Consider the following 51529-nt stretch of genomic DNA (forward strand, 5'->3'; position numbering starts at 1 on the left):
TAGCGTCAATGGGGTCTTGTTGGAGGGCGGCGGTGTAATCGGCGACGGCCTCGTCGAACCGCCCCGCCTGACGATGAGCTTCCCCACGCTCGACAAGAAGCCAGGTGAGGGAGGGGTCGACCTCCAGGGCGGCGGTGTAATCGGCGACGGCCTCGCCGAACCGCCCCGCCTGACGATGAGCTTCCCCACGAAGGGCGAGCACTGGGGAAGCGCTGGGGTCTAGTTGGAGGGCGGCGGTGTAGTCGGCGACGGCCTCGTCAAACCGGCGCGCTTCCCGATGAGCGACTCCCCGTCCGACAAATACATAGTCCAGGGTGGGGTCGAGTTCAAGAGCGGCCGAGTAGTCGGTGACGGCCTCGTCAAACCGCCCCGCCTGCCGATGAGCGGCCCCGCGCAACGCGAGTGTCAGAACTGCGGTGGGGTTGAGGTTGAGGGCGGCGGTGTAGTCGGCGACGGCCTCGTCAAACCGCCCCGCTCGCCGATGAGCTTCCCCACGCAGATTGCGAATACGGTGGTTGCGGGGGGCGAGGGACAGTGCTTGTTCGAGGTCACGCATCGCCTGCCGGTCGGATCCGGCCTCAGCGTGCTGGTCTCCGCAAAAGGCGAGAGCGAACGCCCGGCCCGTGGTGGTCAGCTGTCCGTATGTCAGCAAAACAGTCCAGCAGGCGAGGGCGGAGACGCTATCGGCGTCGGTCACAGCCTGCTTAAGACGATCGGTCCAGGAGCGGACACTGGCGTCAAAGCTGTCTTGCGCAGCTTGCTCAAGCATGTCGATCCATTGGCGCAGGATCGCCAAGTCCTGCCGTGCAGCATGGGCAGTCTGTTCAAGCGCGTCGCGAAGGCTCGTGTGAGGTGAGGCACACAGTCGGTGGTAGGTCTCCGCGGCACGGTGCTGGCGCCAACGCTCGTCGGCCCACAGTGCTGTTTCGCTCAACGTTCGGTCTCCGTCGATGCGACGGGCGGCCTGTTCGTCGGCCAGTTCTTCTTCCACCTTTGCACGACGTGTGGCGTAGACGTCGGCCAAACGCAGATGAGTCGTCCCCCAGCGTTGTGGATATCCGGTGTGGAGATATCCGATCATGTTTGCACGAACGATGGCGTGGTACTGCTTGTGGCCGTCGTGGCCAGTAACGAACGACCGCCGGCACAGCCACCCCCAAAGGTCGGGCGCGTCGGCGTTCCCTTCCCTCGGGGCGGCGGCGGCAAAAATCTCCTCATCCAGTTGCCGCGGGAGGGCGCACGCCACAACCGTCTCTCGTTGTTGCGGATCGTCCACCCCCTGCAAGAACCACTCAACGACCTCGTCGTGTTGCACGCCACCCCGCCCTACCTCCGCAGCAGTGGTGGGGCGGGTTTGAGCGAGAAGGCCAACCGCCAGCGGCAAGCCTCCAGATCTTTCCTGCACGGCGTCGACTACCTCCGGAGCTACCACCCCGTGCTGTGCAAGCAGGCTGCGGGTCTCCTCGCGGGTGAACATCCTCAGCGGGATGTCCTGGATGTACGACCGCCATACCGCCCATTCGCGTTCGGGCAGCCTGTCGCGACCAGCCAGAACGATGATCACATTAGAAGGGAACTCGCCAAACTCATTGTTGAGCAGCTTGGGCAGCCAACCATTCAGGTATGGGCCAGTTCGCTCCCAGGTGTCGAAGAACAACACGATCGACGGCCGCCGTAAGCTGATGCGGTCCAGCTCCGTTACGAACGCCCTGCTCAAACCTGCAACGTCCCCCTCGGGCTCGCGGCGCTTCCGTCCCACCAGTGCCCTGTAGCCCCAGTCAATGCCTCGCGCCATGGTCTCCTGATCTGCTACCGCACCCACAACCCCGCCGCCAGGAAACGCCTTTGCTGTCTCCAGCATCATTTTTGCCGCTGTCTGACTCGGCTGTGACGGACCGCCGTCAACGGGCCTTGTCGCGCCGACTGCGGCGGCTGCTCGCTCACTGAGGTAGGACCTCAATACCTTGTCGAACCCCTTCAGCTCCAAACCGGATGCCTCGGCGAGCTGCCGGGCCAAGGAAGTCAGGGCCTGGACTATACCCAAGGCGTCGTTTTCGCCCACCTTCGCCGTGACAGCGGCGATATCGTCGGCGCGTGCCTCTTCCTGCCAGCGTTCGAGTATCGTGGACTTTCCGATCCCGCCCACCCCTCGAACGTGGAACAGGAACGCCTCAGCACCTGGATTTTCGCAGTCCAGGCTGCGAATGAACAAGGTTGACTCTGCGCGGCGCCCGATGAACCGGCGGCCTTCGTCACGTCGCCGCATTTCGCCGCGCGACACGCGTTCACGCTCCGGCACTGCCATCACCGCTCCCGGTTCTTGCGCGACAAGTCTCCATACGATGATGACTCGTAGAGCCGTACCCATGGTTCCACACAGCCCGACTCCTGCGAGCCAGGAAAAGGATCTTGCAGAGATGCTCTGGCGGATACCATGTCCGCTGTGAGTGGCGGGACGAGGACTTCGCCGCCTGGTATCCGAAAGGATGGTCGTCCGGGGTTCTCGCCGGCACGGTTGGCGACGGTGTCGGTGCTGCAGTTCCTGTTGAACCTGCCGGACCGGCAGGCCGCTGGAGCGGTGCGGTGCAGGATCGACGTCAAGTACGCCTTGGCCATGGAGTTGGGGGATCGTGCCGACGCGCTGCTGTCGTTGGCGCTGGACCGTTTGTGGTCGGCCGGGTTGCCGGTCGAGCGGGGCAGGCAGCGGACCGACTCCCCCACATCTGGTCCGCGGCCCGTGACCTGACCCGGCTGGAGATGGTGCTGGAAGGCGGTGCGGGCAGCCCTGGAGGAGACTGCTGTGCACGCTCCGGAGGTCCTGGACGGTCTGGTGGACCAGGACTGGGCAGCCCGTTAGGAGGCCCTGCCTGTATGCGTTGAGCAGTGCACGACCACCCGACCGGGACCCCCGTTCGAAGTCGAACCCTCAAGATCGGAACGGCAACAGCGACTTACGCGGGGAGCGGCCAGGCGTGAGGGGCTGGGTGGGCTTCCGGCCCATACGGGCGTCGATGAGTAAGCCGGTCGCCAACCCGAGCACGCCGGCGCGCCGCAGTTGGCCAGGGCGTCCGTTCGACTTCCGCTCCGTGATTTTCTCAAGGATGGGGGCTTCAAGGAATTCGCGGACGTGGCGGGCGTCGTGGCCCCAACCCCAGGCAGTGCTGTGCGCTGCAAGAGCCCTCGGCTGGGCGATCGTTGGCTCCACGGGCCTGTCCGGCGCGGCGGGCGGCCAGGTCCAGTGCGTGCGAGGCGGTCCGGCCGTCGCCGTTCAGTGTCGCGTACTTCCCTGCTGGCGCAGCAGCCATCACGAGGCGGCCCAGGATCCGTACGGGCACCGCGACGGTGCTGGCATCGACCCGTACCGGCCGCACCGCGTACACGTGCTCCGCGCCTTCCCGGCCGGGGTCCGCAGCGGCGGTGATCGCCTCCGCGACCGACTCCGGCCGCACCAGATGGAGAGCCTCCTCCGGATCCACGGTCATGCGCTCGCAGACCGAGCGGACCATCAGCGCCACCACATCGCTTACCGCCACCGGTTCGGCCTCGACGCCACGCGTCAGCAGCACCGCGCTCGTCTGGGCGACGATCGCCTTGAAGTCCCCACTCTGCTGAATATCCGGCACCGCATCAGCCTCCGGGTTGCCTGTTGTCCGGATGTCGCAAGTCGGCAGAGACGAGACACCCCTCCGCACGAAAGCCGTCCCCGCTCCGGGCTCAGCCCGACGACCGGCCGAGAGCGTCCGGACCCGTCGTCGGACCACCACGCCGGCAGCGCCCCGCCGAGCTTCCGCAGCGCGCACCGCGCGCTCCGCGGGAACGACCCGTTGTCCTTCGCCTGTCCAGATGCGCTCCCGCTCGCGCTCCCCTTGGCCCCTACGAGCTTCGCAGGGCGCACCGGAGAACCGGCCAGGCGCGGGAGAAAAACAAAAACCCCAGGTCAGCGGGTGTCTGACCTGGGGTTTCGTGGAGCCGCCTTCGGGATTCGAACCCGAGACCTACGCATTACGAGTGCGTTGCTCTGGCCAGCTGAGCTAAGGCGGCTTGCTGCACGCGCTGCGGGCACCCACAGGGTGGCAGCAGCAGCGGAGGAGAGTCTACAGGGTTTCGGGGTGTGGTCCGAACGGAGGGTTGATCTTGGGGAAGAGCGGCTACGTGCACTTCTTGCCGTTCGGCGGGACCTTGTCCTGGAGCAGGTAGGCGTTGACGGTGGTGTCGATGCAGTCGGAGCCGCGGGCGTAGGCGGTGTGGCCGTCGCCCTCGTAGGTGAGGAGGCGGCCGGAGGAGAGCTGCGAGGCCAGGGAGACAGCCCAGGCGTAGGGGGTCGCGGGGTCGCGGGTGGTGCCGACGACCAGGATGGGCGCCGCGCCCGGGGCGGTGATGCGGTGGGGCCTGCCGGTGTTGTGGACCGGCCAGTAGCCGCAGATCAGCGAGGACCACGCGAGCGTCGTGCCGAAGTGCGGCGACGCCTTGTCGAAGGCGGGCAGCGCCCGCTCGACGTCGGCCGGGGAGGAGAGCGCCGGGGGCAGGTCGAGGCAGTTCACGGCGGCGTTGGCGTACATCAGATTGCTGTACTTACCGGACTCGTCCCGCTCGTAGTAGCTGTCCGACAGCTTCAGCAGCGGCGCGCCGTCGCCCTTGTCCGCGCTGGTCAGCGCGTCACGCAGGGTGGGCCACGCGCTCTCGTCGTACATCGCGGCGATCACGCCGGTCGTGCCGAGCGCCTCGGTGAGCTTGCGGCTGCTCCCGGTCGCCAGCGGGTGCCCGTCCAGGCGCTTGAAGAACGCGTCGAGGCGGCTGCCCGCGTCGGAGACCGACGCGGTGCCGAGCGGGCAGCCGGCGCGCTTCACGCAGTCCTTGGCGAACGCCGAGAACGCCACCTCGAAGCCGCCCGCCTGCGCGCGGCTGCCCTCCAGCGCGCTCACCGACGGGTCCATCGCGCCGTCCAGCACCATCCGGCCGACCCGCTGCGGGAACAGCCCCGCGTACGTCGCGCCGAGGAAGGTGCCGTACGACTTCCCGACGTAGTTCAGCTTGTCGTCGCCGACCAGCGCGCGCAGCATGTCCATGTCGCGGGCCGAGTCGACGGTCGAGACATGGCCGAGGAGTTTCGCGGACTTCTTGTCGCAGGCGGTGGCGAAGTTCTTGTCGGCCTTCGTCAGCTGCGTGATCTCCGCCTTGTCGTCGGGGGTCGTGTCGACGGAGGTGAAGGCGTCCATCTGCGGGTCGGACAGGCAGGTCACCGGCTCGCTGCGGGCCACGCCGCGCGGGTCGACGGCCACCATGTCGTACCGCGAGGTGACCGGCGCGGGGTAGCCGAGCGCCGCGTACTGCAGGTAGTCGATCGCCGAGCCGCCCGGCCCGCCCGGGTTGACCAGCAGCGAGCCGAGCCGCTTGCCGGGACCCGCGGCCTTCTTCCGCGCCACCGCGAGCTTCAGGTCCTGCGCGGCCACCGGGTGCGCGTAGTCCAGCGGGACCTTCATCGTCGCGCAGTCGAACCCGGCGACGCCGCAGCTGTGCCAGCTGAGCTTCTGCGCGTAGTACGGGCTCAGGTCCGCGCTCGGCGACGCGGCGGCCTGCACGCCCGCCGAGCCCCCGCCCGAGCCCCCGCCCGAGCCGGCGGGCGCGGTCGCGCCCGGTGCGGGCGACGACGCCGCGGCCGGATGCCCGGTCCCGCCGGACGAACACGCGGACAGCAGCAGGCCGGTCACCGCGAACACGGTGGCCGGGATGCGGAGCATGGTCATGCGCTTCAGGTGCGGCATCGGCGGCTCGGGTCCTCCCGTCGGATGTCGGATGACTGCGAGCGTATCGGCCGCGGGCCCCGGATGATCGGCGCTGCTGTCGCCTTTTGAGTGATTTACGGGATTCGTCATCCGATGCAGGGGGCCGCGTCGGCGTCCGGCGGCGCGGCCACCGCCGTGCCCGCGCTCAGCGCGGCGGCGCGGGCGGAGAGGTCGAGGGCCCGTCGAGCTTCTCCGTCATGAACGCGGCCACCCGGGCGAACATCTCCCGCCGCCGCGTGAGCCCGTCCACCACCCGCGCCGCGTCCCGCGGCCCGCGCAGCGCCTCCTTCAACCGCAGCGCCGACGCCCGCGTGCCCCGCTCGCCCGCGCTCATGGTGAGCATCACCGTGGGGTGCGCGCCCGGCGCCGCGGTCAGCGCCGGATACACGCCGGACGCCCCCGCCGCGGCGCCGTACCGGCCGGTCGTCGTCAGCGCCTCGCGCACCGCGCACGGCGCCTCGGGTCCGACGCCCAGCACGCCGCGGGCGCTCTGCGCGCTCAGCATGCGGTAGCGGCGGCCCGCCTCCGCGAGCGCGCCCGGCGCGTCACGGTCACAGCCGGGCGGCATGACGAGGATGAACAGGTCCGCCTTCTTCTTGCGGACGGCGCTCGCGAACCCCGCGTACAGGTCCGGGTCGTCCCCCCGCACCCGGACGACCACCACCGGATACGCGACCGACGCGGCGCGCGCCGAGTCGTAGTACGGCGGCAGCCACACGCGGGTCCCGTCCCCCAGCAACTGCAGCGTGCCGCCCGCCGGGTGACCGACCGTCCGCACCTCGGGCGGCGGCGGCGCCGGCTCGGGGGTGCGCCGCGGCGGCGGCGGTACGGACGGGGTGGCCGTCCGGGACGGGGTCGCGGTGGACGCGGCGACGACGGCCGGGCGCGGCGCTGTCGCGGCGCCGCGCGCGTCCAGCAGGGACGCCGCGAGCGTCGCGGTCACCAGCGCGGCCGCACCCGCCGCGCCCGCCCGCAGCGCGGTGCCGCGGTGGTCGACGGGGAGTTCGTACGCCCGCCCGGCGCGTTCGCCGCGCCAGTGGCGCACCGTCCGGTGGGCGAGGACGGCGGTCACGACGGCGGCCGCCACGACGGCCGTCTGGAGCAGGACGGCGAGCACGGAGTCGGCCACGGCGGTACCCCCTCGGGACGGCGGCGGCCGCGCGGGAGCGGGCCGCCGTACGGGCGCGCTGCCACCATCCCCCGGCGGGGGGCCGGGGCGGGGGAACCTCAGCGGGCCGCGGGCCGCGATCACCCGAACGGCTTCCGGGGGCGGCCCGCAGGACCGCTACGCGCCGACCGGGGCCGGGGCGGAGGTCGGGGTCGGAGCCGTCGCCGGGGCCGGGGCGGGGCGTTCGGCGTAGGCGGTGCGGGCGGTGAGGATCTCCTGCATGTGGGCCTCGGCCCACTCGCGCAGCGACTCCAGCAGCACCGCGGCGTCGCGCCCCAGATCGGTGAGTCCGTACTCGACGCGCGGCGGGATCGTCGGGTACACGGTCCTGACGAGCAGCCCGTCGCGCTCCAGATTGCGCAGCGCCTGCGTGAGCGACTTCTGCGTGATGCCGTCGAGCCGGCGCCGCAGCTCCCCGAACCGCACCGGCCCGCCGGCGAGCGTCGGCAGGACCAGCACGGTCCACTTGCTGCCCAGGACGTCGAGCACCGTCCGCGACGGGCACTTCGCCAGATACGCGTCGGCGCCGCCGAGTTCGCGCATGTCGGAGATGGTATCCATAGGGTACCTATATACCTGAAAGGTTCCTACTTCACAACGGATACCGATCGCCGCACGATGGTTCCCGTACCGCCGCGAACCCCGTTCCGCTGTGACAGGAGAGCGCCATGCCTTCCGCCCCGACCACCCCGACCACCCCGTCCGACCCCTCCACCCCGGCCAGCATGCTGGCCGTCGTCCAGAACGCCTTCGGCGGACCCGAGGTGCTGGAGGCCGTACGGGCGCCGGTGCCCGAGCCGATGCCCACCGAGGTCCTGGTCCGGGTGCACGCCACGTCCGTGAACCCGGTCGAGACGTCCATCAGGTCCGGGCGCTTCCCGCTGATCGGCCGGCCGCCCTTCACCCTCGGCTGGGACGTGTCCGGCGTGGTGGAGAAGGTGGGCCGCGGCGCCTCCCGCTTCCAGGTCGGCGACGAGGTCTACGGCATGCCGTTCTTCCCCCGGCCCGCCGGCGCGTACGCCGAGTACGTCGTCTCCCCCAGCCGCATGCTCGCCCGCAAGCCGCCCTCCCTCGACCACACCGAGGCCGCCGCGCTCGCGCTGACCGGGCTCACCGCCTGGCAGGGCCTGGTCGACTACGCCGGCGTCCGGCCCGGCGACCGCGTGCTGATCCACGCGGCGGGCGGCGGCGTCGGCCACCTCGCCGTGCAGATCGCGAAGGCCCGCGGCGCGTACGTCATCGGCACGGTCTCCGCGGGCAAGGCGGACTTCGTGCGGTCGCTCGGCGCGGACGAGCTGATCGACTACCGCGCCACCGACTTCGGCGCGGCGGTGCGCGACGCGGACGTCGTCCTCGACGTGGTCGGCGGCGACTACGGTGAGCGGTCGTTCGCCACGCTGCGGCCCGGCGGCACCTTCGTCACCGCCGTCGACCACGGCAACGACGAGCTGCGCGCGAAGGCGGAAGCGGCGGGGCTGCGCTTCGTCGGCGTGGGGGTGGAGCCGGACCATGTGGCGCTCGAGGCGCTGGCCGGGCTGGTGGCGCAGGGGCGGCTGCGGCCGCACGTCTCCCACGTCTTCCCGCTCGCCGAGGCGGCGAAGGCGCACACCGTGGTGGAGGCGGGCGGCCTGCTCGGGAAGGTCGTGCTCAGCGCGGTCTGACGCGCGGCGGCCGGGCGTTGTCGGAGGTGGCGGCTACGCTCGCGGCAACGAGTGCAGGAGGTCGCGTCATGTCCCGCGTACGGGTGCACAACTTCGCCGTCTCACTGGACGGCTTCAGCACGGGCGAGGGCCAGAGCCTCGAAGCGCCCTTCGGCCACGCCGGCGGACGGCTCATGGAGTGGTTCTTCCCCACCCGCGCCTTCCGGTCCATGCAGGGCAAGGCCGACGGCAGCACCGGCGTCGACGACGCGCTGGCGTCCGCGTGGGACCCCGGCATCGGCGCCGAGATCATGGGGCGGAACAAGTTCGGGCCCCAGCGCGGCCCCTGGGACGACCACGAGTGGACCGGCTGGTGGGGCGCCGAGCCGCCCTTCCACACCCCGGTCTTCGTGCTGACCCACCACCCGCGGCCCTCCGTCGAGATGGAGGGCGGGACCACCTTCCACTTCATCGACGCCACGCCGCAGGAGGCGCTGGCGCAGGCGCGTGAGGCGGCCGGCGGGCTCGACGTGCGGATCGGCGGCGGGCCGTCCGTCGTCCGGCAGTTCCTGGCCGAGGATCTCGTCGACCATCTGCACGTCGTCGTCGTGCCGATCGTCCTGGGCCGCGGCGTCCGGCTGTGGGACGGCCTCGAAGGGGTCCAGGAGCGGTTCGCGGTGGAGTCCGTCAGCACGCCGAGCGGGGTCACGCATGTGACGTTCAGCAGGGCGTAGCCGGTCGTGGCCGCGGCCGCGGTGGTGGTGGCCGGGGGCACGGTACTGGCCACGGCCGCGGTCGCGGCCGCGGTCGCGGGTCAGCCCGCGCGCAGTGCCAGCGCCATCGCCTCGACCGCGAGCAGCGGCGCGACGTTCCGGTCCAGCGCGTCCCGGCAGGCCAGCACCGCCTCGATGCGGCGCAGGCTCTGCTCCGGCCGCGACCCCGCGGCCACCCGCGCGATGCCGTCGGCCGCCTCGACATTGGCGATACGGTCCGCCGAGCCGCCGAACTGCACCGTCAGCACGTCCCGGTAGAACCCCGCCAGGTCGGTCAGCGCGAGGTCCAGCGTGTCCCGCTGGGTCCGCGTCGAACGCCGCTTCTGCCGGTCGGCCAGCTCCTTCATCGCGCCCGCCGTGCCCCGCGGCATCCGGCTGCCCGCCCCCGCAGAGGCGCCCAGCGCCGCGCGCAGGTCCTCCGTCTCCTTCGCGTCGACCTCCTCCGCGACGGCCTTGGCGTCGTCCGACGCCGAGTCGACCAGTTCCTGCGCGGCCCGCAGGCACTCCCCCACGTCCGCGACGCGCAGCGGCAGCCGCAGGACGGTCGCGCGGCGGGCGCGCGCGGACGGGTCGGTGGCCAGCCGCCGTGCTCTGCCGATGTGGCCCTGCGTGGCGCGGGCCGCCGTCGCGGCGAGCGCGGGGTCGATGCCGTCCCTGCGCATCAGCACGTCCGCGACGGCGTCGGCGGACGGGGTCCGCAGGGTCAGCAGCCGGCAGCGCGACCTGATCGTCGGCAGCGTGTCCTCCACGGACGGTGTGCACAGCAGCCACACCGTACGAGGCGCGGGCTCCTCGACGCCCTTCAGCAGCACGTTCGCGGCGCCCTCCGTCAGACGGTCGGCGTCCTCCATCAGGATCACCTGCCAGCGGCCGCCGGCCGGGGAGAGTGCGGCGCGGCGCACCAGGTCGCGGATCTCCTTGACGCCGATGGAGAGGAGGTCCGTACGGACGGTCTCGACGTCGGCGTGCGTGCCGATGAGGGCGGTGTGGCAGCCGTCGCAGAAGCCGCAGCCGGGGGGGGCGCCGAGGGCCTTGTCGGGGCTCGTGCACTGCAGGGCGGCGGCGAAGGCGCGCGCGGCGGTGGAGCGGCCGGAGCCGGGGGGGCCGGTGAACAGCCACGCGTGCGTCATCCGTGAGCCCGCCGCGTCGGCGGGCGCGCTGCCGGCGGCTGCCTCCGCCACGATCCGGTCGGCGTCCGCGGCGGCCCCCGCGAGCTCCTCCACCACGCGTGGCTGACCCACGACGTCATCCCACACCGGCACGGTTGCTCGCCTCCTTCGCTGCCTTGTCCTCCCACATTGTGCGGTACGGGTCGGACAGGGCGGGGCGGGTCGGGCGGGTGGGGTGGGTCGAGGGGCGGGTGGGGGTTCGGGTTCGTTCTCGGGGGCCGGTGGCCGGTGGGCCTCCCAACACCGGAACCCACCCCCCGGACGCCGCGAGAGCGGCAGGGCGTCACGCCCCGGAAAATCGGGTGAGCCCCGTGCGACGCGGAGGTAGGGTCGGGGGCATGCAGCGCGCAGGTGGTGCCGGAGACGGCAGGACGACGACGCCGGAGAGTGTCCCGGCGCGCTGACGGATGGACTGTTGGTGGGAGCCCCGGGGCGAGTGCCCCGGGGCTTCGGCCTGTCGCGCCGCGTGCGGTCACGGGGGCTCGCCTCACACGTTGTGAGGAGAGAGCGATGCATGATCACCGCAGGCTGGGCCGGGAGTTGGCGCTGTTCGACACCGATCCGCTGATCGGCGCGGGGCTGCCGTACTGGTTGCCCGACGGGGCCGAGATCCGGCACGCGCTGGAGGAGTACGTACGGGAGGCGGAGCGCCGCGCGGGCTACCGGCACGTGTACTCGCCGGTGGTGGGGAAGCGGGAGCTGTACGAGATCTCGGGGCACTGGTCGCATTACCGCGACGACATGTTCCCGCCGATGGAGCTGGGCGGGGAGCAGGTCGTGCTGCGACCGAGCCTGTGTCCGCACCACGCGCTGATCTACCGGTCACGTTCGCGCAGTTACCGCGAACTCCCGCTGCGGCTGGCGGAGCTGGGCGGGATGTTCCGGTCGGAGCTGTCGGGGGTGCTGGGCGGGCTGACCCGGGTGCGGGCGATCCAGCTGAACGACGCGCATGTCTTCTGCACCCTGGAGCAGGTGGCGGACGAGGCGCGGGCGGCGCTGGGGATGATCCGGGCGGCGTACGAGGCCATGGGGATCAGCGCGGCGCGCTACCGGCTGTCGCTGCCGGGGCCGGGCGGGAAGTACGTGGCGGCGCCGGAGATGTGGCGGCGGTCGGCGGCGCTGCTGACCGAGGTGCTGGACGGTTCGGGTCTGGCGTACGAGGCGGTGGAGGGCGAGGCGGCGTTCTACGGGCCCAAGATCGACGTGCAGGTGGTCGACGGGGCGGGCCGGGAGGCCACCTTGTCGACCGTGCAGATCGACTTCCACCAGCCGGAGCAGTTCGATCTGCGGTACGTCGGGGCGGACGGCGCGCGGCACCGGCCGGTGATGGTGCACCGCAGCATCGTCGGGAGCGTGGAGCGGGCGGTGGCGCATCTGATCGAGGTGCACGGCGGGGCGTTCCCCGGCTGGCTGGCGCCGACCCAGCTGGCGGTGCACCCGGTGGCGGTCGCGCAGTTCGGGGAGGCGGCGGCGCTGGTGGAGCGCGCGCGGGCTCTGGGGCTGCGCGCCGAGGTGTCCGATCCTGAGCAGGGGAGCCTGGGGGCGCGGGTCCGCGCGGCGCGGCTCGTGCCGTACCAGGCGGTGTGGGGTCCCGCGGAGGCCGCGGCGGACCGGTTGGCGTTGCGGTTGCGCGGCGGCCGGCGCGCGGTGTCGCTGCCGGTCGGGGAGGCGCTGGCGCGGATCGCCGCGCAGGTGGCGGGGCACCGTCCCGAGCTGTGGCCGGACGAGGACCAGGCCGGCGGCGCCGGCCACCGCTCAGAGGGTCAGCCGCTGCACGCCTGAGGCGACCGCGCGCTGTTCCGGCGCGTCCGCGCCGGTCCAGCACGAGCCGCGCCGGGCCAGCAGCCGCCGCAGCCACACCTCGACCGCGACGATCTCGCCGAGGCCGTCGAGGGAGAAGGGCAGCGGCTCGCCGGTGGCGGCGGCCTCGGCGGCGGCGTGCAGTGCGCCGCGTACGACGCGGGCCTCGACGAGTCCGGCGTCGGCGAGCAGTGGGGCGTCGAAGAGGGAGAGGAGGGGTTCGGCGGCGGCCCGCAGGCCGACGCGCAGGGCGGCGGCGCCGGAGGGGGAGGGCGCGCCCCAGCCGGGGGGCAGTTCGCGGACGCCGGCGCCGAGCAGGACGTCGCGCAGGACGTCGGCGCGGGCGCCGGGCCGTACCCGCAGGGCGCCGGGCAGCGCGCGGCAGGCGCGGACCACCTGGTTGTCGAGGAACGGCGCGTGCAGGCGCTGGCTGTGGACGGCCGCGGCCTGTTCCAGGACGCGGAAGTCGGCGGCGTGGCGGGCGAGCGCGGCGCGGGCGCGGCGCTCGCCGGGGCGTTCGATGGGCCAGGGGCGGCGGGCCGCGTCCTGGAGGCGGACCGCGACCTCGGCGAGCGCCTCGCCGGTGAGCCAGCGGGCGGCCGGGCCGGGGCGGGCCCAGGCCATCGCGGCGAGGGAGGCGCCGAGGGGGCCGCCGGTGGCGGGGTGCGCGCCGGTGTCGCGGCCGAGGAGCGCGGCCGCCGCGTCCTCGACGCCGCGCTGGTACGGGGTGCGGGCCAGCCGCCGGGCCGCGCGGTAGACGGTGAAGGGCACGGTGAACGGCACCAGGACCGCGGAGTGCCCGGCGACCGCGACGTCGGCGCGGGTGAGCGCGGCGACGGGCCGTACGAGGTGGCGGCGGCGCCGGTCCATGAGGAGGTCGGCGAGGCGGGCCGGGTGGGCGTCGAGGACCTGGCGGGCGCCGAAGCCGATGAGGTGGTCGGCGCCGCCCGCGGAGAGCCGGCGGCGGTGGCGTTCGGCGAGGATGAGGGAGGGGCCGGGTTCGTCGGTGAGCGGGCCGCCGCCGAGGTCGGCGTAGGGGAGCGCCTCCGCGCCGCCGGCGACGACGATGTGCCGCAGCCGCGGGTCGGCGGCCATCGCGCGGGCGCGTTCGAGTTCGGCTTCGCGGCCGGTGGGGCCGCCGCCGGCGAGGTCGTTGAAGGTGACGGCGAGGAGGCGTTCGCCGGCGAGTGAGCCGGGGGCGCCGGGCAGCATGCCGGGCATGCCGGGCATGCCGGCGGCGAGCAGCGCGAGGGTCGCGGAGGCGGGGCCGCCGGAGAGGTCGGCGCCGATGCCGGGCGCGGGCGCCTCGTCGAGGTCGGGTACGAACCGCGGGGTGGCGAGGCGGGCGCGCACCGCGTCGAGGAGCGCGTCGCGTACGCCGTCGACGGCGGCCTCGCCTTCGGCGGCGCCGACCGGCTGGTGCCCGACGGCCAGCGAGGCGGTGGGCTCGTAGCCGATGATCTCCGGGGCGCCGTCGCGCAGGATGAGCGCGTGGCCGGGCGGGACGCGCCGCACGCCGAGGTACGGGGTGCCGTCGGCGAGCGCTTCGGGCGCGTCGGGGCAGGCGAGGAGGGCGGCGAGGTGGGTGACGTCGAGTCCGGCCTCGATGAGGTCGGCGAGCGGCAGGGCGGCGGTGGCGTAGGCGGTGCCGCCGGCCCAGGGGGTGTGGAAGACGGGGCGGGCGCCGGCCAGGTCGCCCAGGACGGTGATGCGGCGGCCGAGTTGGAGCACCGCGGTGTAGCTGCCGGGCCAGGCGGTGGCGTGCCGCAGCGCGCCGCCGCGGGCGGCGATCAGGCCGAGCCGCAGTTCCGCGTCGGTGGCGCCGCAGCGGCCGAGGACGGCCAGGCGCGCGACGCCGTGCGCGGAGCCGTACGACGAGCCGTAGGCGGACCCGTAGGAAGAGCCGTACGCGGAGCCGTCTCCACCGGCGCCGGAACCGCCGTTGCCGTAACCGCCGTTGGGGTACGGGCCGTAGCCGCCGCCACCGTCCGAGCCGGGGGCCGGGTGGCCGTCGCCGTACGCACTGCCGTAGGCGCCGCCGTCGTATCCGCCGCGGCGGGCGGCGGCGGAACCGGCGCGGGAGCCGCCGGGTTCGGCGTGCACGACGCGGACCTCGTCAGGGCGCCAGTCGCCGACCGCCCAGAGCGGATCGGGCCCCTGCCACAGCAGGTGGGCGCCGACGGGCAGGAGTTTGCGGGGCCGGGACGCGCCCCCGGGCCCGGGAACGGGACCCGCGGTGGCACTGCTCCACCCCACCAACCACCGCATCGCCGCCTCCACAGGCTGTGGACAGCGCGGGTGGGTGTATCACCGGATCCATCCGGTTTCGCCCCGTCCTCGCCGCCACGTCTGACGTCCGAAAGACCATGCTGCCACGTGGAGGCGCGCAAAGGGGCGCATGGGTGCACCAAGGCGGGCGGGTCGCGGGATGGGAGCGCGACCGCTCGGGCGCTCTCGGGGGCCGGCCCCGGGAGCGCGGACGCCCCTCGGACGAAACGTCTGATTCGCGCCAAAGTCCGCGGCACATGCCGCAGTTGATATGCCGACGGCGCCCGCCCGCCGGAGCGGGGCGATCCGCTTCGCTCCGGCGGTGCGGCGGGAACCGCCGGTTCGCCGGGCGGTGTTCGCCGGTGCTCTTCGGCGTGCGCCGGTGCTCTTCGGCGCGCGCCTGCGTTCGCCGGCGTTCCCCGGCGGTCGACCACCTCTGGGCGGGGCGGTGTTGGCGGGTCTACGGCCCGGGAGGGGCGTCGGCACCTCCCGGGCCGGTCCGCCACCCGCGGGGAATTGTGGCAGCGGAACCCCCTGGCCCGCCCCACCCCCGCACAGCCGCCTGCCGGGGCCGCGGGCCGACCCACGGCACCATGCAAGCGCCGGGCCCCTGAGCGGCACAGAGCGCACGGCCGGGCGCACGGCCACATATACCGGGAGCACACGCCGGATCACGCGCGTGCCGCTCCGGGGCGCCCCCGGGCCGGGCGCTCGATTCCGGCCATCCGGCACCAGGCTCTTAACGGTCGGGATGCGGCGAACTACGCTGGGTGTACCCGGTTCGCACACGTACGCGCGGCTCGGGCACCCGGCACATGCACCGGACGGGCCGCGACAGGGCTCGCGCGGTGGCCGAATCGGGTTCCAGGGGAGGGCGACCCCCGCACCCCACGACATCACCAGGCCGGCCGGCCTGCCCCCCAGCGGCATCACGAGGTGAACCGCAGTGAACAGAGAACACCGCGGGCCGAACGAGAAACTCGGCACCCTTCTCGCCATGGCGGGCATCAGCAACGCCGGCCTCGCCCGCAGGGTCAACGACCTAGGCACGCAACGCGGTCTGACGCTGCGTTACGACAAGACGTCGGTGGCCCGCTGGGTCACCAAGGGCATGGTCCCGCAGGGCGCCGCGCCGCACCTGATCGCCGCGGCCATCGCCGGCAAACTCGGCCGCCCGGTGCCGCTGCACGAGATAGGTCTGGCCGACGCCGACCCCGCCCCCGAGGTCGGCCTGGCCTTCCCCAGGGACGTCGGCGAGGCGGTGAAATCGGCCACCGACCTGTGGCGCCTGGATCTCGCCGGGCGGCGCGGACCCGGCGGCGCGGGCATCTGGCAGAGCCTGGCCGGATCTTTCGCAGTGAGCGCTTACGTGACGCCCGCCTCGCGCTGGCTGATCACCCCCGCCGACGCGACGGTGGCCCGGCACGCCCCCGCGCCCGGCATGGCGCATGTCGGCCACACGGACGTCACCAAGCTGCGCGAGGCGGCCGAGGACGCGCGCCGCTGGGACTCCAAGTACGGGGGCGGGGACTGGCGTTCCGGCATGGTGCCGGAGTGCCTGCGGGTGGAGGCGGCGCCGCTGCTGCTCGGCTCGTACAGCGACGACGTGGGGCGCGCGCTGTTCGGCGCGACGGCCGAACTCACCCGGCTCGCCGGGTGGATGGCCTTCGACACCGGCCAGCAGGAGGCCGCCCAGCGCTACTACATCCAGGCGCTGCGGCTGGCCAGGGCCGCCGCGGACGTGCCGCTCGGCGGCTACGTGCTGGCGTCGATGTCGCTCCAGGCGACCTACCGCAGCTTCGCCGACGAGGGCGTCGACCTCGCGCAGGCCGCGCTGGAACGCAACCGCGGGCTCGCCACCGCCCGCACCATGAGCTTCTTCCACCTCGTCGAGGCGCGCGCGCACGCCAAGGCCGGTGAGGCGGCGGCCTGCGGGGCGTCGCTCGCCGCGGCCGAGGCGCTGCTGGAGCGCGCCCGCGAGGGCGACGCGGACCCCAGCTGGCTCGGCTTCTACTCCTACGACCGGCTGGCCGCGGACGCCGCGGAGTGCTACCGCGACCTGCGGCTGCCCCGGCAGGCGCAGCGCTTCACCGAGCAGGCGCTCGCCCGGCCCACCGAGGAGTTCGTGCGGTCGCACGGGCTGCGGCTGGTCGTCTCGGCCGTCGCCGAGCTGGAGTCGGGCAACCTCGACGCGTGCTGCGCGGCGGGCGTCAAGGCGGTCGAGGTCGCCAACCGGATCTCCTCGGCCCGCACCACCGAGTACGTCCGCGACCTGCTGCACCGCCTGGAGCCGTACAACGACGAGCCGCGCGTCCTCGAACTGCGCGAGCGCGCACGCCCGTTGCTCGCCGCACCGGCGTAGGCGGCGCGAGCGGCGGAAAGCCCCGCCGCGGGGCGCGGTCCCCGCACTAAGCTCGGCGCGGCAGGGGGCGAAGCCTCGCCACGGGCACTCACGGACGACGCAGGAGCCGCACACCGATGACCCCCCCTCGTACCGGCGGCGCACGCGGCTCCGGTGACGCCGGCCGCTGCGACGTGCTCGTGATCGGCGCCGGCATCGTCGGCCTGGCCACCGCCTACGCCCTCACCCGGCAGACGCCCGCGCCGCGCGTCACGGTCGTGGAGAAGGAGGCCGGCCCGGCCCGGCACCAGACCGGCAGGAACAGCGGCGTCATCCACAGCGGCATCTACTACCGGCCCGGCAGCCTCAAGGCCCGGTACGCGGTAGCCGGTTCGGCGGAGATCCCGGAGTTCTGCGCGGCGCACGGCATCCCGTACGAGGTCACCGGCAAGCTGATCGTCGCCACCGCCCAGGAGGAGCTGCCGCGGCTGCACGCCCTGGTCCAGCGCGGGCGCGAGAACGGCCTCGGCGTCACCGAGCTGGGCCCGGCGCAGATCGCCGAGCGGGAGCCGGAGGTGGCCGGGCTCGCGGCGATCCACGTCGCCTCGACCGGCATCGCCGACTTCGGCGCGGTGGCCGCGGCGCTGGCCGGGCAGGTCCGGGCGGCCGGCGGCACCGTGATCTACGGCGAGCGCGTCGCGGCGGTGAGCCGCGACGACGACGGCGGGGTGGTGCTGCGCACGGCCGCCGGGACGGTGCTGCGCAGCCGCGTCCTGGTCAACTGCGCGGGCCTGCACAGCGATCGTGTCGCCCGGCTGTCCGGGACCGACCCGGGCATGCGGATCATCCCCTTCCGCGGCGAGTTCTACGAGCTGACCCCGGAGCGCCGCGGCCTGGTCAAGGGGCTGGTCTACCCCGTGCCCGACCCGGACTTCCCGTTTCTCGGCGTGCACCTCACCAAGGACGTGCACGGCGGCGTCCACCTCGGCCCGAACGCGGTGCCGGCGCTGGCCCGCGAGGGGTACCGGCGGCGGACCGTACGGGTCGGCGACCTGGCCGGCACGGTCGCCTACCCCGGCGCCTGGCGGATCGCGCGGCGGCACTGGCGGCACGAGGTCGGCGAGGTGCGGCGCTCGCTGTCCAAGCGGGCCTTCACCGCGGACGCCCGCCGGCTGCTGCCGGCGCTGCGCCCCGAGGACCTGGTTCCCGCCCCGGCGGGCGTACGCGCGCAGGCCGTCCTCCCCGACGGCACCCTCGTCGACGACTTCCTCTTCGCCGGCGACGGCCCCTTCGTCCACGTTCTGAACGCCCCCTCCCCCGCCGCCACCGCCGCCCTCCCCATCGGCCGCGAGATCGCCGCCCGCGCGACCCGGGCGCTCTGAGCGAAGGCGCACTGGGCGCCAAGCCCCCCGGCCCACGACCCGGCCACCCGTACGCCGACCCGCCCCGGTCGCGGGACCCTCCGGGCCGGGGCGCGACCCCGGCTCACCAGACGCCGCCCGTCCTCGCTGGACGCGCGGGCCCCTCCCGGCAGGACTGTCCCGTCCTGGCCGGACGCGGGACCCTCCTGGCCGGGCCTGCCCGCGCTGCCCGGTCGCGGGACCCTCCGGGCCGGGGCGCGACCCCGGCCACCCGTACGCCGACCCGTCCGGGGTGCGGGGCGCGGCCCGGCTTCCGCGACGTCGACCCGTCGGGCGCAGGCCGTTCCTGGCCGGACGCGGTCACCGCCGGTGGTCGGGCGGGGGGGGAAGGTGCGCGCGGGGGCGGGTCGCCCGCGCCGGCGGCCCAGTCCGGGGTGCGGGGCGCGGCCCCGACACCGCCGGCCCGTGAGAGCCCCCGGCGGGGAACCGGCACTCGGCCGGGGCCCGGCGGCCGCGCCGTAGAATCGACGCATTGTGTCGACCTCATCCCCCACCACCCCGCTCTCTCCGCCGCTCACCGCGCCGGCGGCGCCCACGCCCGCGCGCGCCGCGCGCTTCCCGGCGGGGCCCGCCGCGGACCCGGCCGGCTCCCGCGAGGAGCACCGGGTCCGCTCGTTCCACGCCCGGCGCGGCCGCATCACGCAGGCGCAGGCCGCCGCGATCGACCGGCACTGGCCGGCGTGGGGGGTGGAGCTGGACGGTGCTCCGCTGGACCTGCCGGGCCTGTTCGGCGCGGCCGGGCGTCCGGAACCGCTGCCCGTCGTGCTGGAGATCGGCTTCGGGATGGGTGACGCGACCGCGCGGATGGCCGCCGCCGACCCGGCGCGGGGGATTCTCGCGGTGGACGTGCACACGCCCGGCCAGGGCAATCTGCTGATGCTCGCGGACCGCCTCGGCCTGACGAACGTCCGGGTGGCGAACGGCGACGCGATCGTGCTGCTGCGCGACATGCTCGCGCCGGCCTCGCTGGCCGGCCTGCGGGTGTACTTCCCCGACCCGTGGCCGAAGGCCAAGCACCACAAGCGCCGGCTGATCCAGCCGTCCTTCCTGGACCTGGTCCTGCCGCTGCTGCGCCCCGGCGCGGTGGTGCACTGCGCGACGGACTGGGAGCCGTACGCCGAGCAGATGCTGGAGGTGCTGGGCGCGGCGCCGCAGCTGGCCAACCAGGACCCGGCCGGGGGATTCGCGGCGCGCCCCGACTTCCGGCCGATGACCAAGTTCGAGCGGCAGGGCCTGGCGAAGGGCCACGTCGTGCGGGACCTGCTGTTCACGCGGGTGCCGGACCTGCCGTAGCGGCGGCGGGGGCGGCGGCGGGGCGGCGGCCCAATCCGTACGATCCCGGGCACCCCGTACCCTCGCGGAGCGGCAGCCCGCCCCCGTACTGTCGACGGGTGTCAACGTACCCGTTCGCGTCGCCGTCCCCGCCCGACTCGGGGGCTGAGCCCGCGATCCCCGCCCAACAGACCGCGCAGACCGTACAGACCGCGATGACCGCGCCGCCCGCCCCCGCACCGGGCGCGCCGCTGCACTACGCGCCGCGGCGCGCGTTCTGGGAGAGCAAGGCGGTGCGGACCGGCGCGCTGTTCACGGCGCTCGCCGTCTGCGGTGTGGTCATCCTCGCGGTGGTGCGCCAGCACATAGGCACCGAACCGTTCCTGGTCGGCCTGGCGCTGGCGATCCTGCCGGTGCCGCTGCTGCTGTGGGCGTTCCTGTGGCTCGACCACGTCGCGCCCAGCCCCTGGCAGAACGTGGTCTTCGCCTTCTCGTGGGGCTCCTGCGCGGCCACCCTGGTCGCGATCTTCGCCAACGAGTACGGCGCGAAGCTGCTCTCCTCCACCTTCTCCGGCACCGCGACGCAGACCGACCAGTGGGGGGCGACCTTCGTGGCGCCGCTGGTCGAGGAGACCGCGAAGGGCACCGCGATCCTGCTGCTCTTCCTCTTCCGCCGCCGGCACTTCGAGTCGCTGCTCGACGGCATCGTGATCGGCGGGCTGGTCGCGACGGGCTTCGCGTTCACCGAGAACATCCTCTACCTGGGCACCGCCTTCAGCGAGGACCAGCAGCTGGGCTCGCACGGCTCGACGACGTTCGCGACGTTCTTCGTGCGGGTGCTGATGACGCCGTTCGCGCATCCGCTGTTCACGTCGATGACCGGCATCGGCTTCGCCGTTGCGGCGGTGGCCAGGCCCGGCCGCCGCTGGCGGTGGCGCTGGGCGCCGCCGGTGCTCGGCTGGGTGCTCGCGATGGCCCTGCACGGCACGTGGAACGGCACCTCCGCGTTCTCCCCGCTGACGTTCCTGACCGTGTACGTGGCGGTGATGATCCCGGCGTTCGGGCTGGTCGTGGTGCTCGCCTTCTGGGCGCGCTCGCACGAGCTGCGGACCATACGCACCCACCTGCTGCCGTACGCCGCCGCGGGCTGGCTGGCGCCGGCCGAGCCGTCCGCGCTGGGCTCGATGGGGACCCGCGCGGAGGCCCGGCGGCTGGCCCGACGCACCCAGGGCGAGGCGGCCGGGCGCGCGGTACGGGACTACTCCGTCTTCGCCACGCACCTGGCCTTCCTGCGCTCGGCGGCCGCCCGCGGCCGGCCCACCGCGGACTTCCCGGCCCGCGAGGCGGAGCTCCTCCACCACCTGTGGTCCCGCAAGACCTGGGCCCAGCCGGCCCTCCTCCACGCCGCCCACCCCCCGATCCCCGCCTGGTACCCCCCGCCACCCCACCCGCAGCAGCCCCCGCCCGCCTGGGCCCCGTACGGGCAGGCTCCGTTGCGGCAGCCCCCGTACCGGCAGGCGCCGTACGGGCCGAAGCACCTCTGACCAGGCCCGCGGGCGAGTGGAATGGGGAGAACCGCGCCATGGACTACGCGCGCATCCATGGACTCGCCGAAGCGCCGGCCCAGTACCCGCCGGCTGCCGCCGTCGCGGCCGCACGGGCGGGGAGACCGAAGACCCGGCTCCACAACGGGCGGGTGAGCCGATGTCCCTGCGCGTAGGGTCTGTTCATGGCTCAGGACGTTGCCGGCGGATGCTACGCGTGCGGGCGGGAAGCCCTGTTCGGCGGGCTGCCCGCGCGGGAGTGCGTGGACTACGACGCGCACTGGCGGGTGGCGCACGACTTCAACTCGGCGCTGGCGGGGTGGCTGGTGCTGCTGCCCCGGCGGCATGTGACGGCGCTCCATGAGCTGACGGACGCGGAGGCCGCCGCGCTCGGCGGGTGGCAGGTGCGGTTGTCGCGGGCGCTGCGGGCGGTGACGGGGTGCGCGAAGACGTATGTCGTGCAGTTCGCCGAGGCGGAGGGGTTCGCGCACGTGCACTTCCATGTCGTGCCCCGGCAGGCGGAGTTGGCACCGGAGTACCACGGCCCGGGGGTCTTCGGGCTGCTGCGGCGGCCGGCGGTGGAGCGGCTGACAACCCAGGACGCGGACCGGGTGGCGCTGGCGGTGCGCGCGGAGTTGCGGGCCGGATAGCCGCCGGCGGCTGCCCCGGGGGGCCGCCGCCGGAACGGCGGGTCAGTCCGCGGCGAGCAGCGTGCGGACCACCGCGGCGAGCGCGTCGCGAACGGCGGCGTCGGTGACCAGGCCCGTGGCCTGGTCGACCGCGGTGCGCGGGACGGGAAGGTGGACGCAGGCCGCGTCGACCACGCGCGCGCCGGTGTAGCCGAGCACGGTGCGCAGCGCGGCGTGCGCGCCCGCGGCCAGGGTGGGGGCGGTGGAGACGTTGATCCAGCCGGACGGCTTGTCGGTGGTCTCGCTGCCGCCGACCGTCCAGTCGAGCAGGTTCTTGAACGACCCGGGCAGGTCGCCCGCGTACTCCGGTGTGCAGAAGAGCAGCGCGTCCGCGTCGGCGATCAGCGCCCGCAGGCGGGCGACCTCGGCCGGCAGCGGCTCGTGGTCGTCGTCGGGGTTGAAGTGCGGCAGCGAGGCGAGGTCGAGGTAGGGCAGCGGACGGATCGCGTCGCCCAGGATGCCGGGAACGGAGCGCAGCACCGCGGTGTTGGTGGAGCCTGCGCGGGTACTGCCGCTGATCAGGGCGAGGGTGCGGGTACGGGTCTGCGTCACGGGGCGATCGTACGGCGGCGGCCGGGGCGCGGGGCTGGGGGGCGGGGGTGCGGGGGCCACCGGGAGGGCGGGGCGGGGGAATTGCGTTGAGCCCGCGCACGCGGTGGGGTAGGCAGGCGGGGTGATACGCCATGGGAAGATCACCCTGCGGGCCCGCGAGGAACGCGATGTGGACGTCCTGCACCGGGAGTTGTACGAGGACGTCGAGAACCGGGCGCGGTCGGACCACCGGCCCTGGCGCCCGCTCCGGGCCGGACCGGACTCGCCGTACGCCGTCCAGCAGGGCGACGAGACGCCGGTGTTCTCCATCGAGGAGTCGGCGTCCGGCGACCTGGCCGGCGTGGCCGCGCTGTGGGGCGTCGACACGCACAGCCGCTCGGGCCACCTCGGGATCGGCCTGCGCCCGTCCTTCCGCGGCCGCGGCCTCGGCACGGACACCGTACGCGCGCTGTGCGTCTACGGGTTCACCGTCCGCGGCCTGCACCGCCTCCAGGTCGACACGCTCGCCGACAACGCCGCGATGATCGCCGCCGCCCGGCACTGCGGCTTCGTCGTCGAGGGCACCCTCCGCAAGGCCCTGTGGGTGTACGGCCGCCACCTCGACGAGGTCGTCCTCGGGCTGCTCGCCGAGGAGTGGGCGGGCGTCCAGGACGCGGAAGGGTCCGGCGTGTGAGGTTCGGCGGCCGGCGGCACCGAGCACCCTGCCGGTGGCGCACCGGGACGACGAGGTGCGGACCGAGGACGGGCGCCGCGCCCCGGCCGGTCACCCACGCCCACCGGGGACGCCGGGCCCGCCCAGCGTCCCGGGCCGACCGGGCGCGGTCGCGCCCGCCGCGCCGAGGCGCACGCCGGCCCGCGCCGCCCCTCACATCAGGCGGCGCAGCTTCAGCAGGTTGTCGCGCCGGATCGCCGGGCGGCCCTCCTGGTCCTGCATGGGCTGCTCGTGCTCCTCGGCGGTGAGCAGCTCCCAGGCGTCGGATGCGAGTGCGAGCCCGTCGTAGACCTCGTGCGGGGTGGGCAGGTCGACGTGGTCGTGGTGCTCCTGGTGCGGGGCCCACGGCGGGAAGGCGGCGTGCCCGGCGACGAGGAGGACGCCGCCGCGGGCGACCGCGGCGGCGGCGTCGCGCAGGATGCGGTCGCGGGGCATGTCGAACGGGGAGTGCAGGAAGTGCGCGGAGACCAGGTCGAAGGAGCCGGAGGGGAAGCTCTGCGCCAGGTCGTGCCGCTGCCAGTGCACGCGGTCGGAGAGGCCGGCGTCACGGCAGTGGCCCTCCGCGCGGTCCAGGGCGACCTGGGAGATGTCGACGGCGACGACGGACCAGCCGTGCTCGGCCAGCCAGATCGCGTCGGCCCCCTCGCCGCAGCCGAGGTCCAGCGCGCGGCCCGGCTTCAGCCCTTCGACCTCGCGGACCAGCACCGCGTTGGGCTTCCCGCTCCAGATCCGCTCGCTCGCGCCGTAGCGCGCGTCCCAGTACGCCGCGTCGCCCTCACCGTCCGGCTCGCCGTCCGGTCGCGGCTCGCCGTCCGGTTCGTGGCGGTGGTCGTGCCGGTCCTCGTGACCGACTCCGTGCCCGGCTTCGTGCCCGTGCGCCCTCTCCGCGTACGCCTCCCCGGGCGGCCCCTCCGGCGCCGGCCCCTCGCGCCCGTCCCGCCGGTCCTGCTGGTCCCGCTCGCCGCTCTCGCCGTGCTCGCCGTGCTCGCCGCTCATCGTGTTCCTGCCCCTTCCGCTGACCCGGCCGTACCGGCCGATCCCGCCGTCCACATCGATCCCGCCGGCTCCCTTCCATCCTGCCGCCGCGCGGCCACCGCCTCGCGGACCTCGGCCGCGATCAGGTCCGCGTTGATCGCGGCGCCGGCCCGTACGCCCGCCGCCGCCGCGCCGATGACCTGCTCGCCGAGGTTCGTCACGTTGCCCGCGGCCCACACGCCGGGCTGCGCGGTCGCGCCGGTCACCGGGTCCGCTGCGATACGCGTGCCCAGGACGATGTCACCCATGGCCTGTTCCGTGGCGGTCAGGCCGAGACCGGTGAGCACGCCGGAGCGCGCGGTGAGCCGCGGTCCGACCGCCAGCGCGCGTACGGGCACGGTCCTGCCGCCCGCGAGCACCACGCCGGTGAGCCGGCCACCGGTGGTGTCGAGCCGCGTCACCTCGCCCGCCACGACGGCGACGCCGCGGGCGGCGAGCTGCTCGCGGGCCGCGTCGTCCGGCTCCCCCGCGGTGTGCGCGAAGAGCGTCAGGTCGGCGGTCCACTGCCGCCACAGCAGCGCCTGGTGGACGGCGGCCGCCATGCCGGTGGCGAGCACGCCGACCGGCTGGTCGCGCACCTCCCAGCCGTGGCAGTACGGGCAGTGCAGTACGTCACGGCCCCAGCACGCGGCGAGGCCCGGCAGGGCGGGCAGCTCGTCGGTCAGGCCGGTGGTGACCAGCAGCCGGGAGGCGTGCAGCGCCGCGCCGTCCTCCAGGTCGACCCGGAAGCCGCCCGGGGCGCCGGGGGCGTCCGGGGCCTCCGCGCCGACGCGGGTCGCGGCGACCGCACGGCCCTCGCGCACCCGGCCGCCGTAGCCGCGCAGCTCCTCCCGGTCGGCGGCCAGCAGCGCGGCCGGGGGCGTGCTCTCGCGGCCCAGGTACATGTGCACGCCGCCGGCCGGGGCGTTGCGCGGGTCGCCCGCGTCGACGACCAGCACGCTGCGGCGGGCCCGCGCCAGGGTGAGCGCGCCGCTGAGCCCGGCGGCGCCACCGCCGACGACGATGACGTCGTAGGAATCCGGCTTCTCCATGGGTGTCCTCCGTTCCGTTCCGAAGACTCGCCGGAGTCTCGCCGGATTGACAAACCTTCTTGCCGGGTCGGCAAATGGAGGGGTGACGGTGAAGCGGTACGGCAGCGGTGGCGGCATGGCGAGCGGCGGTCCCGGCGGTGGTCCCGGCAGGGGCTCCGGCGGTGGTCCCGGCAGTGGCTCGGGGGGTGCCCGCGGTCCCGCGGCGGGCCACGCGCACGGCGAGGCGGGCGGCGGCGCCGGCGTCCAGGGCGACGTCGCGGGCGTCCTGACCGCCGTCGGACCGCGCCTGCGCGCCCTGCGCCGCGAGACGGGCATGACCCTCGCGCAGCTCGGCGAGAGCACCGGCATCTCGGTGAGCACGCTGTCCCGGCTGGAGTCGGGGCAGCGCCGCCCCACGCTGGAGCTGCTGCTGCCACTCGCACGGGCGTACCACGTGCCGCTGGACGAGCTGGTCGGCGCGCCCGCCACCGGCGATCCGCGCGTCTACCCGCGGCCGATCACCCGGCACGGGCAGACGATCGTGCCGCTGACCCGCCATCTCGGCGGCATGCACGCCTTCAAGCACATCATGCCCGCGCGCACCGGATCGGGCGCCGCCGCCCGGCCGGAGCAGGGCACCCACGAAGGCTACGAGTGGCTGTACGTGCTCTCCGGCCGGCTGTGGCTGGCGCTCGGCGACCACGACCTGGTCCTGACGGCGGGCGAGGCGGCCGAGTTCGACACACGCACCCCGCACGGCTTCGGCAACGCGGGCCCCACGCCGGTGGAGTACCTGAGCCTGTACGGCGCGCAGGGCGAGCGGATGCACGTGCGGGCCAAGCCCTCGCCCCGGGACGCCTCGCGGGACGCGTCACCGGACGCACCCTCGGACGCGACCCCGGACCCGCGCGGTCCCTCCTGACCGGAGGGACCGCGCGGCGCAGGTCAGCGGCGCGGGCGAGGGCCGACCGGAATAAACCGTTCCCACCGATTGATTCCCTCGAAGGATTAACCCTGGAAAAGCGGTGATAGCGCTGTAACACTCTGTGCATGAGGGGTCGGAGGCCAGGCGGATGACGTCCGAATCGCGGCACGGCGGGAACGGCGCGCGCGGCGCGCACGAGACGCACGAGACGCACGGCGCCCACGACGCGCGCGGCGGAACCGTACGGCCGCAGGCCGGGCCGCCGCCGCCCGACGTCATCGAGCAGTTCACGGGCCGGCAGCGGTGCAGCGACGCGCTGCGGGACAACATGTCCACCCTGCGGGTGTCCGCCGACAACCTGCACCGGGCGGCCGTGCCGGCCGGCTCCGCCGCGCTGGCCATGGGCAGCGAGCTGGTGCAACGCGGCGTGCGGGTCCGGGTGATGTATCCCAGGGCGGTGCTGTCCACGCCCGAACACGTCGACTACCTGGGGGCGTTGACCGACGCCGGGGTGCTCGTCGGGCTGGTGGACACCATCGCCCACGACATGATGATCTTCGACGGGCACACGGTCTGCCTGCCGGCCGGCCGGCCGTCGTCGACGATGCTGCGGATCAGCCGCTCGATGCTGGTGCGGTCGCTGGCGTCGATCTACGAGACGTACTGGGAGCGCGCGACACCCTTCGACGGGGTCCGACTCCCCACGCCACGAGCCGCGTTGGACCTGCGGGAGCTGGCGGTGACACAGCTGATGACGCAGGGGCACGACGACGCGTCGATCGCCGAACGGCTCGGCGTCGACCGGGCCACCGTGGCCGGCGTGGCGGAGGCGCTGATGGATCGCCTCGGCGCGGCCAGCCGGTTCGAACTCGGCTTCAAGCTCGCCCGGCAGCTCGCCCCCGGCGACGGCGCGCACGAGTGGGACCTCCTGATCGGGCTGGACGGCCCGCAGAGGCGTTGACCCCGGCCGCGTACTCTCTCGTACGTACCCGCGCCCCTCCGTCCTCGGGGCGCACGTCCGGTACGACCAAGCACGCCCTACGCGCCCGCTGGCGCGCGGGCGCCGCTCCAGGGGAACCGAGATGCGCAACCGCCAAGCCCTGCAGACCCTGCTGGCGCGGGCCCGCGCGCGCGTGGACCCGGCCGAACTCGGCCTGGCGCCGCGCGCCGACCCGCGCGGCCGCAAGGTCACGGGGCTGACCCACGAGCACATGACGCGGCTGCTGGGCTGGCCCGACCACAAGTACGGCTATCTGGAGCGGGGCAAGCTCGCCCGGATCGGCACCGACCTGCTCGCGCCGATCGCCCGCATCCTGCACCTGGACGACCACGAGTGGGAGGCGGTGGTCTTCTACGCGACCGGGCTGCCGCCTGCGTATCCGCTGGACCCGCGGCTGGGCACGGCGGTGCCGCGGCCGTGGGAGCGCGTGCTGCGCGCCACCTGCGAGATGGCATATGTCAACGACGTGGCGTGGGACCTGGTGGCCTACAACGAGCCGCTGACCCGGATGTTCCCGCGGCGCGAGGTGCCCGGGAACACGATGCGCTGGATGCTGCTGCACCCGCAGGCCAGGACCACCCTGGTGGACTGGCGGAACAGCTGGCTGCCGCTGCTGGTACCGCAGTTGAGGGCGGCCGTCGCGGCGAACCCGCACAACAGGACGCTGGCGCTGCTCCAGGCCGACGCGCGGCGTGATCCGCTGGTCGGGGCGGCGTACGAGACGCCGACGACGGAGTACATGGGACCGCGTGCCGAGGGCTCACGGCCGCTGCTGCACGCCGAACTCGGCCTCGGCTGGGCGACGTTGTGCGCGGCCGGGCCGATCGGGGTGCCGGGCGGACGGCTGATGTTCGTGCTCTTCGACCGAGGCGAACGCCCCTTGCCGCAGCCGCCGTTGGCGGCGCCGGCGGCGGGGCCGCTCCCCCGGCCGCCTGCCGCCGGCTGCCCGCCGGGCGGCTGCGCGTCCGGCGGTTGACCGGGGCGGGACCGGCGGTCCTGACAACGGGGGGGGAGCCGCCAGGACCGCCGGAGCGGGGGAGCCGGGCCGGAGCCCGGCGGGTCAGACGGCCACGTCGTGGGCCAGCAGCCACGGCACCGGGTCGACGGGGGCCGCGCCGCCGGGGCGGACCTCCAGGTGCAGGTGCGGCGCCGGCACGTTGCCGGTCGCACCGACCCGGCCGATCGTCTCACCGGTCGTGACGGGCCCTTCGGTGGCCACCATGGTCGACAGGTGGCAGTACCAGAGCTGGGTGCCGTCCGCCAGGGTCAGCACCACCCGGTAGCCGTACGCGCCCGCCCAGCCCGCCGAGGTGACCGTGCCGCTGTGCACGGCGTGCACGGGGGTGCCGGTGGGCGCGGTGAAGTCCTGGCCGGTGTGCAGGTTCGACCACGGGTCGACCTCGCCGAAGGAGTTGGTGAGGGTGTAGGAGGCGACCGGCTTGATGTACGAGGCGGCGATCCGCGCCCGCCGCTCGGCGTCCGCGTCGGCGGCGGCCTGCGCGTCGGCCCGCGCCTGCGCCTGCGCGGCGGCCTTCGCCGCGGCCGCCTGCTCGCGCACCTTCTGCGCGGCGGCCTCGCGTGCGGCCTGCGCCGCGGCGGCCTTGGCCGCGACGTCCCGCTCGGCCTGCGCGGCCGCCTCGCGCTGGGCGACGGCCTGGCCGATGATCCGGGCGCGCAGCGCCTCACCGGGATCAGTGGGCGTCGCGGCGGCGGGCGCGGCGGCGGCTGACCGATCCCCGGCGTCCGCCGGCTGCGGGTCGCCTGCCGCCGCGGCGACCGGGACGGCGGCGGCGGCGGCGGCCGGGACGACCGCGTGCGGAGGCAGCGGCTCGGGCTCGGGCGCGCGGTCGGGCGCCGAGACCGGTACGGGTCCGCCCGCCGGGGCGGGGGCCACCGGTGCGGCCGCCGCCGCGACGCCGGCCGCGCCGACCGCCGCTATCGCCGCCATGCCGAGGACGGTGCCGCCGCGGGCGACGTGGCGCTGGCGGGGCAGGCGGGTCGGGGTCTGCGCGGCGGACGCGAACTCGGGCTGCGGGCCGGGCGCGGACTCGGACTCGGCCGGCGCGGCGGGCGCCGGCTGCGGCTGCGGCTGCGGCTGGGCGAGCGGGTGGGCTTCCGGCTGCGGCTGGGCGTGCGGCTGCGACGCGAACTGCGGTGGTGCCGGGGCATGGGCCTGGACCTGCGAGTGCGCCTGGGCCTGCGGCTGCGACTGGCGCTCGGGCTGCGGCTGCGGCCGCAGGTCAGGCTGGTATGACCCGAAGGGCGTGAAGCCCTGGTCGGCGCCGGTGGGTTCTTCGGTCGTCCCCGTCGCGCCACGGACAGGCGCGGGTGCGTAGGCAGGCTGGTTCGACGCCACGGCGGGCGCACTCCTTTCCTTCCCTCTCGCCTACCGGGTTAGCTGACGGGTTCGGAGCAGGAAGGTCTCCTACGGACGGCCTCGCGGCCACCCGATTCACCCCAGTTTCTCGGGTCCCCGGTTCCCGCGGACGGGATTCGGCAAGCGCACGGTGCCGCCTCTGACGGCGGTGGTGACGACCGCGCTGCGTTATCGAACGTTAATAGAGGTGGAGGCGTTTTCCAAGCCGAATCAGGGAGTTGGCCACGGGAACCAATCGGGCGGGCATGGCGCATCCGGAGTAAAGCGGTCACCTGAAGTGGCCGGCCGGTAATGTGAACGTGTGTCAGTCGTTATCAGAGGGATGGCGCGCGACTACCGTCGGTGAGCGAGTGGACGCGGATTCCGCTTGCCGGCGCGGCGACGGGCCGGCGGCGCGCGGATGGGCGCCAGGGGTCTGGACCTCTGCCAATTCGCGAACCGCTTGGCAGGCCACGGGCGTCGGCTCCACGATGGGCGGGCCCGACGTTCTTGTCATGCACTCGACCGCACTCCGCCTCCCAGGGAGCCCGCCATGGCACGTCCCGACCGTCCCCGACTTCCGTCCGGCCGCGCGGCGTCCGGCCCACCCGACCCGAACGGGCCGGCCGGCGCGGCCTCGCGGCGCAGCCTGCTGCGCGGCGGCCTGGCCCTCGGCGCGGCCGCCACCGCGGGCCTGTCGGGCGAGCTGTGGTCGGGCCGCGGGACCGCGGCCGCCGCGACCGTGGACTACCCGTCCGCGACCTGGGCGCCGGCCAGCACCGCCAACTACACCGCGGCCAACCGCCCTTCGACCTATCCGATCAACCTGGTGGTCATCCACGTCACGCAGGAGACCTTCGCCGACACCATCAGCCTCTTCAAGAACCCCGCGCACGCCGCGGCCGCCCACTACGTGGTGCGGTCCGCCGACGGGGCCGTCGACCAGTGCGTACGCGAGCACGACGTCGCCTGGCACGCCGGGAACTGGGACTACAACACCCGCAGCATCGGCATCGAGCACGAGGGCTGGGTCGACGACGCGTCCTGGTTCACCACCGCGATGTACCACGCGTCCGCCGCGCTGACCGCCGAGATCTGCACCAAGTACGGCATCCCCAAGGACCGCAACCACATCATCGGGCACTCCCAGGTGCCCGGCACTGACCACACCGACCCCGGGCCCAACTGGGACTGGGTGCGCTACATCCGGCTGGTCAACGGGACCTGAGCGCCGCCCTCCGGCAGCGGGAACAGCGCCGCCAGGCGCGGCAGCCTGCGCACCGCCTCGGACTCGTCCACGGCGCTCCAGCGCCGGCCGCTCGGCGCGGCGGCCGGCGCGGCGGGGGTGCGCAGCGCGGCCACCGCCGCGTGGAAGGCGTCCTCCGGCGCGCCGGTCAGCCGCGCGTGCGCGGCCGGCGCCAGGTCGGGCAGCGACGGCCACTGCGGCGCGTCACCGCCCCACGCGTGCCGTGGCCGGCCGGCCAGCGCCCGCACCTGCGGCACGTGCGCGAGGGCGTCCGGGTCGGCCACCACCGCCTCGAACACCGGCCGGCCGAGGCCGACCATCCACCGCTGGAAGTACGCGAAGGCGTCGTCGGAGCACCAGCCGCCGAAGAGGCGGTCGGCCGCCGCCCACAGGTTCCACGTGAACGCCTCGGCGAGCGCGTCGTCCAGCCCCGCCTGGAACCGGGCGAGCCCGCCGGGCCCCAGTTCGAGGAGCGCCTCACGCAGCCAGGCGTCCCGCCGCCCGCCCGTGAGCCCCAGCCGGCGGACGTCCGCCATCAGAGTCCAGAGAGGTCCCGTCTCCATGCCGCCGACTATGCCAGGGGCCCATGAACCCCTCCGCTGAATTTCACTCCGCGGACGCGAACCCGCTGCGCGGGCCCGCGCAAGGAGGTCGCGCCCGCGGCACGCTGAGCGCCCTGCGCCCTCCCGGCCTCTCGGCCGGGGGCCGCGCCGCGGTGGCCAGCAGTACGCAGGCTGGCCGCCCCGGTGGCCGTTCAGCGGGCGCACCCGGCCCGCTCGGCGCTGAGACCGCGCCGCGGCCCGTTCGACGCTCGCGGCCCGCGGCGCACCCCGCCGAACCGCCGGGGCGGTCCCGCGGGTGTCTGTTACGGTCGGTGACCGACCGGCCGGAGGGGCCGGTGTTCTGTCCTCGGAGGCCGACGATGCGGGACGTGCCGCCGGCGGAGCCGGCGTCGGGCGGGTCGGCGGACCGGGACGCGCTGGCGGAGGTGTTGCGGCGGATGGTCGCGGACCCGGCGGTGCTGGAGGAGGTGACGGCGGCGGCGCGGACGTCGCCCGAGGTCGCGCGGCTGCCGGTGGCGGAGAACCGGCGGCATGTGGAGGTGCTGCTCGCCTCCGGGCTGCGCGGGTTCGAGCGGCCGGGCAGCGAGCCGCCGGCCGAGGACCCGGTCGCGGCGCGGCTCGGCGCCGACCGGGCCGAGCAGGGCGTGCCGCTCACCGCGCTGCTGCACGGCGTGCAGGCGGGCCGGGTGCGGGCGCTGCGGATCGCGGTGGACCGGGGCAGGGCGGCCGGCGTGCCGGACGCGGTGCTCCTGGACGCGCTGCTGCACTTCGACCGGCACGCGGGCGCGATGGAACGCCACGTGATCGCCGGCTACCACACCGCGGAGCTGGAACTCGCCCGCACCGCGCGGGACATGCACACCCAGCTGCTGCGCAGGCTGCTGCACGGGGAGCCGGGACCGCCGCCGCCGGACGCGGAGTTGAGGCGGGCCGGGCTGCGGCCCGAACTCCCGTACCACTGCGTGCTGTCGGACGTCGCCGACCCGGTGCGGGCTCGCGCGCTGGAGCGCCGACTGGCCGTGCCGGGGAGCCTGTTCGGCCTGGTGGACGGCCGACTCGCTGCGCTCGTACCGCGGTTGGCACCCGCGCTGCCACAGGAGGCGGACCCGGCCGACCTGGCGGCGCTGCTGCTGGTGTCACCCGCCGTCGCGTGGGACGACATCCCGGCCGTGCACCGGCTGTGCGCGGACGCGCTGCGCACGGCGCGGGCGTACGGCGCGACCGGACCGCACCGGCTGACCGACCTCGCGGCCGAGACCGCGCTCGCCTCGCGCCCCGAGCTGGCCGCGCTGCTCACCGGCGAACTGCTCGGCGCGCTCGACCCGGCGGACGACTTCCACCGCGAGCTGGCCAGGACCGCGCTGACGTATCTCGACCTCGGCCACCGGCTCGACCTGACGGCCGCATCGCTGCATCTGCACGCCAACACCGTGCGCTACCGGCTGGCGAGGTTCGCCCGGCTGGCCCCGGGCGCCGCGCTGGACGATCCGGGGGTGCTGCCGACGCTGCGCTGGTGGTGGGCGCTGCGGACCTGGCTGCGCGAGGCGTGAGCGAGCCGAGCGGGGTGAGCGGGCGTCAGCCCAGGCTCTCGGCGGCCGCCTGGTAGTCCTCCACCTGGTCGGGGGTGAGGATGCGCGAGACGCGGACCAGCGAACCGCCCACGTAGTAGTGGTACTCGGCGGCCGACAGCCCCTTCAGCGTGGACTGCAGGTGCGCCGCGCGGCTGCGGGCGTCGCCGCTGGTGGCGAAGGTCTCGATGATGCCGCCGAGGTCGACCGGGGAGGCGGAGGCGCCGTCGACCTGGCCGGGCTGCACCCGCGAGTCGGTGAAGGCGACCTTGGAGCGGTAGCCGTCCGGCTTGCCCAGCAGGTGGTCGGGGTCGGTCGCGGCGGTGTACACGGTCTTCGTCGACATGGTGGAGATCTGCTGCTCCAGATAGGCCGCGACCTGCTCGGCGCTGCCCAGCCCGACCACCGCCTGCTTCTGGTCCGCCACCGGCTGGCTGTCGGGTGTGCTGCCGCCGCTCGAGGAGCACCCCGTGAGCAGCGTGCAGGCGGTCAGCAGGGCCACGGTGAAAGCTGTGGCAGATGTGGCACAGGTGGTACGGATGCGCATGTTCCCCCCAGACGGGCATGTGAGGGGCACACCGTAACGCCGCGCCCGGCGCGTGGGGAGCCTTTCGGGGGAGTCCGTTGTCATACCTTGGCCGTACGGTGTCCAACCGATGACTGCGTACGACGCAGTAGGGCGGCGTACCGACCGGTAGGTGCAAAGGAGCGCCCGATGCGGAAGATCGTGCTGGGAATGTCGATGTCCCTCGACGGCTACTTCGAAGGCCCCGACCACGACATCAGCTGGCATCAGGTCGACGACGAACTGCACCAGTTCCTCAACGACGACCTGCGCACCAGGAGCGCCTTCCTCCACGGCCGGGTCACCTACGACCTGATGGCGGACGTGTGGCCGACCGCCGACGCCGATCCGGACGCGGACGGGCCGACGGCCGAGTTCGCCGGGATCTGGCGGGACATGCCCAAGTACGTCTACTCGCGCACCCTGCGGCACGCGCGGTGGAACACCACGGTCGTACGGGACGTCGTGCCGGCCGAGGTCGAGGCGCTCAAGGACGGGCCGGGCGGCGACCTGTCGATCGGCGGCGCCGACCTGGCCGCGGCCTTCGCCGCCCACGACCTGATCGACGCCTACGACATCTACGTGCACCCGGTGCTCGTCGGCCGCGGCCGGCGGCTGTTCGCGGACCGCGACGCGCTCACCCGCCTGCGCCTCGTCCACACCCGGCAGTTCGGCAACGGCGTGGTCCTCCTGCGCTACGGGCGCGCGACGTCGTAGCGCGGGGCCGGGGGGCCTGCCGCCCGGCCCGGCCCGGCGGTTCAGCTGATCCGGGTGAACGGCTTCCAGTACGTGTACGCGTACAGCTTCGCGGCGGCCAGACCGCCGCCCCTGGACAGCGTGTTGATGATGAAGACGCCGCCGCCCGGGGTCCGCCCGGTCAGGTCCTGGCGGCCGTCGTCGTCCATGTCGCCGCTCGCGACGATCTCGCGGTAGCCGGAGAATCCGGTGCCGAGCTTGACGTGGCCGGCGAAGCCGCCTCTGCCGTTGCCCAGGTAGAGCCAGAGCGTGCCGGCCGTGTCGCGGGCCACGACGTCGGTGGTGCCGTCGCCGGAGAGGTCGCCGCGCCCGGTGACCAGGTTGTACTGGTTCCAGCCGGTGCCGAGCCTCAGCCGTGCGCCCAGCCCGCCCTTGCCGTCGCCGCGGTACAGCCACAGTGTGCCGGACCGGTCGCGCGCGGCGACGTCGGGGAAGCCGTCGCCGTTGAAGTCGCGCAGCGAGAAGATCGAGACGTAGCCGTTCCAGCCGTTGCCGAGCCAGCGCTTGGGCGAGGTGTCGAGGTCTCCGCCGCCGTAGCCGAAGCTGTAGCTGTACAGCGCGCCGCCGGGAGTCCGGGCCAGCAACTCGCCGTCCCCGTCCCCGTCGAGGTCGCCGGCCTGGGTGAAGAAGTCGAACGTCGCGTGGGCGTACCAGGCGATGCCGAGGTTCGGGGCGCAGCCGGAGAGCTTGCCGCTGATGTCGGTGTCGCAGAAGCCCACGTAACCGCCGTAGGGCAGCCTCTCCAGCGAGGTGACGGTGCCCGCGACGTCGGGCTGCATGTCGACGTCGCGGCTCCAGCCGGCCATCTGCCCGCGGTAGGCGGTGACGTTGGTGTAGACGCGCACACCGTCCATCGCGACGCAGTGCGTCGCGCCGGTCGCCGAGAGGCCGATCAGCCTGCCGCCGGCGACCAGCGCGCCGCCCGCGTCACCGAGGCACTGGTCGGCCCGGTCCGGCGCGCTGGTGCCGTCCTGCGGCAGCGTGCAGAAGGTGCCCGCGGGCCGGGCGCCGCCGAGCATCGTGGCGCAGGTGGCCGGCGAGAGGATCGCGACCTGCTCGGCGTGCGCGTGGCGGGTGACGCCCTCGCCGTTCGGCCCGGCCCAGGAGAAGAAGGTGGCCTTCGCCCCCGGCGCGTAGAGCGCGGCGTCCGCGGTGCTCGCGAGCACCGGCGCGCCGCTGCCGCTGTCGTCGGCCGGCGTCGCCACCGCGAAGGCGTCGTACCGGCTCGACCAGTCGTACTGCGGCGCGGTGCGGTACTTCGGGTGGTTGGTGCCGCCGTAGAGGTCGCCGCCCCGGTACGACCACACCAGGTCGGCGTCGCCACGGCCGGTGAAGCAGTCCGGCGAGGTCAGCAGCCGGGTGCGGCTCATCCGGATCGCCGTGCAGGCGCGGTAGGCGCCGGTGGTGCGGTTCTGCGTCTCGTACCCGACCAGCCAGGACGGCGTGGACGGTGCGGAGGCGGCCGTCGTCGCGGCGTTCGCCGCCTTCGCGGTGCCCGCCGGCCGGCCGTCCGCCGCCTTCGCGGTGTCCGCCGGCCGCGCCGTGGTGGCGGGCTGGAGCGCGCTCGCGGGCGGGGCGGTGGCGGTCAGCAGGCCGCCGCCGAGCAGCGCCGCGGTCGCGGCGAACACGGCGAGTACGCGGCGCGGGCGGCGTGCCCCGGCCGCGGCGCGCACCTCTGGTGCGATCAGTGTCATCGGATCATCCCCACCCCATGCGACCGCGCGCACCGCGGCCGGTTCCGAGTCGTTCCGCCGGCCGTTCCGCCGGCCGGACGCCCGCTTCCGATCACGGGACTTCAGGGTGTCCGCGACCGCGCCAGGACCCGGGCGGGCCCCCCTGCCCACGGTCCTGCGGCCGCCGGATTCCCCCCTGCGACGAGCGCACACTAACAGCCGCGTCGCCTGCGCCTGCACCGTGTCGGCCTGCGCAGACGTGAATCCCGGTGTGCTGGTGGCGAGTTCACCGCGCGTTCACCGGAAGGTGGTGCGCAGGGGGGCGCGCTGTCGGATGGACGGGCGGAGGAACGGACGAGGCAGAGGGCGAGGGACCGGCGCCGCCGGGGCGCGGGGTGCCTGCTCGGACCCGGCGCAACGGCGCCCGGTGGACCCGGAGTTGCGCGCGGGGGACCTTGCCAGGTATCCACTGCGGTAACGCTGGGGAAAGGTGACGCCATGGCCGCGCTGACGGATGCCTGGAACCGCTCCGCTGTCGGACGGTTGTGGAAGCAGGCCGCCCATATCGAGCTGATGCACCGCTCGATGGGGTTCGCCGCGCTCGGCTTCGTCACGCTCATGCCGCTGCTGGTGGTCGTCGCCGCCGCGACCCCCTGGGAGCACCGGCCCGGCTTCGCGCAGTGGGTCGTCGACGGCATGGGCCTGGACTCCACCGGCACGCAGGGCGTACGGAGCCTGTTCGCCGCGCCGCGCAACATCCTCAGCGCCACGAGCGCGTGGAGCCTCGCCTCCCTCGCGTACTTCGGGCTGACCTTCGTGGCCAGCGTCGAGACCGGCTACCGCAAGATCTGGGACCTGCCGTCCGGGCCCTGGCACCGCGACCTGCGCCGCGCGGTGTGGCTCGCGGTGCTCACCGCGTACCTCTTCTGCGAGTCGCAGAGCGCCGCGGTGCTCGGCAGCGGCCTGCTGCCCGGCCTGGTCCGGCTGGTCCTGACCTTCCTGCTGGGCGTGGTGTTCTTCGCCTGGGGCCAGTGGTTCCTGCTCGGCGGCGGCGTCGACCTGCGCACCGCGCTGCCCGGCGCGGTCATCACCATGCTCGGCCTGGCCGGCCTGCGGGTCTTCTCCCACCTCTTCTTCGCCCCGCTCATCGTCAGCAACGCGGTCACCTACGGCCCGGTCGGCACCGTCCTCACGGTCGAGACCTGGCTGGTCGGCGTCGGCTTCGTCCTCTTCGGCGGCGCCCTCCTCGGCCGCCACATCCGCGACGGGCGGATGCTCCGCCACGGCGGGGAGATACCGCTGCCGCGGCGGCCCGAGGGGTGGTACGAGGTCCCGGAGGAGTCGACGCCCGGCGTCCGCTGGCGCTCCGACGGGGCGGGCGGCGCGATCGACTAGGGCCGGCCTCCCCGCGGGTCGCTGCGCACCGTCCCGGCGTCCTCCCGGGACCCTGCCGGCGTCGCTGCGGCATCGTCCCGGCGTAGCGCCGGGACCAGGGGTTCTCCTCCGGAGGAGAACCGGCCGCGCTGGCCGGGGAACGGTTCTTGCGCCCTTGGCATGCTACGGACATTCTTCTTCCCATGCGGTGGTCTACCCGCATAGAACCGCCGGCCGCCGCGCCCAGCGCGGCCGGCCCGCACCGCACCGTTCCGGCTCCACCTGACACCCCCGCCCGCCGCGGTTCCGCCCACGAAGCGGCCGCGGTACGTCTCCAGGAGGAACCCCGTGCACCTCACCCCCGTGCGCCGCGGCGCGATCGCCCTCGCGCTGAGCGCCGTCTCCGCCCTCGCCCTGCAGGGCCTCGCCCTGCCCGCCGCACACGCGACCGCTCCGGTCCGCGCGGCCCGCACTCCCGCGCACACCGCCGCGGCCGCCTCCCGGGTCGGCGGGATCGAGGCCGCCACCGCCCGGACCCTCGCCGCGTCCCTCGCCGACCCCGCCTGGCGGGCCCAGGTGCGGGCCGCCGCGCTGCCCGGCGCGCAGGTCGACCTCGGCGCGCTCGCCTCCCGTACCCACCGCGCGCCGTCCGGCGTCGCCGCGGCGGTGGCCGCCGCCGACCGCGGCATAGCCGCCGCCAAGGGCCTCGACCCGGCGGTCGGTTCGCTGCTGCGGCTGCGGCTGGGCGCGGACTCGATGCGCAGCGCCCTGACCGCGTCCGCCGTGCCGCTGGTGGCTGTCGCCGACACCGGCCGCTCCGGCACCGGCCGCTCCGCCGCGGGCCGCGCGGAGGTCACCGCGTACGACAGCGCGGGCCGCGTCCATCTGCTGAGCGCCCGGCAGGCGCCCCGGCAGGCGGTCTACGTCATCGACGTCGACGTCTCCAAGGCGATGGCGTCCGGGCTGGCGCAGGTGGACCGCGAACTGGCCGCCGGCGGCCTGCGGCCGGCCGCGGCGCGACCCGCCGCCGCAGCCGAGACGGCGCCCAAGTCCACCGCGGCGAGCGGCGGTTACTGGACGACCAAGGTCAACGCGGTGTGGCTGAACGACGACGAGGAGACCTGGATCGAGGGCGACGCCGAGATCTTCTCCGTGGTGAGCGGCTTCGGCCTGGACGGCACGGTCCGCGTCGACACCGTGGACATGCCGTACCTCGACACCGACCACCACACGTACTACCCGAACCAGATCATCGTCAACTGGTCGTCGTACAAGTACGACGAGGCCGACCTGGTGATGATGGAGGACGACGGCGACACCAACTACTCGGCCCTGGCGAAGGCGCTCGCCGACGCGCTGCTCACCATCACCGACCAGGGCGCGTACATCCCGCTCGTCGACGCGATCCTGGCGGCGATGCCGGACTCCTGGTGGACCAACGACCCCGACTACGTGGACTCCTGGTACGCGCTCGCCGAGTCCTCGTCGGGCACGCTCAACGGCGCCCGGGGCAACGGCTGGATGACGGTGAGCCCGTACTGGGTCGCCGCGCTCTGACCCGCGCCTCCCCCGCGCACGGGGCTGCACGCGGGGGAGGCCGGCACATGCGGGGGAGGGCGCCCGCTCGCGGTCAGCCGGCGCCCTCCCCCGCGCCGGGTCCCGGCGCGGCGCGGCGCGCGGGCGGGAAGAGCAGGACGCCGCGCTCGGCGCGGAAGCGCGCGAGGTCCGTCCACGAGACGGGCACGTACTCCTGTGAACTCCCCTGGAAACCGGAGGGATTGTGGATGACCACGGCGTCGTCCGCGACCCCGACGGCCAGCACCAGGTGCCCGCCGCGCTGCGGCGGCTCCGGGCCGAGCCCGCGGATCGACGGGTGCACCGACAGCATCGCGAGCCCGCCCGCGGCGACGTGCTCGCGCACCTCCGCCGCGTCCAACTCCGGCCGCGCCTGCGCCTCAAGGCCCCACCGGCGCCGTACGTACCCGGCGAACGGCGCGTAGATCAGCCCGTCCACCCGGTCACCGCGCCGGACGTACGCGCCCGCCTCCAGGCACTCGGCGGCGACCGCCAGCGCGGGCGGCACCTCGTACCGCCAGTGGTCGAGCGCCATCCGCAAACACGCCACGCCGCACAGCCGCCACGACCAGAAGGCGTACTCCGCCGCGTCGGCGGCCCCCGACTTCTGCCACAGCGGATCGTCCGCCGCGTCCAGCCGCCCGGCGACGATCTCCTCGACCAGTCCGGCCGACTCCCACTGCGCGTAGTACGGCACCCGGTGCACGACCCGCCCCGATCCACTCATGCCCCGAGTCTCCCGCGCGCCCGCCCCGCTCCCGCGCCATCCCGCCCGCGCCGGGCGCGTCACGGACGGCCGGGACCGCCCCGCGGAGGCGGCCCGCTCCTTTCACGCCGTGAAAGTTCCGGGGGAGAACAGGCCATCGGCCCAGCTCCGGCCCTCCTGGCATTGGTCTGGACCACACCAATTCTCCGCAACCCCTTTACGTAACAGGCCGGTTCGTGCGTCACTCATGACGCGTGCACAACAAGCACACTGCCCGTACCGCGCTCCCGCGACGTACAAGGACGTACGGAACCGCCGGCGCGCCCGTAGGCCACCCCCCGCTCCGCCCGCACCGACGCACCACCGCTCGCGCGAAAGCTACGCGAGTAGAGCGCACCTGATGCCGAGCGCATCCGTTGGAGAGCACGCCCGTCGTAGCGCACGCCCGCCCCGCACCCCCACCACGCGCCAGGAGGAAAGCCTTGTTCTCCCGAATCCGCACCACCAGGGCCGTACAGCGGAAACTCATGACGGCCGGAGTGCTCGGCGCGAGCGTGGCGCTGGCCGCGACGGTGACGGCGGGCACGGCCTCCGCCCAGCCGGCGACGTCCGGGCAGGCGTCGTCGGGCGCCTCCGCCATCCCCCTCGGCCAGGGCTACATGGGCGCCGGCTACCTCCAGGACGGCAAGACCTTCGCGCCGGACACCCGGCGCCTCCAGCTCGACGCCCAGGGCCTCGCCGCCCCCGCGGCCGCGAACCCGGTGGGCATCGACGTCTCGCACTACCAGGGGACGATCACCTGGACGTCGGTGAAGGCCGCCGGCATCAAGTTCGCCTTCATCAAGGCCACCGAGAGCACCACGTACAAGGACCCCAACTTCAGCGCGAACTACCTGCACGCCTACAACGCCGGTGTGATCCGCGGCGCTTACCACTTCGCCCGCCCCGACCTCTCCAGCGGTGCGTCGCAGGCGAGTTACTTCGCCAGCAACGGCGGCGCCTGGTCGGCGGACAACCTGACGCTGCCGGGAATGCTCGACCTCGAGGGCGGCTGCTACGGCAAGTCGGCCTCGGCGATGCAGTCGTGGGTCCTCGACTTCTACAACACGTACAAGGCGAAGACCCACCGCGACGTCCTCATCTACACCAGCCCCAGCTGGTGGAACTCCTGCACCGGCGGCTGGGGCGGCATGTCCGCCCGGAGCCCGCTGGTGGTGGCGAACTGGACGAGCGCCTCCAGCCCGTCCATCCCGAGCGGCTTCCCGTACTGGACCTTCTGGCAGTACACCGACTCCGGCTCGGTGAGCGGCATCTCGGGCGCCGTGGACCGCGACCGCTTCAGCGCCGACAGCTCCCGGCTGCTCGCCCTGGCCAACAACACCCCCTGACACCGCACACCGCCCGGCACCGTGCACCGCCCCGGCCGTCTTCACAGGCGGCCGGGGCGCACACCCTGGCTTGTTCTGGGCATGCGCACAAGTGGCCTCCCGGCAAGGGAGCGTGGGGCTCCCCCACGCTCCCGACGTCTGACCACCACGAGCGGAAACGGACCCCACCATGCCCAAGTTCTTCGGTCGCGAGCCCGCGTTGTGGCTCGCCGTCCTCGCCGTCGCCGTCAAGCTCGCGACGGCCTTCGGCCTGGACCTGACCGACAAGCAGCAGGCGATCATCAACGCCGCTGCCGCAGCACTCGCCGGCCTGCTCGTCGCGATATCCGTGCACGACGGCATCAGCGCCGCCGCCCTCGGCCTGCTCCAGGCCGGCATCGCCCTCGCCGTCGGCTTCGGCCTCCACTGGTCCCCCGACCAGCAGGCCACCGTGATGAGCTTCGCCTCCGCGATCGTCGCGATGTGGACGCGCACGCAGGTCACCGCGAAGGTCCCGGCCGCCCCCGTGCGGGCACGCTCGGTGCCGCGCACCAGCTGAAAGACCCACTGAGCCGGCGGACGTCGGCGCGGCCCCGGGAGCGCTCACCCCACCGCCCCGGGGCCGCGGCACACCCGCCACCGCCGCGGCGGCCTCCCGTACAGGGGACGCGAACCCGGCGGTCGGGGGCAACCAGGCGTCCCGTACCAGCCATCGGAGGTCGAACGAGCCCCGGCGTCTCGGAGCAGTCAGTCCCGGGTGATGCGGCTCGGCCACCTCGACAGACTCGGCCCCGACCACGTTCCCGCTGGTCATCGATGCGTCTTCCTTGATCAGGAGTGTCACCGAACGTTGCACGTCCCGGCGGAAATGGGGGGGGTCAGGGTGTCGGACCGACTTGCGGGAGTCTGGCTGGATCAATCTCGGTCTGATTGAGAATGGCTTTGTCGAAGTCTGCGCTTTCGGCGCCGATGGTGCGCAGCAGGTTGGCTGCGGTGAGGTCCGCGTGGCAGAACCGGCTGTTGGTCAGATCGGCGTGGTTGAGATCGGCGTGGTTGAGATGGGCGCTGCTAAGGTCTGCGCCGGTCAGGTCTGCTCCGGCGAGATTGACGCTGGTGAGCCTGGCACGGGTGAGATCGGCACCCGCCAGCAGCGCATGTGCGAGCTCCAGATAGCTGAGATCGATGGGTTGGGAGCCTGCTACGTGGCGCCGAGAGGCGGGGCGGGTGAGGGCGGTGAGTGCGGCTTGAACGTCTGCGTTGACTTCGACCTGGTTGAGGCGTGCTTGGTCACTGCTGACCGCTTTCCCGCGCCGGGAAACCCGGTGGCGGATGAACGCGTTCAGGATCTGTGCCGCGTTGGTGGCCTGGTCGGGTGAGTCCTGGACGATCTGCTCCAGGGCGAGTACGGCGCCTACACGGACGTACATCTCTGGGGAGCCGAGACGTTCGAGAGCTTTGGTGAAGCGGTCCGTGACCTGTCCGCGCTGTGCGAGGCGGTAGTTGCGGGCAGTGTAGAGCAGCGCGATTCCTGCACCCAAGGCCGCTAGCCCCTGAATGACCGCCAGGCGAAACTGCCCTTCTGCCTGCGCTCGAACCGTTGGATCGAGACCACTCCAGCCAGGACGAGCCATCGGAATGAGCGCTTGCCATATCGCCTGTGCCCACCTATGTGCGGCGGCACCCACCGCCAGCGCCGTTGCCGAGAGCAAGAGTCTGCTTGGCCATCTGAGCCTCATGTCGTGCTACACGGCCTGGGACTCAGCAAGGTTCCCTGTCTGGGGCGCCCTCACCCGGGATACGCCGACTTCGTCGTATGCGAGCGCCACATGCGCGAGCATCTGTCGCACGGCCTGCGACGTACGGGGGTGGGTACTCAGGTCTTCCGCCACCTGCAGGAAGCGGTCGATGCGAGCGAAGATCGCTTGGCTCAGTAGTGCCCCTCCCACCGGCGGTCCCGGCGCGAAGGACGCCGCCCGCCGCTCACGCATCGCCCGCGCACGCCCCCGCGCACGCTGTGCCCCGGTCGTCTCGCGACGGCCGGGGCACCAGGGAGATCCCAGCCAGGCTTGTAGGTGGGCTTCACCAGGAGGACGCGGCCTCGCTCGTCCCGGAGGAGGACATCGGCGGAGACGCGCTTGCGGGCCTGGGTGGCGTTGCCCTCGGCGAGGTAGGCGTTCCAGCCTTCGGGGTCAGTGGGGGTGGGCCTCATGGAAGTGGTGCCTTTGCTGAGCGCAGGGAGCGGGATAGGCGAGCACAACACCATTCTCGCCCTGCACCCGTCGTCCAAGTGGGTGAGGACAATGCGGGCTGGGGGCGAGAGGGCGGGGCGAACCGGGCACGGAGAGCGTGAGGTAAACGCACGACACGGGTCCCTACAAATCAGGGTGCTCAGCTCCTCACCGTGAGCCCCGGCTCTGTAGATTCAACGCATGAGCGACTTCGTGCAGGTGTCGACGGCTACTGAGACGCGGGAGCAGGCCGTTCGGCTGGCGGAGTCCGCGGTGCGGGGGCGGCTCGCGGCGGGGGCTCAGGTGGTTGGGCCGGTGGTGTCGGTGTTCTGGCATCGCGGGGAGTTCGGGACCGGTGAGGAGTGGCAGTTGCTGCTCAAGACCACTGTGGAGCGGTATCCCGCATTGGAGGCGCACCTGCTGGAGCACCATCCCTGGGACAAGCCGGAGGTGTTCGCCGTGCCGATCGTGGCCGGCTCGGAGGCGTACCTGCGCTGGGTCGCGGACAGCACGGAGCCGGACGCGTAGGCGTCAGACTGCTGCGGCCTTCTCAAGGACCGTGTCCACCGCAGTGAGCCCGCGGTGGGCGTCGAGGCGTGTGAGGAGCGGGGTCAGGCGGGTGCGGGGGCGGACGGAGGCGACGCCTTCGGCCAGGTCGAGGGCGCGGTCTGCTGTGGTGGCGGCCTGTTCGACTTCGCCTGCGCTCAGGTAGGAGTCGCCGAGCCAGGACAGGTAGAGGGCTTTGTCGCGGGCGTTGGTGTCGTCGTAGGCGGCCAGGGCGGTTTCCAGGACGGGGACGGCTCGCAACGGGCGGCGTAGTTCGGTCCAGCAGCGGCCGGTCATGATCTGGAGTTCGGTGCTGTCGACCCACGAGACCCAGTCGGGCTGGGGCGCGTCCCCGGCGGAGGCGAGGGCCGTTTCAGCGGCGGCAAGGGCGCGTTCGCCTTCGGTGGCCAGGCCCGCCACGGCGCAGGCCCAGGCGAGGCGTTCGTGCAGCAGGGCGCGTACTCCGGCGGGTGCGTCCGGGCCGATCGTCGCGCAGGACTGGGCGGCAATCTCCACTCCGGCCTTCTGGTCGCCGCTGACGGCTTGGTAGGCCAGGAAAGCGAGTGCGTTGCCTGCGAGGTCGGTGTCGCCGGCTTCGGTGGCGGCGCTGTGGCTCTCCTCGTAGAGCCCGCGCGCGTCGGCCGCCCGGCCGCCGTCGAACGCGGCCCATCCCGCCTGCTGTGCCTGCTCCGCCAGCACGGACAGCAGGTCGTGCCGGGTCTGCTGGGAGTACGTCGAGTCCCGCAGCAGGGCCTTGGTGGCTTGGTATTCGCCGAGGTAGACCCCCATCCAGTTCGCCGAAACCCCGCTGCCGCAACTGCGCCAGGCCCTGGCGCAGATCGCCCGCGAACAGCACTCCCGTACCACGGGCTCGTCGGTGACCGCATGACGACCGGACGCCGAGGACGCCTCATCACCGTCGACGGCCCTGGCGGCGTCGGGAAGTCGACGACGGTCGCCGCCCTGGTCCACAAGCTGGCAGATCGTGGGGAGCAGGTTCACGCGACGGCCGAACCCTCCCGCTCGACGCTGGGCCAGTTCATCCGCGAGAACGCGGACGACTACAGCGGGGCTGCGCTGGCCTGCCTGGTCGTCGCCGACCGCCATCACCACCTGGCCCACGAGGTGATCCCGCGCCTGGAGTCCGGCATCACCGTGGTGAGCGACCGGTACCTTGCGTCCACGCTCGTGGTGCAGGCACTCGACGGTGTACCGCAGCAGTACCTACTCGACCTCAACGCCGGCATACGCATGCCAGACCTCGCGGTCATCCTCAACGCGGACCCCCACAGCATCGCCGCCCGGATCGCCGCACGCGGTGCCACACACCGCTTCAACCGGACGCCGGACTTCCCCGCGCGCGAGTCGGCACTGTACGCGGAGGTGGTGGCGATCCTGCGCGGCATGGGCGTGCCCGTCATCGTCGCCGACACAAGCACCGCACCCGCCGGTGTGATTGCTGAGCAGATAGCGGCCTGCGTGCCCGCCGGGCTCGGTAGCGTCGCCCCTGATCCGGAATCCGCGCGTACGCAAGGAGCACCACCGTCGTGAACGACGAGATGTGGACGAAGATCCACCAGCTCGTGCAGTGGCTGGACGAGAAGGACAACGCGACGCCGGCACAAGCGCGGCTGCTGCGTCTGCTCAAGGTCCAGGAGGAGGTCGGCGAGGTGGCACAGGCCGCGATGGGCGCTGTTTCCGCCAACCCTCGCAAGGGACGCAGCCACACATGGGAGGACGTCCAGAACGAGCTGTGCGACGTAGTGCTCAGCAGCATGGTCGCGTTGGCGACGCTCACCCCCGACGCGGCGAAAGTCTTCGAAGAGCGGGTGAGCATCATCACCGACCGGTCGCTGGCATAGCCGACGGGTCGGTCTCGCTGGCGTCTCGCGGCCTTTCTTCGGGGGGTGCCGCCCCCGGTCGCACCCCGGCCGGGGGCGGCACCCCCATTCCCCCAGCAGCCAAGGAACCGCGCGACCCCCGCACACGGCTGTGCCCCGGCCGTCTCGCGACGGCCGGGGCACGGAACCCGCAGGTCAGCGACCCCGGAGAGGGATCGACCCGGTAGGCCGTGTGGGACTCGAACCCACAACCAATGGATTAAAAGTCCTGTTCAGAGCGTGGCGGGGGGTGGTGGCTGGTGCAGCGCCGTCCGAACCCCGCAGGTCAGACGGACAGGGGTTGCCGCCCTGTCCGCACCGCACCGCCCAGTGCCAGCACATCCGCTCACGCATCGCTCACGCATCCGGCCGTTCGGATGGCCTCGTCCCATGGCCGTCTGGTCGTGGCGCCCGATAGTCGTCAGTGTGACGTGAAGTCGCCCGAACGAGCCGCCCGAGGCCGCCGTGTCTGAGATGCTGAGGCAGATCGAGAGGGGCCGCAGCGATGCAGTGGAAGATCCACGGGGAACGTCCGATCTACGAGAACCCTTGGGTGAACGTGTGGTTGGTCGACGTCGAACAACCGGACGGGCGGCGGTGGGAGCACCATGTGCTCAAGCTGCGGCACCTGGCAGTGGCCGCTGTGGTGAACAGTGAGAAGCAGGTGCTGATGATGTGGCGCCACCGCTTCATCACGGACTCCTGGGCCTGGGAACTGCCGATGGGTCTGGTCGAACCCGGCGAGACCCCGGCCGAGGCTGCCGCCCGCGAGGTCATGGAGGAGACCGGTTGGCGCACCGCCGAGATGACGCCGCTGATCTACGCCCAGCCTGCCAACGGGATCACCGACTCAGAGCATTTCGTCTTCCGCGCCGACGCAGTCGAGTACACGGGTCCGCCGACCGAACTCAACGAGTCTGACCGGCTTGAATGGATCCCGTTGTCCAAGTTGCGCGGCATGATCGACCGCCGCGAAATCGTCAGCAGCGGGACCCTCGTAGGCGTGCTGTATCTGCTGCTGGACGAGGCCGGACTCTAGTCAGCCTGCTGTCCCCGCCAGCCGGGCGTCCAGCTCCGCGGCTGGCCGGAGCGTGCGGAATGGCGTGAGCAGATGACGGAAGTCCTGCAAGTGTGCGGTCACACGGGGCGAGTCGACGGTCGCGGACAGGTTCAGGGCGTCACTCGCCGCCCGGCAGGCCTCCTCTACCTGGCCGCGTTGTAGCTGGGTCCTCGCCAGCCAGAAGGAATGGAAGGCCCGGCTGCGCAGGTTCGTCTCCGGTTCGTCGCGCAGCGCTTCCGCAATCAACGGTTCGGCTGCACCCACGTCCCCGAGCTGCCCGAGAGCGATGCCGATGTCCACCGTGAGCTTGGTCCGGTCGAAGTAACTCACCCACGGTGGGTCGTCGTCTGCGGATCCGACCCGCCCGAACTGCAACTGCGCCTCGGCGATGGCCGCATGGGTCGCCGATCGATCGCGTGCGCTAGCGTGGCCGAACGCTTCTCGGACGTACAGCATCGCCATCAGTCTCGGAGTGCCGCCCTCGTGGCGGGCAACGTCCTGGGCAGTCCGTGCCAGCGTGACGGCTTCCTTGGCGCGGTCCTGATAGGTGGCCTGGAGGCTCAGACAGGCGAGGACGTTGGCGACGAAGGCCCGGTCGTCGATCGCGCGGGCCAGACGCAGGGACTGGGTGAAGTACGCCCTCGCCGTGCTGTACTGCCGCGCGTCGAAAAGCGTCCAACCGGCCAGCCGGGCGAGTTCCGCAGCGATGCCGTGCAGACTGCGTCGGTAGTTCGGATCTGTGCTGTCGGCCAGTAAGCCCATGACGTACCTGAGTTGCCCGATCACAGCAGGCCGTAGGGCCTCGCCACCGTGCTCGTCGTCCCGCCGCCAGTAGTCCTCGATCGAGGTCTGGAGGGACCGAAGCGTGCTTGGGGTGACCTTCGTAGCTGCCGCGATAGCGAGAATGCTGTCCAGATCCCCTGGCTCCGCTGGGATGGAACTTGGCTCAGGGGCCACCTGAAGGTATCTGCGCTCGGGTGGATTTGGGGCCGAGGCCCGTCCTTCCCAGTCCCGCGAGGCGAGACCGAGCATGTGACCGGGAACCCTCAGGCCGTCCGCGACGCGTTCGATCACGCTCATGTTCGTGATGGTCCGGCGACCGGAAATGACCTCGCCGACCCTGCTCGGCGTCAGCTCACACTGGCGGGCGATGCGTGAGACGTGAAACCCGCCCCTTGCTTTTGCCAAGCCGAAGACCTTCGTGAAGTCCCGCGCGGCACAGGCCGCGATCATCTCGGGATCCGCCAGCAGACGCGCGGGCAGGCCGACCGCCGCTGTGGATTCGATCATGTCCGGCGCCCCCTCGTACGGGAGTGTGATCGCTCACCGTCACACAGGATCACTTACTGCGAGTTTACCCACCATGGGTGTCCACGCTGGCCTTATCCCAGAACGGGCCGCTGGAACAGTCTGGGATTCCTTCCAGGAGCCGGCCTCCGGAGGAAGCGACAAGCCCTGTGCTGCACCGAAGTTCAGCGCACAGCACGGCATCCAGCGTCCCGAAAGGTCTCTAGCAATGTCCGACACCATCTCGGATACCTGCCCTCCCACATTCGGATTCCGCGTCGAAGCCGAATCCGAGGCTGTGCCCGAAGCCCGGCGCAAGATCGTCGCCTTGGTGCGGGGCTGGGACGTGCCGCTGCCGGACGACGCCTTCGGCGACCTGGAGCTGCTGTCCACTGAGCTGATCACGAATGCCGTCCGCTACACCCGGGCCTCCTGTGCGGTGGCCGTGCGCTGGACCGGCGTGCGGGTCCGGGTCGAGGTCACCGATGTGAGTCCTGCCCGTCCGCACCGGCGCCACGGCTCGCTGGAAGCGGAGGGAGGCCGCGGCCTGCTCCTGGTCGAGTCCCTGGCCACCACGTGGGGAAGCACTCCCGACCCGGCGGGGAAGGTCGTCTGGTTCGAACTCGGGCCGTCCGGCGGGACGCCTCCTCCCAGGAGCACGCCGGGGAAGTGGACGATCACCACCGACAGCGGATCGGCGACCTCCGGCTATCTCCCCGCGTGGGCGGAGGACGACCCGACCGAGGCCGGTGTGCCCATGGACCAGCTGCCGGAACGGCTGGCCGGCATCAACCACCGGAACTTCTTCGAAGGCCCGATGCTGCCCCTCACCGCCCCGGACGTATGGGAAGGGGTCGAGGAAGACGCGGTCTTCGAGGGAAGCGTCGACTGCAACCCCTACGACCCGGATCCCGGCCTCCGTGTGCCGGTCGTCAACCTCCAGGTCTGCGTGGGGCGCTGGATTCTCGGCCTCGACCCGCTGGGAGTCGCCGAGATCGCCGCAAAGCTCCGCGCCCACGCCGACTTCCTCGACGAGAAGGTACGCCCCGCGCTCATCGCCGCCCGCGAGGACTGGGTCGCCCACCAGCCGGCTTAACCATCCGCCTACCCGTGGAGGTCGTCGTGACCGCACGCCCGCTCGTCAGCCAGGCACCACGCCTCGTCGCCAGTCCGTTCCTCGGCCAGTACTTGCTCGTCCAGCCCGGTCACGCCGCAGGCGTGCGCATCCCCGAAGTCCGCTACGAAGAGCTGCGGGGCGCTACCGCCAACGATCAGAAGACCCCGGCCTGGCTGGTCGACGCCGCCGCGCGAGCGTGGGGCACGGAGCTTCCGCAGACCGGACTCCGTGACGTCCTTCTCGTCCGAGAGCAATCCCGGTACGGCTACGCCAAGGCCTCCTGGGAGATCAACCTCGGCTGCGACTACGACTGCGAGTTCTGCTACCTCGGAGAGAAGCGCTTCGCCGGGCTGGACTGGGACGGCAAGCAGCAGCTCCTCCGCGTGATGCGGGACGCCGGGGTCCTGTGGTTGCAGATCACCGGTGGGGAGGCACTGATCGATCGCGAGTTCGGCGCGGCGTACGAGTACGCCCACCAGCTCGGCATGATGGTCCAGATCTCATCGAACGGCAGCTCACTGCGGAAGCGGCCGATCCGGGAGCTGTTCGCCCGCCTCCGCCCGTACCGCCTGACCGTGAGCCTGTACGGGGCGACGGCCGAGACGTACGACGCGGTCACCAGGAATCGTGGGGCTTTCGGCCGGTTCGTGGAGGGCCTGGACGACGCCCGCGAGGACAGGCTGCCGGTCCGGCTCAACGTGATCGTCTCGGACGACAACGCACACGAGGTCGACGCCATGGTCCGGCTGGCCGAGGCGTACGGCTTCCCGCACCAGGTGTTCACGAGCATGTCGCCCACGATCGACGGCGAAGCGAACCCGCTGGCGACCCAGGCACACGACCACCTGCGGCCCCGCAGCGTCTTCACCGGCTGCAACGCCGGGCACACCTTCTTCCACGTCGACCCGCACGGCATCGCATCGATCTGCAAGGTCGGCCGCGACCCGAGCGTGAACCTCATCACCGAGGGCGTCGAAGCCCTCCCCCGGCTCGGCACGATCGCCGAGTCCCTCCAACTCCGCACCGGTGGCTGCTCCGGCTGCACGAAGACCGGCACATGCCGCACGTGCCGGCCGCTGGCCAAGCTCTACCAGGAGGCGGGGGACCAACGAGAGCTCTACTGCCAACACGGAGGTTATGGATCATGACTCCACCCACCACAGCCCTGGCCCCGCAGCGTCAGCCGGTGCCGGTCACCATCGGCCTGCGCCCGCCCGCCGAGCCGACCGGCGTCCTGCCGGTACCGCTGACCGTCGCTCCGATCGGAGACGACGAGTTCCAGATCATCGCCGACCTGGACGAAGCCGCCGAGGGAGCCGAGTGCTCCTGCTCGGCGGGCGACGACCAGCCGTACTAACCCCAGCGGGGCGTGCCCAGCGCCGCTCCGGTCGTACCCTGGCCGGGGCGGCACCCCCATTTCCCCAGCAGTCAAGGAACCGCGCGTCGTGTCCATGTCCCGTATCCCCTTCGAGCAGCTTCCCGCCGACGTACGCCGGGCCGTCGCCGACAAGACCGGCGCCGTGCACCAGGCGGTGACCGCGCGCGGCGGCATGAACTCCGGCATCGCCTCCGTCCTCGACACGGACAGCGGCCCCGTCTTCGTGAAGGGCATCCCGACTGACCATCCCCAGGTCGGTGCACAGCGCCGCGAGGCGGCGGTAGCCGTGCACCTGCCCTCCTCCTGCCCGCGACTGCTCTGGCATCTGGAACTCGACGGCTGGAGCCTCCTCGGCTACGAGGTGATCGACGGCCGCCACGCCGACTACGCACCCGGCTCCCCGGACCTGCCCCACGTGCAAGCAGCGCTCACCGCGCTGCAAGGGATCACGGCACCGGCCGACGTCGACATCAAGCGGGCCGTGGACCGTTGGGCGGAGTACGCGCCACCTGGCACGTTGCAGCACTTCGACGGTGACGCACTGCTGCACACGGACTTCGCCCCGGACAACGTCCTGATCGCCGGCGGGCGGGCACGGCTCGTCGACTGGGCCTGGCCGACGCGCGGCGCCGCATGGATCGACCCGGGCGCCCTCGCGCTGCGCCTCATGGACGCCGGCCACCCGGTCGAGGCCGCGATCGAATGCGCCCGCCGCTTCCCGTCCTGGCGCGACGCGGCGCCCGAAGCGCTCTCGGCGTTCGGCACGGCGACGGCATCCCTGTGGCGGGAGATCGCCGAACAGGACCACACCCCGTGGAAAAGGGCGATGGCGGAGCGGGCGACGACGCTGGCACGCGTCCTCAGCACGAACCCGTAGCGAGCACGGCCCCGGCGAAAGCCCGGTACCGGAGCTGGGATCATCGGCATCGCACGCCGGGGTTGGACCGAACTGCTTGCCAACGGCCTGGCTCCGGGTGACTCGTCGGCACGGTTCCGCTCCTACCGGAAGAAGTTGGCTGCCCAGACCTGGGAGTACAGCTGGGCGCGTCCCATGCCCCGGCTTCGCCGACGTGGCACAGTCGCTCCCCCGCGCACGCCCCCGCACACGGCTGTGCCCCGGCCGTCTCGCGACGGCCGGGGCACCGGAACCCGCAGGTCAGCGACCCCGGAGAGGGATCGACC

General features: G+C 73.4%; 46 protein-coding genes, 1 tRNA gene, 1 pseudogene and 1 riboswitch. Of the genes and pseudogenes, 28 read left to right on the forward strand and 20 right to left on the reverse strand.

The window, feature by feature from the left end; translation table 11 throughout:
* A partial coding sequence (locus V2S66_RS31635; RefSeq protein WP_330800205.1) for a tetratricopeptide repeat protein occupies positions 1-2305 on the reverse strand: 2305 nt, incomplete at its 3' end.
* 219 nt (positions 2306-2524) lie between these two features.
* On the opposite strand from V2S66_RS31635, the gene V2S66_RS31640 reads away from it, so the two are divergent.
* Positions 2525-2746, forward strand: coding sequence for a hypothetical protein (locus V2S66_RS31640; protein ID WP_330800206.1), 222 nt, complete (start codon positions 2525-2527; stop codon positions 2744-2746).
* A gap of 364 nt (positions 2747-3110) precedes the next feature.
* Here V2S66_RS31640 and V2S66_RS31645 read toward each other — a convergent pair whose 3' ends face one another.
* The 5 genes from V2S66_RS31645 to V2S66_RS31665 form a co-directional block, all read right to left on the reverse strand.
* Positions 3111-3623: a hypothetical protein gene (locus tag V2S66_RS31645; protein WP_330800207.1), complete on the reverse strand. Its 513-nt coding sequence runs from the start codon at positions 3621-3623 to the stop codon at positions 3111-3113.
* Between the two features lie 341 nt (positions 3624-3964).
* Positions 3965-4041: transfer RNA gene (locus V2S66_RS31650), tRNA-Thr, on the reverse strand.
* A 107-nt stretch (positions 4042-4148) separates the two neighbouring features.
* Entirely contained in the window at positions 4149-5762 is a 1614-nt protein-coding gene (locus tag V2S66_RS31655; RefSeq protein WP_330800208.1) for an alpha/beta hydrolase, read from the reverse strand.
* Positions 5763-5928: 166 nt separating this feature from the next.
* A complete protein-coding gene (locus V2S66_RS31660; protein WP_330800209.1) occupies positions 5929-6912 on the reverse strand; it encodes a hypothetical protein in 984 nt (327 codons plus the stop codon).
* A gap of 156 nt (positions 6913-7068) precedes the next feature.
* Complete coding sequence (locus V2S66_RS31665) at positions 7069-7512, reverse strand: winged helix-turn-helix transcriptional regulator (protein WP_330800210.1); 444 nt, start codon at positions 7510-7512, stop codon at positions 7069-7071.
* A gap of 164 nt (positions 7513-7676) precedes the next feature.
* On the opposite strand from V2S66_RS31665, the gene V2S66_RS31670 reads away from it, so the two are divergent.
* Both V2S66_RS31670 and V2S66_RS31675 read left to right on the forward strand, forming a co-directional pair.
* A complete protein-coding gene (locus V2S66_RS31670; RefSeq protein ID WP_330800247.1) occupies positions 7677-8612 on the forward strand; it encodes an NADP-dependent oxidoreductase in 936 nt (311 codons plus the stop codon).
* A gap of 68 nt (positions 8613-8680) precedes the next feature.
* Entirely contained in the window at positions 8681-9325 is a 645-nt protein-coding gene (locus V2S66_RS31675; protein ID WP_330800211.1) for a dihydrofolate reductase family protein, read from the forward strand.
* Positions 9326-9405: 80 nt separating this feature from the next.
* Here the strand turns inward: V2S66_RS31675 and V2S66_RS31680 are convergent, their stop codons facing one another.
* A complete protein-coding gene (locus tag V2S66_RS31680) occupies positions 9406-10626 on the reverse strand; it encodes a DNA polymerase III subunit delta' (protein ID WP_330800212.1) in 1221 nt (406 codons plus the stop codon).
* 294 nt (positions 10627-10920) lie between these two features.
* Between V2S66_RS31680 and thrS the strand changes: the two genes are divergently transcribed.
* Entirely contained in the window at positions 10921-12315 is a 1395-nt protein-coding gene (thrS, locus tag V2S66_RS31685) for a threonine--tRNA ligase (protein WP_330800213.1), read from the forward strand.
* Here the strand turns inward: thrS and V2S66_RS31690 are convergent.
* The gene (locus V2S66_RS31690; RefSeq protein WP_330800214.1) at positions 12289-14601 is read right to left on the reverse strand and encodes an asparagine synthase-related protein; all 2313 of its coding nucleotides are present in this window, start codon (positions 14599-14601) and stop codon (positions 12289-12291) included. The two genes, thrS and V2S66_RS31690, sit on opposite strands and share 27 nt — an antisense overlap.
* Before the next feature lie 946 nt (positions 14602-15547).
* On the opposite strand from V2S66_RS31690, the gene V2S66_RS31695 reads away from it, so the two are divergent.
* The 5 genes from V2S66_RS31695 (at position 15548) to V2S66_RS31715 (ending at position 21829) form a co-directional block, all read left to right on the forward strand.
* The gene (locus tag V2S66_RS31695) at positions 15548-16963 is read left to right on the forward strand and encodes an MFS transporter (RefSeq protein ID WP_330800215.1); all 1416 of its coding nucleotides are present in this window, start codon (positions 15548-15550) and stop codon (positions 16961-16963) included.
* Positions 16964-17079: 116 nt separating this feature from the next.
* Positions 17080-18324 carry an L-2-hydroxyglutarate oxidase gene (gene lhgO / locus V2S66_RS31700; protein WP_330800216.1) on the forward strand — a complete coding sequence of 415 codons (1245 nt, stop codon included), beginning with the start codon at positions 17080-17082 and terminating at the stop codon, positions 18322-18324.
* 513 nt (positions 18325-18837) lie between these two features.
* The gene (gene trmB, locus V2S66_RS31705) at positions 18838-19656 is read left to right on the forward strand and encodes a tRNA (guanosine(46)-N7)-methyltransferase TrmB (RefSeq protein ID WP_330800217.1); all 819 of its coding nucleotides are present in this window, start codon (positions 18838-18840) and stop codon (positions 19654-19656) included.
* Positions 19657-19754: 98 nt separating this feature from the next.
* Entirely contained in the window at positions 19755-21179 is a 1425-nt protein-coding gene (locus V2S66_RS31710) for a PrsW family intramembrane metalloprotease (protein ID WP_330800218.1), read from the forward strand.
* Positions 21180-21364: 185 nt separating this feature from the next.
* Positions 21365-21829, forward strand: coding sequence for an HIT family protein (locus V2S66_RS31715; RefSeq protein ID WP_330800219.1), 465 nt, complete (start codon positions 21365-21367; stop codon positions 21827-21829).
* Between the two features lie 42 nt (positions 21830-21871).
* Here the strand turns inward: V2S66_RS31715 and V2S66_RS31720 are convergent, their stop codons facing one another.
* Positions 21872-22420, reverse strand: a complete 549-nt coding sequence (locus tag V2S66_RS31720; RefSeq protein ID WP_330800220.1) for an NADPH-dependent FMN reductase — start codon at positions 22418-22420, stop codon at positions 21872-21874.
* 121 nt (positions 22421-22541) lie between these two features.
* Here V2S66_RS31720 and V2S66_RS31725 point away from each other — a divergent pair, with 121 nt between their 5' ends.
* The gene (locus V2S66_RS31725) at positions 22542-23093 is read left to right on the forward strand and encodes a GNAT family N-acetyltransferase (RefSeq protein WP_330800221.1); all 552 of its coding nucleotides are present in this window, start codon (positions 22542-22544) and stop codon (positions 23091-23093) included.
* 192 nt (positions 23094-23285) lie between these two features.
* Here V2S66_RS31725 and V2S66_RS31730 read toward each other — a convergent pair whose 3' ends face one another.
* Positions 23286-24128 (reverse strand): SAM-dependent methyltransferase, encoded by an 843-nt coding sequence (locus V2S66_RS31730; protein WP_330800222.1) that lies wholly within the window; start codon positions 24126-24128, stop codon positions 23286-23288.
* Positions 24125-25198: an NAD(P)/FAD-dependent oxidoreductase gene (locus tag V2S66_RS31735; protein WP_330800223.1), complete on the reverse strand. Its 1074-nt coding sequence runs from the start codon at positions 25196-25198 to the stop codon at positions 24125-24127. The genes V2S66_RS31730 and V2S66_RS31735 overlap by 4 nt, the downstream gene beginning before the upstream one ends.
* A 286-nt stretch (positions 25199-25484) precedes the next feature.
* Between V2S66_RS31735 and V2S66_RS31740 the strand changes: the two genes are divergently transcribed.
* From V2S66_RS31740 to V2S66_RS31750, 3 genes are all read left to right on the forward strand, one after another.
* On the forward strand, positions 25485-26099 hold the full coding sequence (locus V2S66_RS31740) for a helix-turn-helix domain-containing protein (protein ID WP_413966525.1): 615 nt from the start codon (positions 25485-25487) through the stop codon (positions 26097-26099).
* Between the two features lie 151 nt (positions 26100-26250).
* On the forward strand, positions 26251-27063 hold the full coding sequence (locus V2S66_RS31745) for a LuxR C-terminal-related transcriptional regulator (RefSeq protein WP_330800224.1): 813 nt from the start codon (positions 26251-26253) through the stop codon (positions 27061-27063).
* A 121-nt stretch (positions 27064-27184) separates the two neighbouring features.
* Positions 27185-28078 (forward strand): MmyB family transcriptional regulator, encoded by an 894-nt coding sequence (locus V2S66_RS31750; protein ID WP_330800225.1) that lies wholly within the window; start codon positions 27185-27187, stop codon positions 28076-28078.
* Positions 28079-28162: 84 nt separating this feature from the next.
* On the opposite strand, the gene V2S66_RS31755 is transcribed toward V2S66_RS31750, so the two are convergent.
* A complete protein-coding gene (locus tag V2S66_RS31755) occupies positions 28163-29458 on the reverse strand; it encodes a peptidoglycan DD-metalloendopeptidase family protein (RefSeq protein ID WP_330800226.1) in 1296 nt (431 codons plus the stop codon).
* Between the two features lie 12 nt (positions 29459-29470).
* A riboswitch (cyclic di-AMP (ydaO/yuaA leader) is annotated at positions 29471-29611 on the reverse strand.
* A 400-nt stretch (positions 29612-30011) separates the two neighbouring features.
* Between V2S66_RS31755 and V2S66_RS31760 the strand changes: the two genes are divergently transcribed.
* Positions 30012-30686: an N-acetylmuramoyl-L-alanine amidase gene (locus tag V2S66_RS31760; protein WP_330800227.1), complete on the forward strand. Its 675-nt coding sequence runs from the start codon at positions 30012-30014 to the stop codon at positions 30684-30686.
* Here V2S66_RS31760 and V2S66_RS31765 read toward each other — a convergent pair.
* On the reverse strand, positions 30659-31267 hold the full coding sequence (locus tag V2S66_RS31765) for a DUF4240 domain-containing protein (protein ID WP_330800228.1): 609 nt from the start codon (positions 31265-31267) through the stop codon (positions 30659-30661). The genes V2S66_RS31760 and V2S66_RS31765 overlap by 28 nt on opposite strands.
* Before the next feature lie 359 nt (positions 31268-31626).
* Here V2S66_RS31765 and V2S66_RS31770 point away from each other — a divergent pair, with 359 nt between their 5' ends.
* A complete protein-coding gene (locus tag V2S66_RS31770; RefSeq protein ID WP_330800229.1) occupies positions 31627-32817 on the forward strand; it encodes a PucR family transcriptional regulator in 1191 nt (396 codons plus the stop codon).
* A gap of 25 nt (positions 32818-32842) precedes the next feature.
* On the opposite strand, the gene V2S66_RS31775 is transcribed toward V2S66_RS31770, so the two are convergent.
* Positions 32843-33337: a hypothetical protein gene (locus tag V2S66_RS31775; protein WP_330800230.1), complete on the reverse strand. Its 495-nt coding sequence runs from the start codon at positions 33335-33337 to the stop codon at positions 32843-32845.
* Positions 33338-33550: 213 nt separating this feature from the next.
* On the opposite strand from V2S66_RS31775, the gene V2S66_RS31780 reads away from it, so the two are divergent.
* On the forward strand, positions 33551-34117 hold the full coding sequence (locus tag V2S66_RS31780) for a dihydrofolate reductase family protein (protein WP_330800231.1): 567 nt from the start codon (positions 33551-33553) through the stop codon (positions 34115-34117).
* A 41-nt stretch (positions 34118-34158) separates the two neighbouring features.
* Here the strand turns inward: V2S66_RS31780 and V2S66_RS31785 are convergent, their stop codons facing one another.
* A complete protein-coding gene (locus tag V2S66_RS31785) occupies positions 34159-35850 on the reverse strand; it encodes an FG-GAP repeat domain-containing protein (RefSeq protein WP_330800232.1) in 1692 nt (563 codons plus the stop codon).
* A 477-nt stretch (positions 35851-36327) separates the two neighbouring features.
* Here V2S66_RS31785 and V2S66_RS31790 point away from each other — a divergent pair, with 477 nt between their 5' ends.
* The gene (locus V2S66_RS31790) at positions 36328-37224 is read left to right on the forward strand and encodes a ribonuclease BN (RefSeq protein ID WP_330800233.1); all 897 of its coding nucleotides are present in this window, start codon (positions 36328-36330) and stop codon (positions 37222-37224) included.
* A 327-nt stretch (positions 37225-37551) separates the two neighbouring features.
* A complete protein-coding gene (locus tag V2S66_RS31795) occupies positions 37552-38760 on the forward strand; it encodes a DUF3103 family protein (RefSeq protein ID WP_330800234.1) in 1209 nt (402 codons plus the stop codon).
* 73 nt (positions 38761-38833) lie between these two features.
* On the opposite strand, the gene V2S66_RS31800 is transcribed toward V2S66_RS31795, so the two are convergent.
* Positions 38834-39505 carry a C39 family peptidase gene (locus tag V2S66_RS31800; protein ID WP_330800235.1) on the reverse strand — a complete coding sequence of 224 codons (672 nt, stop codon included), beginning with the start codon at positions 39503-39505 and terminating at the stop codon, positions 38834-38836.
* A 506-nt stretch (positions 39506-40011) separates the two neighbouring features.
* Here V2S66_RS31800 and V2S66_RS31805 point away from each other — a divergent pair.
* Both V2S66_RS31805 and V2S66_RS31810 read left to right on the forward strand, forming a co-directional pair.
* Positions 40012-40872: a GH25 family lysozyme gene (locus tag V2S66_RS31805; protein ID WP_330800249.1), complete on the forward strand. Its 861-nt coding sequence runs from the start codon at positions 40012-40014 to the stop codon at positions 40870-40872.
* A 169-nt stretch (positions 40873-41041) separates the two neighbouring features.
* The gene (locus tag V2S66_RS31810; protein ID WP_330800236.1) at positions 41042-41410 is read left to right on the forward strand and encodes a hypothetical protein; all 369 of its coding nucleotides are present in this window, start codon (positions 41042-41044) and stop codon (positions 41408-41410) included.
* A gap of 319 nt (positions 41411-41729) precedes the next feature.
* On the opposite strand, the gene V2S66_RS31815 is transcribed toward V2S66_RS31810, so the two are convergent.
* Both V2S66_RS31815 and V2S66_RS31820 read right to left on the reverse strand, forming a co-directional pair.
* On the reverse strand, positions 41730-42389 hold the full coding sequence (locus V2S66_RS31815) for a pentapeptide repeat-containing protein (protein ID WP_330800237.1): 660 nt from the start codon (positions 42387-42389) through the stop codon (positions 41730-41732).
* Positions 42390-42871: 482 nt separating this feature from the next.
* Positions 42872-43060 (reverse strand): annotated as a pseudogene (locus V2S66_RS31820) (NUDIX domain-containing protein); the annotation flags it as partial.
* A 220-nt stretch (positions 43061-43280) separates the two neighbouring features.
* On the opposite strand from V2S66_RS31820, the gene cutA reads away from it, so the two are divergent.
* On the forward strand, positions 43281-43607 hold the full coding sequence (cutA, locus tag V2S66_RS31825; protein WP_330800238.1) for a divalent-cation tolerance protein CutA: 327 nt from the start codon (positions 43281-43283) through the stop codon (positions 43605-43607).
* Positions 43608-43610: 3 nt separating this feature from the next.
* Here the strand turns inward: cutA and V2S66_RS31830 are convergent, their stop codons facing one another.
* Positions 43611-44414 carry an XRE family transcriptional regulator gene (locus V2S66_RS31830; RefSeq protein WP_330800239.1) on the reverse strand — a complete coding sequence of 268 codons (804 nt, stop codon included), beginning with the start codon at positions 44412-44414 and terminating at the stop codon, positions 43611-43613.
* Between the two features lie 96 nt (positions 44415-44510).
* Between V2S66_RS31830 and tmk the strand changes: the two genes are divergently transcribed.
* The 3 genes from tmk to V2S66_RS31845 all read left to right on the forward strand — a co-directional run bounded on the left by tmk (position 44511) and on the right by V2S66_RS31845 (position 46544).
* Entirely contained in the window at positions 44511-45176 is a 666-nt protein-coding gene (gene tmk, locus V2S66_RS31835; protein WP_330800240.1) for a dTMP kinase, read from the forward strand.
* Positions 45173-45487 (forward strand): MazG-like family protein, encoded by a 315-nt coding sequence (locus V2S66_RS31840; RefSeq protein WP_330800241.1) that lies wholly within the window; start codon positions 45173-45175, stop codon positions 45485-45487. Before tmk ends, V2S66_RS31840 begins: the two co-directional genes overlap by 4 nt.
* A 523-nt stretch (positions 45488-46010) precedes the next feature.
* The gene (locus tag V2S66_RS31845) at positions 46011-46544 is read left to right on the forward strand and encodes an NUDIX hydrolase (protein ID WP_330800242.1); all 534 of its coding nucleotides are present in this window, start codon (positions 46011-46013) and stop codon (positions 46542-46544) included.
* Here the strand turns inward: V2S66_RS31845 and V2S66_RS31850 are convergent, their stop codons facing one another.
* Positions 46545-47855: a tetratricopeptide repeat protein gene (locus V2S66_RS31850; RefSeq protein ID WP_330800243.1), complete on the reverse strand. Its 1311-nt coding sequence runs from the start codon at positions 47853-47855 to the stop codon at positions 46545-46547.
* Between the two features lie 226 nt (positions 47856-48081).
* On the opposite strand from V2S66_RS31850, the gene V2S66_RS31855 reads away from it, so the two are divergent.
* The 4 genes from V2S66_RS31855 to V2S66_RS31870 all read left to right on the forward strand — a co-directional run bounded on the left by V2S66_RS31855 (position 48082) and on the right by V2S66_RS31870 (position 51224).
* Positions 48082-48948: an ATP-binding protein gene (locus V2S66_RS31855; protein WP_330800244.1), complete on the forward strand. Its 867-nt coding sequence runs from the start codon at positions 48082-48084 to the stop codon at positions 48946-48948.
* A 26-nt stretch (positions 48949-48974) separates the two neighbouring features.
* A complete protein-coding gene (locus tag V2S66_RS31860) occupies positions 48975-50117 on the forward strand; it encodes a radical SAM protein (protein ID WP_330800245.1) in 1143 nt (380 codons plus the stop codon).
* Positions 50114-50326, forward strand: a complete 213-nt coding sequence (locus V2S66_RS31865; RefSeq protein ID WP_330800246.1) for a hypothetical protein — start codon at positions 50114-50116, stop codon at positions 50324-50326. Before V2S66_RS31860 ends, V2S66_RS31865 begins: the two co-directional genes overlap by 4 nt.
* A gap of 94 nt (positions 50327-50420) precedes the next feature.
* Positions 50421-51224, forward strand: coding sequence for a protein kinase family protein (locus tag V2S66_RS31870; protein ID WP_330800250.1), 804 nt, complete (start codon positions 50421-50423; stop codon positions 51222-51224).
* The last annotated feature ends 305 nt before the right edge of the window (positions 51225-51529 follow it).

Source organism: Actinacidiphila polyblastidii (assembly GCF_036353415.1).
Taxonomy (GTDB): domain Bacteria; phylum Actinomycetota; class Actinomycetes; order Streptomycetales; family Streptomycetaceae; genus Actinacidiphila; species Actinacidiphila polyblastidii.

What these genes read in the sequence shown, in the direction of transcription:
- V2S66_RS31655 (WP_330800208.1), bottom strand. Translation starts at nt 5,762, where the DNA reads ATGCCGCACCTGAAGCGCATGACCATGCTCCGCATCCCGGCCACCGTG.
- V2S66_RS31665 (WP_330800210.1), bottom strand. Translation starts at nt 7,512, where the DNA reads ATGGATACCATCTCCGACATGCGCGAACTCGGCGGCGCCGACGCGTAT.
- V2S66_RS31670 (WP_330800247.1), top strand. Translation starts at nt 7,677, where the DNA reads ATGCTGGCCGTCGTCCAGAACGCCTTCGGCGGACCCGAGGTGCTGGAG.
- V2S66_RS31675 (WP_330800211.1), top strand. Translation starts at nt 8,681, where the DNA reads ATGTCCCGCGTACGGGTGCACAACTTCGCCGTCTCACTGGACGGCTTC.
- V2S66_RS31690 (WP_330800214.1), bottom strand. Translation starts at nt 14,601, where the DNA reads ATGCGGTGGTTGGTGGGGTGGAGCAGTGCCACCGCGGGTCCCGTTCCC.
- lhgO (WP_330800216.1), top strand. Translation starts at nt 17,080, where the DNA reads ATGACCCCCCCTCGTACCGGCGGCGCACGCGGCTCCGGTGACGCCGGC.
- V2S66_RS31715 (WP_330800219.1), top strand. Translation starts at nt 21,365, where the DNA reads ATGGCTCAGGACGTTGCCGGCGGATGCTACGCGTGCGGGCGGGAAGCC.
- V2S66_RS31730 (WP_330800222.1), bottom strand. Translation starts at nt 24,128, where the DNA reads ATGAGCGGCGAGCACGGCGAGCACGGCGAGAGCGGCGAGCGGGACCAG.
- V2S66_RS31735 (WP_330800223.1), bottom strand. Translation starts at nt 25,198, where the DNA reads ATGGAGAAGCCGGATTCCTACGACGTCATCGTCGTCGGCGGTGGCGCC.
- V2S66_RS31745 (WP_330800224.1), top strand. Translation starts at nt 26,251, where the DNA reads ATGACGTCCGAATCGCGGCACGGCGGGAACGGCGCGCGCGGCGCGCAC.
- V2S66_RS31750 (WP_330800225.1), top strand. Translation starts at nt 27,185, where the DNA reads ATGCGCAACCGCCAAGCCCTGCAGACCCTGCTGGCGCGGGCCCGCGCG.
- V2S66_RS31760 (WP_330800227.1), top strand. Translation starts at nt 30,012, where the DNA reads ATGGCACGTCCCGACCGTCCCCGACTTCCGTCCGGCCGCGCGGCGTCC.
- V2S66_RS31765 (WP_330800228.1), bottom strand. Translation starts at nt 31,267, where the DNA reads ATGGAGACGGGACCTCTCTGGACTCTGATGGCGGACGTCCGCCGGCTG.
- V2S66_RS31770 (WP_330800229.1), top strand. Translation starts at nt 31,627, where the DNA reads ATGCGGGACGTGCCGCCGGCGGAGCCGGCGTCGGGCGGGTCGGCGGAC.
- V2S66_RS31780 (WP_330800231.1), top strand. Translation starts at nt 33,551, where the DNA reads ATGCGGAAGATCGTGCTGGGAATGTCGATGTCCCTCGACGGCTACTTC.
- V2S66_RS31785 (WP_330800232.1), bottom strand. Translation starts at nt 35,850, where the DNA reads ATGACACTGATCGCACCAGAGGTGCGCGCCGCGGCCGGGGCACGCCGC.
- V2S66_RS31790 (WP_330800233.1), top strand. Translation starts at nt 36,328, where the DNA reads ATGGCCGCGCTGACGGATGCCTGGAACCGCTCCGCTGTCGGACGGTTG.
- V2S66_RS31800 (WP_330800235.1), bottom strand. Translation starts at nt 39,505, where the DNA reads ATGAGTGGATCGGGGCGGGTCGTGCACCGGGTGCCGTACTACGCGCAG.
- V2S66_RS31805 (WP_330800249.1), top strand. Translation starts at nt 40,012, where the DNA reads ATGACGGCCGGAGTGCTCGGCGCGAGCGTGGCGCTGGCCGCGACGGTG.
- V2S66_RS31810 (WP_330800236.1), top strand. Translation starts at nt 41,042, where the DNA reads ATGCCCAAGTTCTTCGGTCGCGAGCCCGCGTTGTGGCTCGCCGTCCTC.
- cutA (WP_330800238.1), top strand. Translation starts at nt 43,281, where the DNA reads ATGAGCGACTTCGTGCAGGTGTCGACGGCTACTGAGACGCGGGAGCAG.
- V2S66_RS31830 (WP_330800239.1), bottom strand. Translation starts at nt 44,414, where the DNA reads ATGGGGGTCTACCTCGGCGAATACCAAGCCACCAAGGCCCTGCTGCGG.
- tmk (WP_330800240.1), top strand. Translation starts at nt 44,511, where the DNA reads ATGACGACCGGACGCCGAGGACGCCTCATCACCGTCGACGGCCCTGGC.
- V2S66_RS31845 (WP_330800242.1), top strand. Translation starts at nt 46,011, where the DNA reads ATGCAGTGGAAGATCCACGGGGAACGTCCGATCTACGAGAACCCTTGG.
- V2S66_RS31850 (WP_330800243.1), bottom strand. Translation starts at nt 47,855, where the DNA reads ATGATCGAATCCACAGCGGCGGTCGGCCTGCCCGCGCGTCTGCTGGCG.
- V2S66_RS31855 (WP_330800244.1), top strand. Translation starts at nt 48,082, where the DNA reads ATGTCCGACACCATCTCGGATACCTGCCCTCCCACATTCGGATTCCGC.
- V2S66_RS31865 (WP_330800246.1), top strand. Translation starts at nt 50,114, where the DNA reads ATGACTCCACCCACCACAGCCCTGGCCCCGCAGCGTCAGCCGGTGCCG.
- V2S66_RS31870 (WP_330800250.1), top strand. Translation starts at nt 50,421, where the DNA reads ATGTCCCGTATCCCCTTCGAGCAGCTTCCCGCCGACGTACGCCGGGCC.